Genomic DNA, 56,543 nt, shown 5'->3' on the forward strand with positions numbered 1-56,543 from the left:
CGTCCACGAGGACGGCGACCTTCCCGGTGAACTTGGGCTGGGTCGTCAGCATGGCCCGGACGTTGGGGCGGGAGGCGGCGGCGATCGCGACGACGTCGTCAGTCGGCGGGTTGTCGCGCTCGTACATCGTCACCAGGTTCCGGGTCACAAAGGTGCCGAGGGGCTCCTTCTCGCGGTCGAAGAAGAACGCGGCAAGGTGGAGCAGGTTGGCGACCCGCCCGCCGCCGTTGCCACGCAGGTCGATGACCAGGCTCTTGGCACGGGACGCCTCGCCCATCAACTTGTCGACGCGGGCCTGGTTGTAGCCAACGTCAAAGGTGGGTATCCGCAGCACGGCGACATTGCCTTCCCAGGTCAGGGTCTCGGGCACGACCGCGACGTAATCGCGCCGGGTGACCCGGAAGGACAATTCCTTGTCACCCCGCTTGACCTTGATGTTCGAAGTGGATCCCTTGGCTCCCTGGAGGTCGGGCTGCTGACGGACCTTCTTCCCGTCGGACTCGAAGATCAAGTCACCGGGCTGCAGGCCGACTTCGGAGGCCGGAGAGTCCTCGAAGACGTTGACCACGCGCAGGCCGTCCTCCTCAATCTGGATCATGATGCCGATCCCCGCCCGGGTCTGGGTGGTCCGCTGGGTGCCGAACTCGGGGGGAAAGAGGCTGATGTGGCTGAGGCCGTACTGACGCATCGCCCGGCTGACCGCCAAGGCGAACTCGCTTTCGGTCTTGGCCTTCTCAATGGCGTCTTTCTGGCTCGCCAAGATCGTGTCGAACTTGGTGAAGTCCACGCCGGGGACAAACGCCTGACGGCTCAGGACCTCTTCGACCCGCTTGATGACGACCGCCTTGTCCTCCGGCGTGATCGTCCGTGCCTGGTCTCGCCCCTGCTGGGCATAGGCAAAGGGAGAGGCGACGGCCAGCGCGAGCATGAGGGCGCTGACGGCGGATCGGTGGCGGCTCCAGTCCATAGTTGTCTCAGGCCTTACTTACTGTCCATTGACGCCGGAGAGTGCCGGCCGGTTCGACAGGTCCGTTCGCAAGACAGTGTGGACCGATTCTGGCCCGGCGCGCCTGCGAGGGGTCGGTAATCTGGGGAATGTGCTGGAGAGGTTCGCCACCCACCTTCAGGATTCCGGCTTGGTGCCGCCTGGTTCCCGGGTCGCCGTGGCTCTGTCGGGCGGCGCCGACTCGCTGTGCCTCCTCCACTTGACCGTGCGACTGGGCCTCGACGTGGTCGCCCTGCACCTGGACCATGGGCAGAGGCCGGAGTCGGCGGACGAGGCCCGGAGGCTGGGCGAGTTTTGCGACCGGCTGAACGTCCCGTTTGCCTCGGGACGGGCCGACGTCCCCGCGCTCGCCGAGGCCTACAAGGTGGGCGTCGAGGAAGCGGGGCGGACCGCCCGGTACGACTTCTTCCGCCAAGCCGCCTACCGGACGGGGTGCGACCTCGTCGCCACCGGCCACACCCGGGACGACCTCGCCGAGACCGTGCTGTTCAACCTGGTCCGGGGCACGGGCATGGCGGGATTGGCTGGCATCCCAGCCGTCCGGGACGGGATCGTCCGCCCCCTGCTCCCCTTCACCCGCGCCGAGACCCGTGCCTATTGTCACCGCCAAGGCCTGGAGCCGCTCGAAGACCCGGGCAACCTTGACTTGCAGTTCTCGCGTGTCCGCATCAGGCAAAACGTCATGCCCGAGTTGGAGCAGGCCCATCCCGGCGCCGCGGCGAACATCGCCCGCACCGCAAAGGTCGTCGGCGAAGAGAGCGCCTTCCTCGACAGCATGGCCGCCGCCGTCCTTGAGAAGGCCGAGACGCCACTGAACGGCCCCCTCCGCTTCCTGACCTCTGAAGTCGAGGTGGCCCTCGACCTCGGTGTTCTCCTTAGCCACCCCGACGTCCTGGTCCGCCGGGGCCTGCGCTTGGCGGCGGCCGTCCTGGGAGCGAGCCTGGACCACGGCCAGACCGAGACCTTGCACCTTGGCGTCCGCTGCACACCAAGCGGCTCGGTCACCAGCGACGGGGGCCGGGTCGTCGCCCAATGGTCGGGCGACAGGCTCCACTTTGCCCGCGCCGACACCGACGGCCCGTTCCGGTTCAACCTAGCGACCCCGGGAATCACCGAAAGCGACGTCTTTGGCTGGCAGATCACCGTCCAGCCTTGGCCGCCCGCCGACTTGCTGCGTGACCCCGACAACCTGGACGTGGCGATGGACGCGGCGAAGCTGCATGGCGGCCTTCACTTCCGGAGCACCGACCCGGGCGACGCCATGGTCCCCCTGGGGATGACGGGGAGCAAGTCAGTGGCCGACATGATGCGGGAAGCCGGCTTGACCGCCAGTGCGCGGCGGCGCCTGCCCGTCGTCTGCGACATGGTCGGTGCCGTGTGGGTACCCGGATGTCGTATAGCGGAACGGGTCAAAATAACCGATACGACCGCTAGGGCCTTTCGCCTGACGTTTGGGCCGCTCGACTTGGGCAGGCGTCAGGAAGAACAGGAACGGACCGCAGGCGCTTAGCGTAAGCTAAAGCTAGTCCTCGGACCGGCGGACAAGGTGGAAGTTTGAACAACAAGGGTGTGCGAGCGATTCTGGTGATGGTGCTGGTCGTCATCGGCGCAATGGTGCTGTTGCAGACCATGGCGACCGGTGGCGGGCCGTTGTCCTTGGCCCCGTCGGCCCCGGAAGACTTGTCGTTGAGCGATTTCACGCAGAAGGTCAACGAAGACACGATCAAGGAAGTCAACTGGCAGCAACAGATCATCTCCGGCGACTATGGGGTCGACGGGAAGAAGACCAAGTTCACCGTCTACGCGGTGTCGAGCGACTCGCCCGCCGGCGCAGACCTCATCCAACTCTTTGACAAGAAGGGCGTCAAGTACAAGATCAACGGTGCACCTCCCACGGCGGCCCTCATCCAATTGGCCGGGCTCATCCTGCCGGTCATCTTGATCGGCGGGTTCATCTACTTCATGATGGTGCGCCAAGCGCAGGCCAGCGGCAACCAAGCGATCAACTTTGGCCGTAGCCGGGCGAAGCGGGCGGGCGAGAACACCCCGAAAGTGACCTTCGAAGACGTCGCCGGTATCGAGGAAGCCAAGGAGGAACTGTACGAGGTCGTCGACTTCCTCCGCAACACCAAGAAGTATGTCGCCCTCGGGGCCAAGATCCCGAAGGGCATCCTGCTCACCGGCCCTCCAGGCGTCGGCAAGACGCACCTGGCCCGCGCCATTGCCGGCGAGGCTGGAGTGCCGTTCTTCCACATCAGCGGCTCGGACTTCGTCGAGATGTTCGTCGGCGTCGGCGCCGCACGTGTGCGTGACCTCTTCGACACCGCCAAGGCGCACCGCCCTTGCCTCATCTTCGTCGACGAAATCGACGCGGTGGGCCGGCAGCGCGGGGCCGGGCTCGGGGGCGGCCATGACGAACGCGAGCAGACTTTGAACCAGTTGCTCGTCGAAATGGACGGCTTCGACCCCAACACCGGCGTCATCTTGATCGCGGCGACCAACCGACCCGACGTCTTGGACCCTGCCCTGCTCCGGCCCGGCCGGTTCGACCGGCAGATCGTGGTCGACGCCCCTGACGCCAAGGGACGCGAAGCGATCCTGAACATCCACGCCAAGGGCAAGCCGTTCGACTCGGCCGTCGACATGGGAGTGCTCGCCAAGCGCACCCCCGGATTCACCGGCGCCGACCTCGCCAACGCACTGAACGAGTCGGCCCTGCTCGCCGCACGCCGCAACAAGCAGCGGATCACGATGGCGGAGCTTGAAGAGGCCCTCGACCGGGTGATGATGGGCCCGGCCCGCAAGAGCCGCGTCATGAACTCGGACGAGCGCAAGGTGACCGCCTACCACGAGGCGGGCCATGCGATCATCGGCGAGTTGCTTGAGCACTGCGACCCGATCCACAAGGTCACCGTCCTCCCGCGGGGCATGGCCCTCGGCGTCACCATGCAGTTGCCCGACGAGGACCGCTACACCACCAGCCGGAGCGAACTGATCGACGACATCACCATGCTCTTGGGCGGTTTGGTCGCTGAAGAGGTGGCCTTTGGTGAGCGCTACACCGGCGCGGGCAACGACCTGGAGCGGGTGACCCGCATCGCCCGTGCGATGATCATGCAGTTCGGCATGAGCGAGAAGCTAGGCTCGCTCGCCATCGGCCGCCGGAGCAGGAACCCGTTCTTGGGCCGGGAAATGGCCGAGGACCGGGACTACAGCGAGGACGTGGCCCGGCAGATCGACGAGGAGGTCCACCGACTCGTCGCCGAATGCCACAGCCGCGCGACCCAAATCCTGACTTCGCACAAGCAGACGATGGACCGGCTCGCCGAGGCCCTGTTGGAGCGCGAGACCCTCGACCGCGAGGAGTTCTTGGCGGTGATGGAGGGCAAGGAGCTCCCGCCCCTGCCGGTGCCGCCCAGTGCACCGCCGCTTCCCAACGCGGACACACCGAAAGACAAGGCGCGGCCGACCCAACCGACCCAACTGGAACCAGGCACGGCCTGACCCTAGACCAGCTTCCACCCGCGTCCGGTATATTAGGCCAGACGCGGGGGCAGTCGGATTGGCATGAGCGTCCAAGTTCTGTACCAAGAGGGATTCCAGCTACGTTGCGACGGGCGATATCGTGAGGCGAAGGTGAAGCTGGAGCAGGCCCTGAGTCTTGACCCCGGCCATGCCGACTCGTTGTGGCAGTTGGGCCTTGTGCAAGGCTTTGAAGGTGACTTTGACGGGTCTCTCGCCACGCTGCAGAAGGTGGTCGAAGCCAATCCCAACCACGTCAACGCCCGGTTCGACCTTGGCATGACCATGACGATGCTCGGCATGCAAGACGAAGCATGCGCCCAGTTCCGCGAGGTCGTCCGGATCCAACCCGGACACGAGAAAGCGAAGCAACAGCTCGTCTATTGCCCGTGAGGCGATGAAGCGCCCCTTCCCCTGGACTTGGGCGTTGCTGGCCCTGATACCGCTGGTCCCCCTGTGGAGGTGCGTGTTCCTAGGCGAGGTGGTCGGCCCGTGGGACCAGATCAGCCACTTCTGGCCGTTCCAACCGCAACCGCTCCGAGGCTCGTGGGACGTGTTACAGGCCGATTCGGCCCTGCAGTTCTACGGCTGGCGGGACCTTGTCTTCCGGGCATGGGGTTCGGGCCAACTGCCACTCTGGAACCCCTACCAACTTTGCGGTTCGCCCCTCCTTGCCAACTCACAGTCGGCGGGCTTTTATCCTCTGCACATCTTGATGGGGGTGCTCCATGTGCCGACCGGAGTGGCGATCACCCTCCTTGCTTGGTTCCATTTGGCGTGGGCGGGCTTCGGCGTCCGCTATCTCGCCCTTCGGTGCGGCGCCCAGGAGACCGGGGCGAGCCTGGGTGGGGTGTTCTTCGCCTTGTCGGCGTTCACGCTGGGTTGGTTGCCCCTGGCCAGCGTGCTCACCACCGTGGCATGGATCCCCTGGGTGCTGGGGACCGGCCTCTCCCTCTTTGAACGGCCGACCCCGCGCGGTGCCGCCGCCCTAGCGGGCTGTGTCGGGATGATGGCCCTGGGTGGACACGTCCAGTTCATGTTCTACGGGCTGCTCGCCCTCATGGTCGTCGCCGTCCTCAGGCTCGTCACCGCGGCGCGGGCGGCCCAGTCTGCCGGCATGGCGGTGGGCTGGGGCGTCGTCGGCGTGACGGTGGGCCTCGCCCTGGCGTCGGCCCAACTTGTCCCCGTGCTCACATTGTCCAAGGACGGGCACCGCCAAGCCGCCGCGGGCGAGGCGGGATACGCCGCTTACGTCGCGGGTGCCCCCAAACCCTACGAGTTGGCCGGGCTGGTCTACCCGGGAGCCCTGGGGTTCCCGGGCCGGGCCGAGGTGCAAGCCGAAGGCCCGCCCTACCCCCAGCATTGGCCCGCCTCGGCCCGGATCGGGGCGTCCTTCGCCGAGTCGGCCCTCAGCATCGGTCCCGCCGTCCTCCTGCTGCTCGGTGGATTGAGAAAGCGCCGGTCGTGGTTTGTGGCCGGGCCGGTCGCGGCAGCGGGGGTCGTCGGCCTCCTCTTGGCCCTGGGGACTCCCTTGGACGCTGCCCTTTATTTCGGCGTGCCAGGCTGGGCGGCGACGGGTAGCCCAGGACGTGCCGGAGTGTTGTTCGTCCTCGCCGCGTGCACGGTCGCGGCACTCGGATGGCCAGAAGAAGGCGAAGAACCACCTTCTAAGGTGGTGCTTGGTGTCGCGGTGGCCGGCGCGGTGATCACAGTGGCCGCCCTCATGTCCGCTCGAGGCGTCCCCACATGGGCCAATCCTGCCACCACGGTCGAAAGCCTGGTGTCGGCCCGGATGCTCGACGTCTTGCCGACCGCCCTCCTGGGTCTCGTCCTCGCCGGGGTGTTCCTGTGGGCGTTCAAGGCCAAGATGGCCCCCGTCGCCGTCGGCGCCCTGCTCCTGGCCCACCTGGCGACCCAAGTGACGACCGTCGTACCCTCTGGCACCTTGCCGACCCTCAAGCCGGACGTTTCCTTTGACCCGACCCAACGGTATGCCTTCGAGAACAACGGCTGGTCGCTTCTCTTTGCCGTGCCAGGGGCCAAAATGCCACCCGACCTCGCGACGGCGTACCGCGTCATGGACGTCGGCGGTTACGATTCGCTGATGCACCGCGACGCCGTGGCCCTGCTCCACGAGATCGACGGCAAGGACTCCGCTCCTGACGCGAACGGCAACATGATGTTCGTCAAACCGGGCGCGGACGCCGGAAAGCTGGCCGACGCCGGCGTCTCCACCTTGGTCATGGGACGTGAGGCGGACCCGGTCGCACTTCCGGGGGCCAAGGGCGTCCTCGACATGACGGCCGGCGAAGCCAAGGTGTCCGCGCTCCGCGCCGACGGCGTCGACCTGGACGTCATCGGCCCTGCCACCGGGACCGTGAAGTTCCTGAACCTGCCGGGATGGACGGTGACCGCAGACGGACGCACCGCCGCGGCTCCCCATGGCCGTTGGATCGAGATCGGGACGTCGTCGACCGGCCCCGGTAAGGTCGCCTTGCGATACCGGCCCCCCGGCCTCGACCGTGGGTTGATGCTATCCGGCGTGGGCGTCCTCGCCTTGGCCGCCCTCCTCCTCGTCAAGCCAAGGGCAAGTGTCCGCGTGGACCCTGCACCACTTCCCGCCGCGTGAACGTTAGAATGAATGAGGCGACGTCATGGACGCACGACCGATCAACATCCCGGAGTGCCTGACACCAGGCACGTCCGACCACGTCCTTGTGATCTTCAACAACGACGTGACGCCGATCGACATCGTCGTCCATGCCCTCATGCTCGCCACCCAGTGCGGACCGCAGGAGGCGATCGAGGAGACGATGGAGGCCCACGAGAAAGGGTCGGCGGTCGTCCACGCCGGCTCCCAGGAAGTGTGCGAGACCGCAGCCCGCACGATGGAAAGCGTCGGCGTCCGAACCCTGGTCCGCCCAGACTGAACCATACGTCGTACAATAGCCGTAGCGCAAACCGCCTTGGCTTATGCTGGAAACCCTCGACTCGTCGCCGATCACGTCGCCCGACCTAGACCTTGACCAGTCGGCCGTCGCCGAGCCTGATTGGATGGTCGTCGTCTACGACAACGACAAGAACACCTACGAAGAGGTCGTCACCATCCTGGTCCTCGCCACGGGTTGCGACGTCGAAGAGGCCTACATCGAGGCCTGGGAGATCGACCACTACGGCCAGTGTGTGGTCCACCGGGCTTCGAGCGGCGAGTGCCGGGGCGTGGCCGACGTGGTCGCCACGATCGGGATACGCGTCGAAGCCCTGCCCGGCGACTGACGGGACTCCCTACGTCACCGGGTTCTCGACGTAGGCCCCGCCCCGACAGGACTGCAGATATTTCAGCGCATGGACCTGACCAGTCATCTCAAGCTCGTCACGGTAGATCGGGTCGTGCCATCCCTCGATATCGATAGCTCCGGTGAACCCACCTTGTCGTAACACGGTGATGACGTCGGTCCAATTGGTGTCGCCAAAGCCCGGCGTCCGGTGCCAGACGTAGGGCTTGCCCCCGCGCAAGCCTGAGGTCTTCAGGACGTCCCATGCAATCGTCGCGTCCTTACCGTGGACGTGATAAACCCGGTCGACGATCCCGCGCAGTTGGGCGACCGGGTCGATCAGTGAGACCATCTGGTGGCACGGCTCCCACTCCAGACCGATGGAGGTGCTCGCGACCTCGTTGAACATCATGTTCCAGGCCGTCGGGCTATGGGCGATGTTCCACGCCGGTCTGTCCCACGTACCGCCCATGTCGCAGTTCTCAAAGGCGATCCGACAACCTTCGCCCTCGGCCACCTTGGCCAAGTGACCGAAGACCTCCTTGTACTTGGGCATGCTTTGGTCGACCGGCCGGTCTTCCAAGGCACCGGCGAAACCACAGACGACGTCGCAACCAAAGTGCTTGGCGCCCTTGATCAACCTCTCCCAGTCAGCCGCGGTCTTCTCGTCCTGCAGGGGATTGCCGTAGATACCGACACTGCTGATGACCGCCTGGCCGGCGACGATGTCCTGCACCTTCTTACCCGTCTCGGCGAGGTCGATGTCACCCAGGTACTGCCAGTTGGTGAGCTCGAAACTCTCGAACCCGTGGGGCAAGACCTGGGGCAAATAGGTGGTGGCGTTGGCCATGCCCGCCAGGGTGCCGATGCGGATGTCTTGGTGGTTCTCGCGTCCCATGGTTGTCAGCAGGCAGGTTACCAGCGGAGTGCCCCAGGCCCAGGTTCGGCTCTTACCTGGGCCAGGCCCTGGTCACTTTACGACAAGCGCGTTCGCGCCGGTCCGCACGGGATGGGTCGTGCCTCTGATGAACCGGCCCAGCTTGTCCACCACCGCGACGGCCGCGTCGCCGACCACCGCGTCACGGCGGAGCCCGCCGACCTGGAAGGCCGTCGTCTTTCCGCCCGTTTGGACGACCCCGACGACGGAGTAGTCCTTGAGGTCGAACCTTTGCCCCTTGAACGTGAAAGTGTCACCAAAAAACGCCACTCCCGCCTTCTCGAGGACTGGCTTCAAGGCGGGCATCGTGTCTGGGTGACCGACCAACTTGACGTGGTCCAAGTCGTCGTCGACCATCTGGGGCGTACCCTTCTCCGCCCAGTCGGCATGGCGGCTGTCGACAACCGACTTGAACCGCATACTCGCTGCAAATGTCAGCGGTGCGCCTGCTCCCGACCGGCGCGAGGCCAAGGTCCGGCGGTACGGGTCGACCACGACGAGGTCTGGCTTGGCGGCGACAGCGAAGTGCACGGTCCCCTTCGACTCCCTGCCTTCCCCACCGACGGTGAACTTGTGCAGGCTCCCCCCCTTTGCGTCCTCGACCCAGACCTCGAGCGTCATGCGGTAGGGCTGACCGGTGAACTCGTAGTCCAGGGAGACGCGGCCGTCTCCGTACCTGGCGTCGGTGAACTTGACCTCCGGCCAACCCGTCCGGTCAAGCCACTGGCTGAAGAACCACTTCCAGTTGTCGCCCAACGAGCGCTCAAAGTCGTCCCACTCCGAGGGAGTGCCGTTCTTACGGTCGGCCACCCAGTGGGCCAAGGCGCTGTCCATCGCCTCGGGCCCCATCTCCAACTCCAATTGTTGCAAGACGAAGCCACCCTTGCCGTAGCCCAGTTCGGACCCCACCGCACCCTTCTGCGCCCCAGAATCGCGGCATGTCGCGGTGTCCCACAAGCGACCAGGCGACGGATGGGTGAGGAAGGCCCGGTCTTGCTCGACGGCGTTGCCCAGCGACGACCTCCGCGCCGACCGTGGCCCGGCGTAGTCAGCAAACGACTCGTTCCAAAAACTCTTCAGGTAGGTGTTGGAGAGCATGCCGCCGAACCAGGTGTGGCTGGGCTCGTGGCGGTCGTCGTCGGGCAGCCATCCATGCCCATACGTGGCGAAGGAATAGGCTTCGAGGGCACCACCGACATACAAGGTGCTGTCGACGGCCCCCCAGCGTGAGAACGGGTAGCGCCCATATCGTGAGAGGTCCTTGGTCACCTGGGGCATCAACTCCAACTGGAGCCGCATTTCTTCGTCCGTCATCTTGGTCGAGGCGACGAAGAACTCGATTCCATTGACCTTTTTGCGGGCGACTTTATATTTCCCCGCCGAGAAGCTCAGATAGCTCACCGCAAGGTCCATCTTGGTGACGACCGTCTTCTCGCCTCCGACCGTCTTAGACGACACCGGCTCGCCCATCGCCATGACCTCCCAGTCGGCGGGCACGTGGGCCGTGGTGGTGTGAGTGAGAGGCAAACGCCCGGTGTGGAGCCAAAAGTAGTCGTTGGTCAACAAGGCTTCGTCGTCGCGGATCGCCCCGGCAAATCCGAGTTGGTCCACTACCGCGTCGTACGCGACCCGGAACACCGCCGATGGCTCGTGCGGTGTCGGCAGGGCGACCACGCCGCCAGCCTGGGCATAGGGCACGGTCTGTCCTTCACGGGTTACGGACTTGACCCGGTAATTCGGCGATATGCGCAGGAAGAACGAGGGCCCCGCCGTCGCCTCGCGCGAGACTCGGACGTCGGCCACGATGTGGGCGGTGCGCTTGGTCGGCTCGAACCTGATGTCCAGGTCTTCGTGGACGGCCCGGACGCCCAGGACGTCGCTCTCGGGGATGTACCGGGTGAGTTTGCCGTCGGCCCAAGTGAAGACCAAGTCACCGTAGTCTTCGCACGTTTGGGGGCTGGTGAAGACCACGTAACTCTGCCCACCCGCCGGTGCGACCAGCGACAAGGCGTGCCAGCCCTTGCTCCCTCCGCCGTAAGCCCCGTTGACCTTGACCGGGGTAAGGGCCTTGGCCGCTTCGGGGCTCGCCACGGCCCCGATCGAGGCGATGTCGCGCTTGGTCGCCCAGTCGTCGAGTTGGGCGACGTCCGCGCCTGGACGGGCGAGGGAGAGGACGGTGAAGACAGCGACCATGGCCTGTCCAGTTTAGGCGATGGGGACCATGCTTGCGCTCGGTGCCGTCTGGGGGCATAATAGAGACGGACGGCGACGTAGCTCAGTTGGTTAGAGCGAACGGTTCATACCCGTTAGGTCCGCGGTTCAAGTCCGCGCGTCGCTACCATAACAGCCATTCCTCCAACATCATACAAACACCAACTGCCATACCTTAGCCCTGCTATCCCCAGCAGGGCTTTCTTTCTTGAGGAGGGCCCGAAGGGGGATAATAGGCGACCTATGCTGACGATCGACGGCCTCCACGTGTACTACGGCGCCATCCGCGCCCTGCACAACGTGAGCCTGGAAGTAAGGGAGGGCGAAGTGGTCTCGATCATCGGGAGCAACGGGGCGGGCAAGAGCACCCTCCTGCGCACGATCAGCGGCCTCCAGCGGCCGCGCGAGGGCACGATCACATTCATGGGGGAGCAGATCCAAGAGACCTCACCCGACCAGATCGTCCGCTTGGGCATCAGCCAGAGCCCAGAGGGGCGCAAGATCTTCACGAACATGACGGTCTATGAAAACCTCCAGCTGGGGGCCTACATCCGCAAGGACAAAGAGATCGAGGCGGACATGGACAAGATCATGAAGCGGTTCCCCCGTGTCCGCGAGCGCCTGAAACAGAGCGCGGGGACGATGAGCGGAGGCGAGCAGCAGATGCTCGCGATCTGCCGCGCCCTGATGAGCCGTCCCAAGCTCCTCCTCCTCGACGAACCCAGCATGGGCCTGGCCCCGAACCTGGTCACGGAGATTTTCAGCATCATCCGCGACCTAAACGCCGACGGTTGCACGATCCTGCTCGTCGAGCAGAACGCCCACCGGGCCTTGGAGGTCGCCCACCGTGCCTACGTCCTCGAGACTGGCGACGTCGTCCTCAGCGGCGTCGGCAAAGACCTGCTGACCGATCCCAAGGTCAAAGAGGCGTATCTCGGTGGCTGAGGCGGGCACACCGCTCAAGCACGTCCAAATCGTCCCGTTGGCCGAACGGCACATCGGCCCGGTCGTCGAGATCGAAAAAGCGTCCAACTCTGCCCCATGGTCCGAGCGGTCGTTCCGCAACGAACTGGGCCATCCCGACGGCATCTTCTTGGTCATGGAGGGCTCGGGGCGTCCGGTGGGGTTCGCCGCCGGTTGGGTGCTCGCCGACGAACTGCATGTCATCAACGTCGCCGTCGACCCGGCCTACCGCCGCGCCGGCCACGGCCGCAAGCTCGTGGTCGAACTCCTGTTGCACGCCCAAGAGCGAGGGGCGACGTGCGCGACGCTTGAGGTGAGGGCCGGCAACACCGCCGCGTCCAGGCTGTACGAGGCCCTCGGCTTCCATTCCTGTGGTTTGCGAAAGAACTACTACCCGGACAACAAGGAAGACGCGGTCGTCATGTGGATGCACGGACTCGACAAGTGGTCTCCAGAGGGATGATCCGTGTGGTTTCCTGATCATCTGCTTGCCATAGAGACCAGCTGCGACGAGACCGCCGCCGCCGTCGTCCGGGGTCGGACGGTGCTCAGCAATGTGGTGGCGAGCCAGGCGGAGATGCACGCCAAGTGGGGTGGGGTGGTGCCCGAGGCCGCCGCCCGCGCCCATGTCGAGTCGATCATCCCGGTGATCGACGAGGCCCTGTCGTCGGCCGGGCGTCCCGACATCAAGGGCGTCGCCGTCACGAACCGTCCGGGGCTCGTCGGCGCGCTCAGCGTCGGGCTGACCGCGGCCAAGGCCCTTGCGACGGCTTGGGACGTTCCCTTGGTCGGCGTCCACCACCTGGAGGGCCACCTCCTCTCACCGTTCGTCCTCGAAGGCCCCGAGCCGACCGTCCCCGCGCTGGCCCTGACCGTCTCCGGGGGACACACCGAGCTCGTCGCCGTCGACGCCGTTGGCGATTACCGGCTGCTGGGCGAGACCCTGGACGACGCGGCAGGCGAAGCCTTCGACAAAGGTGCCCGCCTCCTCGGCCTTGGCTATCCGGGCGGTCGTGCCGTCCAAGAGTGCGCCAAGCAAGGCGACCCGGCCCGCTACAACCTTCCTCGTGCGCTCCCCAAGGACCCTTACCATTGGAGTTTCAGCGGGCTCAAGACCGCGATGTTGAGACTAGTCGAAGCCGAGGGCGACAAGCTGAGCGTGCCCGACGCGGCGGCCAGCCTACAGGCCGCCGTCGTGGACGCCCTGGCCGGAAAGGTCGCTTCGGTCCTCGACGAGGTCGGCCCCCGCTCGTTCTTTCTTGTCGGCGGCGTGGCGGCCAACCAGTCTCTCCGCGACCGGTTGGCCGGCGAGTGTCGGCGACGCGGCGTCGAGTTTTGGACCCCGAAGATCGAGTTGTGCACCGACAATGCCGCCATGATCGGGGTCGCCGGGTCGTTCCGGCTCGCCCGCGGCGAGCGCGACACCCTGGACCTTGACGTGAAGGCGGGCGACCCCTTGCCGGGACTCCGCTAAACTGCACGTATGAGCGACGATCAGACCCCTCCTCCGGTGAAGAAGCCGATGGCCACCTGGTTGCGCCAGATTGTCCTGACCGGCATTTGCCTGCTCATCATTCTCCTCGTCTTCTGGTCGTCCATGCTCCGGATGGAAAGTGTCCGCCGCAAGGAGCTTTCGCGCGGTGTGGACGCCCTCTCGCCGCTTCTCGCGTCTTCGTTGCTCGAACGCAAACCCGACAAGTTGCGCCAGACCCTCCAGGCCTTGGCCGCCTCGGGCCGCTACGAGCGGGTGACGGTGACCGACGCCCAAGGTGCCGTCATCGCAAGCACCGACCGGACTGTCGAGGGGACGGCCCGGCCCGACTTGGTCAAGGCCCCGACCCCGGCGATGACCGACCTGAAGCAGGGCCGCTACATCATCACACGGGCAGTCAACCTCGGCGAAAGCAATATGATCGGCGCGGTCGAAGTCGTCGTGGTCCCTTAAGCTACTTGCGAGGGTGAGACCGTCGGTAGTCGTCGGCCACGGCTTCGGTGTCCAGTTGGGTGTAGACCTGGGTGGTGTCGATGCTGGCGTGGCCGAGCAGTTCTTGGACGGCCCGGAGGTCGGCCCCACCCTTCACGAGGTGGACGGCATACGTATGTCGCAGCGTGTGGGGGCTGGCATGCTTTTCGACCCCACTCCGGACCAGCGACCGCCGGACCACGTGGTAGGCGGACTGGCGCGTCATGGGGCGGCCATTTGGCCCGATAAAGACTTCGCTGACCGCCTTCTTCACGAGCACGGGCCGCCCTTCCGCCAAGTACCTCTGCAGCCACGCCAGCGTCTCGGCGGGAAGCGGCACCCACCGCACCTTGCCCCGCTTGCCCAGGACCATGACGGCCTGGTCTTCGGGCCTGACCTCGCCCACGCGGAGTCCGCAGGCCTCGCTGACCCGCAGGCCACCGCCATAGACAAGCTCCAAGAACGCCCGGTCGCGTAACGAGACCGCCGTGTCGCCGGGGGCCGTGGCCAGGATCTTCTCCATGTCATCCCAAGAAAGGGCCTTGGGAAGCCGCTTGGGTGACCGGATTCCCGCGGCCGACGGCAGCGGCCCCTCAGGTCCCCGCCCTTCGCGCTTCAACCACTTGAGCAGCGATCGGAGGCTGCTGACCCGCCGGCGGGCCGTGGCCGGAGCGACCGGCGGGGCCAGGGAGGCCTGGTAGCGGAAGAGGTCGTCAGGCCCCAAGTCGGCCCAAGAGCCCTTGCCCAAGCGCACAAAGAACCCTTCGGCCACGGCCAAGTCGTTCGTGTAGGCCGTCAGGGTGTGCCGGCTGGCGCCGCGCTCGAACTCGAGGTGGTCGAGGAAGCGGCGGGATTCCCTTCGATAAGCGTTTTCCTTTTCCACACGTAAAGGGTAGGACGGATGTACATGAGGTCTTCGACGCTCGGCCCACCGGGCGCGAATACCTGCTCTTCAACGTAGTCTTGGGTTAGGGCCCGGACGAACTCCTTGTAATCGTCCACTTGAGACTGGAACGCGGATGGTACGGCCTTCAGGTCGGTGAGGCGGTCAAGGTTGTCGCGTTCAAAGCTACTGTAGACGATCCGGTCGGGCTTGAGCTCGGTGACAAGCCGGGCGTCCCAGGGTTTGCGGGCGGTAGGGTTGTCCGGCACGAACTGGAGGATGCGCGGGCTCTCCACCGCCTGTTGGAAGTCCAGGCGCTTCTGGAACGAGACCCCGCGGGAAAGACTGACCTCGGGGAATAGGGTCGGCGTGTAGAACCAAGCGTCGCTGACGAGACCGAGCGTGCCGCCCTTCTCCTTCAATTCCTTGCCGACCACGTCGCGCGGGTCGGGCGAGGCCATCCATGAAGTCCATGTCGCCGCGGCGTTCAGCCCGCCGCCGGCGATACCGGCAAGCCCCAAGATCGGCAATAGGTTGGCGGTGCGCCACCTGGTTTCGGGATTGGTGTGGAACCGGTCGAACACCCAACCCACCCCGACCGCCAGCACCGGGACCAGGGGGAGCACGTACCGGAAGAACTTCACCTCCGCCCGGCCGATGAGGAGGTAGTACACCACGGCGAAGACGAGCAGGACGCCGAGCCAGGCGTGCTTGCGCACGCACCCCCAGACCAGGCCACCGGCCCCGAGGACGGTGAGCAAGAAGCCGAAGCCCAGAAACAAGTTGGCGAGGTGATAGCCAAAGCCGCTGGACGTCCCGGCAAAGACAAGCCCGTGTCCTTGTGACGTGTGCGACAACTCAAAGGAGAAGTCTCGTTGGAACGCCTGGGGTTCCAGGAGTGCCCCCGGGGTCGTGACGAAGAACACCGCGACCGCCGCGGCCAAGGCCGCCCCAAACGTTTTGGCCGCCCATCCCCATCCTTGTCCGCCGCGCGCCCACACGACGACCGGAACCGCCAACCCGACCAAGGCCAGCGCGCCGTTGTACTTGGTGCCTGCCGCCAAGCCCGCGCAGACACCGGCGTACAAGGCGTGGCGCATGAGCGCCTTACCGTCGGGAGTCCCACCGTCGGGCGGCAGCATCCGGGCCGCCCAGTACAGCGACAAGACGACAAAGAACGCCCCGAGGACGTCGACCGTCGCAAACCGGGAATGGACGACGTGCCCGGGCGCGACCGCCACGGCCAAGGCTCCGGCGAGCGCGGCCAAGTCGTGCACCCGACGATAGAGGAGGGCGAAAACCACGAAGACGGCCCCCGCACCGGCCAACGCGCTGACCCAGCGTCCGACGAGGATGTGCCGGGCCCGCACGGCCGCGGCGGCTGCGGGCGTCTTGACTTCGCCAGGCGGGGCGTACCCGTCGGCGACCATCGCGCCGACCCTTGCCAGGGTCAGATAGAACGTCGGGTAGTTGTAAAAGCCGGTGGTGAACTTGCCTGCCGCCGGGTTGACCTGCTGGCTGACCGCGATGTTCAGGTCTTCGTCGGGGTGCAGGCTGGTGTAGCGGTCGGCCGACGGCAGACCCCAATCTATGCCGATCAGTCTGAAAACGAGCGCACCGACAAAGAGCGCCAGGCCCCAGCGGGTCAGTTTGGGGTCGAGTCGCTGGAACCAGGCGAGCACGGGGGGATGATATCCGTTATCGGTCGGCCCGTTTCAGGCTGCTCTCCCCGGTGATCTGCTCTTCGACGGCCGGCTGGTCGCCCAAGCGGACCAGATACAGACTCCAGCTTCCCTTCGACTTGGCGGTGGCCCGGATTGTCGCGAACGTCTTGGGGTCCAGGTCAAATGTGAGGGTGGAGTCCATTTTCAGCTTGAACGCCTTCAGCCCCGACTGACCGGGCTTTGCTCCGAGGAGTTGGTCGATGAACGGGGCCGCGTCCGTGTCTAGGTGCACGGTGGCGGTCACACGCTCGACCTCTTGGCCCTTGCTCTGGGTCCTGCCCTCGTACTTATAGGTCATGTCCAGACGCTGCACCGCCTGCTTGCCGTTGCCACCCTTGAGGGCTTGGGGCTGGTAACTGACCGTCCGCTTCCAGGTCGCCCCCGGCTTGACCTCTTCAAACGGCAGCTTCGGGTTGAACTCCAGGCTTGTGTCGAGCGAGTTGATCCACAAGGCGAGGCGATACAGCTCGCCTTGGAACCCGGACAACGCCTGTGCGGTGGCCGGACTCACCGGCATTCCGGCGTATCCCCGCAGCAGTTTGTCCGTCCCGCCTTTCTTGCCGTCGATCTTGGTCACGTCGGTGATCTCGTTGATCGGCGACATCGTCATGGTGAAGGCGAGATCGACCTTGTCCGTCTTTGACTTCGGGGGTGAGGCCGCTGTCTCGCCCTGGATCTCCGTCATCGTGGGCCGGTAGTACTCGATCGTCGCAAAACCGGTCGGCTTGACGTCCTTGAAGACAACTTTGGAGTCGTAGTTGATGTCCAGTTCCTCGGGAATCCCGATGGGTTGGTTGTATTGGGAGTGCTCGACGAGGATGTGGGAACGGACAGAATAGTTCACCGTCTCGCCCTTGGTGAACTTACGTTGCAACTCAATGTCGCCCTGGTTGAGGAGGGCGGCGATGGCGACCGCGGTGACCATAGGTTGAACCAGTGTAACAAACGCCGGGCCCGTCACCGGGCCCGGCGTAGGGTCTTCGGCCCCTAGGTCACTTCGTCAGTTGCTTGGCGATGACCATCCGCTGGATCTCGCTGCAACCCTCACCGATCTCGGTGAGCTTGGCGTCGCGCCAGAGTTTCTCGGCCAGGAAGAAGCGGGTCATACCCCTTCCTCCATGGATCTGGACGGCGTTGTTGGTGCACCGGTTGGCCGCCTCGCTCGCAAAGAGCTTGGCCATCGAGGAGATGGAGACGACGTTCTCGCCCCGGTCGTACATGGCGGCGCCGCGATAGAGGAGCAACTTGGCCGCCTCGACGTCGGTGGCGTTGTCGGCCAACATGTTCTGGACGCTCTGCATGTCGCACAACCGACGGTTGAACTGTTCGCGTTGCTTGCTGTATTCGACCGCCAACCGGGTCGCCTGTTCGGCGATACCCACCGCCATCCCGGCGATACCCAGTCTGCCGCGATACAGGAGGCCGATGGCCTGGTCAAACGTGCACGGCGTGTGCCATGCGCGGGCGTTGTCGAGGGTGAACCGCACCGTGTTGCTGGCCTTGACGCCGACGGTGTGGATGCGCTCGACCACCTGGAACCCGGGCTGGTCGGTCTCCAACAGGAACGCGCTGAGCCCACCTTCGCCCATGCGGGCCATGATGACGATCAGGTCGGCCCGGCCACCGTTGGTGATGAACATTTTTTCGCCGTCCAGCCTCACCCATCCCGGTTCGCCTTCGAGCGGGGTCGCGACCGTCTTCACCCGGCGGGCGTCGGAGCCCGCGTCAGGTTCGGTCAGGCCCCAAGCCATACGGATCTCGCCCTTGCGGGCCCCGGCGAGATACTTGGCGCGTTGCACGTCGGTGCTGAAGTGGACAAGGTGCCCCAGGCACAGGCCGTTGACGGCGGCGACGTTCATCGCGAGGGCGGGGTCGCCCGTCGCCAGGAGCCGGATGCAGTCGACGTAGACCCGGCACGACCATCCCGGCCCGCCCAGTTCCTTCGGCACCGCCAGGTCCAGTAAGCCGGCGGCGCCAAGCTTCTGCCAGATGTCGTCGGGGAACGCGGTGGCGTCTTCCCAGTCGCGGGTGAAGGGCGCGACCTCGCGGGCGACGAACTCTTCGACCTTGCCCAGGAAGTTCGCCTCGGCAGGGGTCAGCGCGGGGACAAGCGCGTCGGACTCCGTTGTCAGGACAGTGCTCATAAGGTGTCAGTGTACTTGTCGGCCGACCCGCTCTCGTCATCAGTCCTTGACGAGGCCCAAACGCGCCTATGCGCCGCCGACCGCCTTGCCGACGAAGTTGATCGCCACCGACACCACGTAGGCGAGCACCGTCATGTAGGTGAAGGCAAAGGCCGCCCACTTCCAACTGCCGGTCTCCCGGCGGATGGTCGCCAGCGTCGCCATGCACTGGCAACACAAGGCGAAGAAGACCATAAAGCTGACCGCGCTCCATGGGGTGACGAGCGGCTTGCCGTCGGGCCAGGTCGCCCGGGCGATGGACTTTTCAACCGTGTCCTGGTTGTCGGTGTCCCCAGTGCCAAAGAGGATGCTCATCGCGGGCACCACGACCTCGCGGGCCGGGAACGCGGCCAGTACCGCGGTGGTGAGGCGCCAGTCGAATCCGGCCGGGCGGAAGGCTGGCTCAAGCGCCTTGCCAAAACGGCCGAGGGCAGAATCCTCGCGCTGCCGCTCGGCGAGATAGTTCTCTTCGCTCACCGACTGCTGCCGGGCGGCAGGAAGCTGGGCGTACTCGGCCTTGTAGGCCGACTTGTCGCCACGCGGGAACTCCAGCAGGGCCCACATCGCGACTGACATGACGACGATGATCGTGCCGGCGGTCTTGACAAAGACCTTGACGCGGCTTTGGATCGTCAGCCAGATGTCACGGCCCTTGGGCCGTTGGTAACGCGGCAGTTCCAGCATGAAGGGCAGGCGGCGACCCTTGAAGACGCCCTTGTTCAGCACAAAAACCGTCGGGATCGCAAAGGCCATGCCGACAAAGTGCATGGCAAACAGGGCGAAGGCGGCCCAGCCCGGCCCGAACTTGGGCGCGATCACCGCGCCGATCATGATCGTGTAGACCGGCAGGCGGGCCGAGCAACTCATCAGGGGGGCGACGAGCGACGTGAGAAGTCGGCTCCGTTGGTCCGGCATGACCCGGGCCGCCATGATCCCAGGGACGGCGCATGCGAAGCTGCTCAGCAGGGGGATGAACGCACGCCCGTTCAGGCCGCACCATCCCAGCAGCCGGTCCATCAGGAACGCCGCGCGGGCCAGATATCCCGTGCCCTCGAGGATCGATATCCACAAGAACAAGATCGCGATCTGAGGCAGAAAGACCAGCACGGCCCCGACCCCGTTCAGGATCCCGCCGACGACCAAGGACTGCACAAACGGCCAGGGGGCGAGCACCTTGGACACCAAGTCGCTGACCGTGTCCACCCCAAGCTGGATGAGGTCCATGAGCGGCGGCGCGGCGACGTAGATCGAATAGAAGACGCCGTACATGACGGCCAGGAAGATGAACAGACCGAAGACACGGTGGGTCAGCCAGACGTCGAGCCGGTCGGACCACCCACGCCGGTTCGGGTCTAGGTCGCCGACGACCTCGCGGCGCACCCGGCTGGCCCACGCGTACCGTGCCTGGGCGTCCACCGTCTTTCCTCTGGCATGGGCCCCGAGGACGGCCGTCCGCGCATCGTCGATCGCCTGCTTGAGTTCCGCCTGTTCGATAAACCGCTGGTACGTGCTGCAATGCTCCTCCAAGATCACGCAGCGCGCCTCCTTCCGCGTCAGTTCGACCCCCCCGCGGCTGAAGGTCTCGACCAGGCCGTCCGCGGCGTCCATGACGACCTGGGGAAAACCCAGGTCGATGCTCGGGACGTCGGGGTCGTCGACCGCGTTGTAAACCGCTTCCCGCAGGTCGGCGACGCCGACGCCTTTATGGGGGACGATGGGCACCACAGGGACGCCGAGCATGGAGGACAACTTGATGAGGTCGACGGCCCGCTGGTCACGGGCGAGCACGTCGGTCATGGTCAGGGCGACAATGGTCGGCTTCTCCACCTCGACCACCTGGGAAAAGAGGAAGAGGTTCCGCTCGATGTTCGTCGCGTCCATGACGTAAACGAGCAGGTCGGGCGCGTCGGGCCCCTCGCCGCGCAAGACGCTGGTGGCCATCTGCTCGTCCACCGAGACCGGTTCGACGCTGTAGAGCCCGGGCACGTCGACGACGTTGAATTCCGTGCCCTCGACGGTCATCTTCCCCGTCACCCGCTCAACGGTGACACCCGGGTAGTTTCCCGTCTTCTGCCGGGAACCGGTCAGGGCGTTGAACACACTGGTCTTGCCGGCGTTGGGGTTGCCGACCAAGGCCACCGTCACGGTGCCAGTGGGTTGGGTGGTAAGCACGTCACTCCACGCATTCGACCCGGAGGCACTCGCACTCGCTGCGACGCAGACAGAGTTTGTAGCCTCGTAGGTTGATCTCGACCGGGTCACCGAGGGGTGCGACTCTGGTCACCGTGAACTCGGCGTCGGGCGTCAGCCCCAGCTCAAGCAAGCGGCCACAGAACGGGGCACCCTCCGTCACCCCGGCAATACGGACGTGCATGCCTTTTTTCAGCTTGTCAAAAGTGAGGATTTCCGGCATCGACGTCCATGTGTGATGGTACTTCAGATGCGTCCGTCTGTCTGCCTCAATGGGGCCGAATGTCAGCCACCAAGGAACTTCGTCACGTCTTTGCCGTTTGCTTTCAAGTCCTGGATGACTTTTTTGACGGTCGCCATGTCCAAATCATATTTTTCACGCGCGACTTTCTCGCCTAGCTTGATCGAAACGTCGAACGTGTAGGTGACCTCGACAAAGTTGGTGGCGTCTCCCGGCCGGTTGCTGAACCGTTCGCGAAGTTCGTACTTGGCGATCTCGAACTGGGGCGTCACCGCCATGCGCCAATGCCCGGCGACATAGGTGCCGACCGGCTTGTAATCACCGCCGATCCAGGTGACCTCGTTGCCGTTCACCTTGTCCTTCCCTTCGGTTTGGAACGAGCCCCATTGGTTGCGGAGGAACTCCAAATGCTCCTTGCGGGAGAAGGCGATGTCGAGGGGAGGGTTGTCGGCTGTCGGCAGCAAGGGTCGGAACAGACCGAACAAGTCGGGCACGGTGCGCAAATACCCGTCGTCACGCCGCACCGTGTCGAGGATCGGGGTCGGGTCGGCACGCAAGCCCACGACTTGCCTTGCCAAGGGCGCGTCATAGAGCACCAAGCGTCCGTCGCAGGCCGCCTTGTACGTCCAGCCACCGGGGCCGGTCTGGGATTGGGTCACAAAGAGGAGGGACGGCTTCTCGTAAGCAAACTCGGTCTTGATCTCCTTCGAACCCCGCCCGTCTGATATCGTCAGGTTGACGGTTCCCGACGCGGCGACCTGGTTTCGGTACGTCAAGATCACCTTAGACAACATCTCGACGGCTTGGTCGTCCCCACGAAGGACAGAGGCGAGGGCGACTGTGGCGATCAGGCTCATCGGGGTTCCCACTCGACATCGCCGACGCCCTGGTCGCGGTTCGTCCACCGGGCGGCTGTGAACAGCCAGTCAGAGAGCCGGTTGAGATAGGCGACAGTTTCGGGGCGTACCGACTGGTCTTGAGCCCAGTGTACCACTGCCCGTTCGGCACGGCGGCAGACGCTCCGGGCGTGGTGCAGGGAGGCGCCAGCAGGAGTTCCGCCCGGCAAGACGAACCGACGGAGGGCGGGGAGGTCCGCCGTCAGCGCGTCGATCGAGGCCTCCAGGCCGGCGGTCTCCGCCGCAAGGTCGGCCTGGTACCTTGCCCGGTCCTCGGGCGGCGCGGCGATCTCAGCGCCCACCGCAAGCAGGACGGCCTGGGCCTCGGCGACGACCGCCACCACCGAGGGCGACAATCCCTGGGCGCGGGCCACGCCAAGACTACTGTTGAGTTCGTCGAGGGCGCCCAAGGCTTCGAACACCGGGTCCGACTTGGGCAGGCGACGACCGCCGATCAGTCCGGACGTGCCGTCGTCACCTCGGCGCGTGTAGATGTTCAACGCCCCTCGCGGAGCACATGCCACACGAACCGGGGCAACATCTTGACCTTGTGGATCTTCTTGGGGTTCAGCATGAGGCGCCAGGCCCACTCCATGTGCAGCCGCTGGATGAGTTTGGGCGCACGTTTCACTTGCCCGCTGAACACGTCTAGGGAACCCCCGACCCCCATGGCCACCTTGGCCCCGGTGATCGCCTGGGTCCGGAAGATGAACTTTTCCTGCCGTGGGATTCCCATGGCGACAAAGAGAAGGTCGGGCTTGGCTTCAGCGACCTCACGGGCGACAACGTCGTCGTCGGTGGCCGGGAAGTAGCCGTGCCGGGTGCCGACGATGTTGCACCCGGGGTGGCGAAGACGGATTTTCTCCGCCGCCGTCTCCGCGACGCCGGGGGCCGACCCCAAGAAAAAGATGCGGTAGCCCTTCTCGGCGCTCAGCGCGCAGAGGCGGTCGACCAGATCGACGCCGCTGACCCGCTTGACGTGGTGGCCTCGGCGACGCAATGCCCACACCACGCCGATGCTGTCGGCGGTGGCCATGGCCGACCGCAGGTAGATGTCCCGCAGTTCAGGGTCGTCTTGGGCCGCGGCAAGGCCCGATGAGTCGGCCGTCACCACCATCGAACCTGCTGCCGACCCCACCATCGCCTCGATCGCGCTGACGGTGGCGTCCATGCCGAGAAGGGAGACCGGTACACCCAAGACGGGACAGGTGTCCGCAGGTCGTTCTGTCGCTGGCGTCGTGCTGGCCATTGTCGTGGGATCTGACATCGCTATTGTAACCGGGCCCCATCGTTGATGGTCGGTACGTCCGGGGCCCGTTTCCGCGTAGAATGGGGCCACCAGCCATGGCGAAGACGATTCGCTTCCGCATCAGGCGACAATCCGGCAAAGGAGCGCCGGTCCGTTGGGACACGTTTGAGGTGCCGTACCACGACAACGCGAACGTCATCTCGTGCTTGATGGAGATCCGAAAGAACCCGGTGACGACGGACGGGAAGGCGGTCGAACCACCCGCATGGGAGGCGGCGTGTCTGGAAGAAGTCTGCGGCACGTGCACGATGGTCATTAACGGCCGGGTCCGCCAGGCTTGCACGGCGCTGGTCGACGAGGTCGGGGTGGAAAACGGCGACGCCATTGAGATCGAACTCCATCCGATGACCAAGTTCCCCCTGGTGCGCGACCTCATCGTCGACCGCGCCAAGATGTTTGAGAGCCTCATCGAGGTCAAGGCTTGGGTGCCCATTGACGGATCGTACGACCTGGGCATGGCGCAAGCCCAAGACGACGAGGTGCGCAAGTTGCGCTATGAGCTGTCGCGGTGCATGACGTGCGGTTGCTGCATGGAGGCGTGCCCGCAGTACAGCGAGAAAACGACCTTCATCGGTCCGGCCCCCATCGCACAGGCCCTGCTCTTCAACCTGCACCCGGTCGGCAAGACCCTTGCCCCAGACCGGCTCGACGTCCTGACAAGCGAAGAGGGCGTCACCGGCTGCGGCAACGCCCAAAACTGCGTCAAGGTGTGCCCGAACGGTGTCCCCTTGACCCAGTCGATTGCCGAGATCAACCGCCAGACCACGGTGCACAAGTTCAAAAAGTGGTTCGGCCTGACATCCTGACGATTTGGGCCTAATAGGCCTGATGCGGTCGGCTTGGGCGGCGTCTGCATTAGGGAGTACAGTTGAGTGACCTTATGACGACCGCGATCCTCGCCCTGGGGTTGGCATCAGCGTTGGCCCAAGACCACACACCGACCATCACGGTGGCCCCTGCGAAGGGCAACATCGTCGCCGGAGGGCTGGCCCGCATAGACGTGAAAGTCAGTATCAAGGACGGCCTCCACGCCTACCAAAACCCGCCTTCGCAGGACTATATGATCCCGCTGTCCATTGAGGCAGGGGACGGCACCGTCGTCGAAAAGGTCAAGTATCCCAAGGGGACCATGGCCGCAGTCGGCGGCGAGACGGAGAAAGCCGCGGTCTACGAAGGTGACGTCGTCGTGCCCGTCTACGTGCGACTTGGCAACCAGGCAGGCCACACCTCGGTGAAGCTGAAGGTCACGATCCAGCAGTGCACAGACGCCAACTGCTTCCCCCCGGAGTCCAAGGCGATTGAGTTCGGTTTGGACGCTGGCCCGGCGTCTGGCTCGGCGGTGTCACGCAAGGCGGCCGACATCGCCGTCTTGGCCATGCGGAGGCCCCATTGAGGCGCCTGCTCTTCGTCTTTGTCCTCGTCGCCCTGGCCCTCGTGTCGCTGGCCCAAGCTCCCGAGCGGGTCAAGTGGTCGGCCAAGTTTTCGCGTGACGACGTCCGGCCCGGCGAACACGCCCAGCTGCTGATCACCGCCGAGACGGCCGAGGGTTGGCACATCTACGACGCCCTACGCGACGGTGACTGGACCAAGACCACCTTCACCATCGCCGACGGCCAACCGTGGAAGGCCGACGGGCCGCCGGTCCAACCCAAGCCGACGACGAAGTTTGACCAGGGATTCCAAGTCGACGTCGACACCTTCGAAGGCACCGTGGTCTTTGCCCTCCCGGTGAGTCTTGATACTGGGGCCAGCGGGTCGGGGACGCTCAAGGTCAGCACAAAGAGCCAGGCCTGCGACGCCCGGAGTTGTGACATGCCCCGGACCGTCGACCTTGAGGTGCCTTACACCGTCGCCTCCGGCCCTGTCCGTCCTGAGTTCACCGCGGCGATCACCACCGTCCCGCCCCAGTCGGGGCTCAAGTCTGGCGCACCGGAACCGGCCAAGGCGGCTTCGGACGCCCCGGTCGACCCGACCACCGCGAGCGTCAACAAGGCAAAGCAGTCGGGCCTCCTCGCCTACATGGGGCTTGCGTTCTCGGCGGGCCTGCTCGCCCTCCTCACACCCTGCGTCTGGCCGATGGTGCCGATCACAGTCAGCTTCTTCAGCAAAAAGAAAGGGGACGACAAGAAGGGCAACCTGAAGGGCGCGGTCTGGTACTGCGTCGGCATCATGGGGACCTTCACATTGCTTGGGCTGCTGACGACCCTCGCGTTCGGCGCCAGTGGCATCCAACGCCTTGCCGCGAACCCGTGGGTGAACCTGGGCCTCGGCGTCCTCTTCGTCGTGCTTGCCCTGAACCTGTTCGGCGTCTTCGAGATCGTCATCCCCCAGAAGTTCGTCAACAAGGCCCAGCAAGGCACGAAAGCGGGCGGCATCGCCGGCCCGTTGCTCATGGGCCTCACGTTCAGCCTGACCAGCTTCACCTGCACAGTGCCGTTCGTGGGCACCCTGCTCGTCTCCGCCACGACCGGCGACATCGTGTGGCCGGTGCTCGGCATGCTGGCGTTCAGCTTGGCCTTCGCCCTGCCGTTCTTCTTCCTTGCCATGTTCCCGGGCTACCTGGCCAAACTGCCACGGTCGGGCGCATGGCTCGTGTCGGTCAAGGCCTACATGGGCTTCTTGGAGCTGGCCGCCGCCCTGAAGTTCTTCTCCAACATCGACGTCACGGTCGCCAAGCAGCCGCTCGGCTTGTTGCCCCAAGAGGTCTTCCTTTCGGTGTGGGCGACGATCTTCGTCCTCGCTTCCCTTTACCTGCTCGGCTGGATCCACTTGGCCACCGATCCGGGCGAGGTGAAGGCGGGATGGTCAAGGCGGCTGTTCGGCATCGCCAACATTGCCGTGGCCGTCTACCTGCTGGCCGCCATCGGTGGCAAGGCGACGCTGGGGCCGTTGACTGGCTTCTTGCCCGCCTATCAGGTCGGCAAGAGTGACGCGGCCCTGACATGGCATGAAAAGCTGGAGCCGGCGGTCACCGAAGCTGAAGGCGAGGGCAAGTTAGTCTTTATCAATTTTACCGGACAAACCTGCACGAATTGCCGAGTCATGGAGAAGACGGTGTTCCCTCGGCCGGAAGTCAAGGACGCCCTGAAGGGGTTTGCCCGGGCGGAGCTCTTCACTGACCGTGAGTTCCCTGAGGACCAGGCGAACGCCAAGCTCCGCGAAGAACTGACGAAGAGCTCGACAAACCCGGTCTACGTTGTGATGACCCCGGACCGCAAGGTCCTCGGTGTCCTGCCCGGCCTTTCGTCACCCGAGGAGTTCTTGGGCTTCATCCAGAAAGCCAAGGGAGCCGCGAACTGAAGACCTTTTCGGTCAGCGGGGTCACCTTCGGCGGTCCCCAAATGGTGGTCATCGGGGGGCCATGCCTCGCCGAGTCGGCCGAGTTATGCCACCAGGTGTGCGGCTCACTGCAGGACATTTGCGCCGACCTTGGGTTCGGCTATGTTTTCAAGGCTAGCTTTGATAAAGCCAATCGGACATCGGCCTCTTCGGTACGGGGGGCGGGGATCGACGCCGGCCTGTCTGTCCTCGCCGACGTCAAAGAGCAGTTCGGTGTCCCGGTGACCACTGACGTCCACCTTCCGGAGCAGTGCGCCGTGGCGGCCTCCGTCGTCGACATCCTCCAGATCCCCGCGTTCTTGTGCCGCCAGAGCGACTTGCTGGAGGCCGCTGCCGAAACTGGTCGTCCGGTAAACGTCAAGAAGGGACAGTTCCTCGCTCCGTGGGACACCAAGAACATCGTGGAGAAGTTGGAGTCTTATCACGCCCAAGGGATTCTCCTGACCGAACGCGGCACCAGCTTTGGCTACAACACCTTGGTCGTCGACATGCCTGGCCTGGAGACGATGCGCGCCTATGGCCATCCGGTGTGCTTCGACGCCACCCATTCGGCCCAACGCCCCGGCGGGGCAGGTTCGTCGACCGGCGGCGTCCGTGAATCGGTGCCTGCCATGGCCCGGGCCGCGGTGGCCGTGGGGATCGACGCCCTGTTCCTGGAAGTCCATCCCGACCCGGCAAACGCGCTCAGCGACGCCGCGACCCAGTGGCCCCTCGACCGAGCCAGGGAGTTGTTGACTTCCTTGGCCAGGGTCAGGGCCGCGGTCAGCGAGTGACTCCAGAGGTTAGAACGTGGTAGGCCTCGGTGAGGCGTCGGGCCATGTGCACGGGCGTGTACGTGGCGAAGAACTTTGACTTTGCGGCCCTCCCGAGCCGTGCCGCCCTCTCTGGGTCGTCGACCATCCACCTGATGGCACCAGCCAGCGCCGTGGCCTGCCCAGGCTGGACCAGAACGGCCTCTGTGCCGTCCGCCACTGCTTCGGGGACGCCGCCCACCGCCGAAGCGACGATCGGCTTGCCCAAGGACATGGCCTCCAGTAAAGCGACGCTGAACGCCTCCGCCCACAAGCTGGGAAGCACCACCGCGTCGACCGCTGCCATCGCGTCGGCGACGCCGTCGACCTTGCCGTGGACGCTGATGTGTCCCATTGACTGCAGTTCGGGGCGTAGCGGCCCGTCACCAAACACGTGGAGGCGGGCACCAGGCACGGAGCGGAGGGCCTCGGCGGCGACGAGCACCCCCTTTTCCTCCACCAACCGTCCGAAGAAGCCGACGCAGAACCCGTCCATGCCGAAGTTGCGCCTCGTCACCACAGCGTCTGATTGGGGTCGAAGGGGTTCGCAGCCGCCGTGGACGGCGGCGACCCGTTCGGGGTCGATGCCCGAGGCGACCAACGAGTCCGCCGCCGCTTGGCTGACCCCGACAAATCCGTCGGCCAGCCGGGCGAGGGAGCGGGCCCGCGACCGTCTCAGGGGTAGGGCAAGATGGCGCGTCACCACGACCCCCCGCTGCCCGCAGAGCCGCGCGGCGACAAGGGGCACGTCGTAGTCAGGTGAGAAGTGGGGGACAACCACGTCGTACCTTTGGCGCGAGAAGAGCCGGAGGTAGTCAGGCAGACCGGCAAGACGAAACTTGCGGGGTACCCGGGCCGGTACTTGGGGGACGAGCAGCCGTCTCGACAAGGGGGACCCTGGCCAAGCCGCCACCTCGACCTCGACACCCTGAGCGGCCTGGGCGGCAGAAAGGGTCGCGACGTAACGCTCGATACCGCCCCAGTCGTCGGGCATCGACGAGGCGATGTGCAAGACCTTCATGACGTCAGGTGGCGGTCGAGCCAGTCGAGGTTGCGCTGGACCATGCTGGGGTGCCAGTCGTGCCCCCAGTCCAGCCTGACCAACTCCTTTGGTCCCGACAGGGCGTCATAGACCGCCTCGGCCTGGAACGGACGGACAGCTGGGTCACGGAGCCCTAGGGTCACAAGGGTGGGCACGCGGCAATAGGCGGCTTGGACGGCCGTGTCGTAGACGGATAAGGTCCGCGCGAGTTGTGCCGGTCGCTCAGGCGCGGCCGACCGCCAGTCGGCGAGTTCTTTCAGCGGGTAGCGGAACGGTCGGTCTTCGGCCATGACCTCGTTGATCTTGCCCAGGAACGGCATGTCGGCGACGACGGCGCCGACCGCACCGGACCACGCGCCTAACCACACCGAGACACCCCCTCCTTGGCTCATCCCCATGGCCCCGGTGCGACGGTGGTCGAAGCCGGTCAACGCTTGGAGGACGCGGGTCGCCAAGAGAGAGTCTTGGTAGAGTCGGCGGAACACCCAGGTGGCCGGCGACGCCGCGCCGTCGGCAAAGTAACCCCGAGCCGGGGTGTAGACCTCGTCGTGGAACGCGGACTCGCCCAGCAAGTTGGGGGACAAGGACACGTAGCCGTCGCGAGTCCCGTATTCGTTGGGCTTCATCGACCAGCGGCTGTAAGGCGGGACCCAGAGGAAGGAGCCCCGGGGGGCCTCGTGGGGGAAGGCGACCCAAGCGTGCCGCTCACTACCGCCCATGCCCCGGAACGTGAGGACTTCGACCCGATGGGTGTCGGTGTCGCGGCCGCTGGGAAATGGGCCGGAGTAGTCGAGCGGAGCCGACCCTGCCTCGTCGGTGGTCTCGTGCCAAAAGGACTCGAGGTCGGCGGGCATGGCCAAGACGCTCAGGCCGAGACCGACCGTTGCAACGCGTCGACGTGCATGCCGGTCGTCATGAGCCAAGCGGTGGCACGCTGGATTTCTTCGACCGGGCCCTCGAGCCGGAGTTGGACGGTGCCGAAATCGGTGTCGACGTTGGCCTTTTCGATGTGCACACGCACATCGAACTCCTTGCACAGACGCCAGATCCAGGGTTCCTTTGTCTGGGCGTCGCGAGCGGTCAGCCTAATGTCGACGGATTGCATAGCCCACCCATTCTACCGGTCACCGGAGAAAATCGAAGGTCTCCAACTTCTGCTTGACGGCCTGAAGGAACCGGCCCGCCGTCATGCCGTCGACGAGACGGTGGTCGTAGGTCAGCACGCAGTTCAGCATGTGCCGGACTGCGATCATCCCGTTGACGACCTGCACCTGCTCCTTGATCCCGTAGACGCCGGCGATGCCAGCCTGCGGCGCGTTGATCATCGGCGTGCCGAGGACCGCGCCATAGGAGCCGGGGTTCGTGAGAGTGAACGTGCCCCCCTGGATGTCGGGCACACCCAACTGGTTGGCCCGGGCCCGTGCGGCGATCGAGTCGAGGTCGCGCGCGATCTCGACGATCGTCTTGCTGTCGCAGTCCCGGACGACGGGCACGATCAGTCCACCAGAACCGTCCTTGCCCAACGACACTGCCACGCCCATGTGGACCTTGTGGTGGGTGGTCACCATGTTGTCGGTCAGGCTGGAGTTCAGCATCGGGAACTGGAGAAGGGTCTCGGCCAAGGCCTTGATGAAGAACGGCGTGTAGGTGAGCTTGACCCCGTTTTGCTCCAGGAAAGCGTCCTTGTTGCGCGAGCGGAAGTTCACCATGTTGGTGACATCGATGTCGATGAGGGTGCTGACGACCGGCACGCTGGCGTTCCGCAACATCGCGTCGGCGATCATCTTGCGCAGTCCCGTCAGTTGGACGGTGGTCGACTCGGCACCGTCAGCGGGCCTCGTGACCGGGGCCTCGACCGCAACGGCCGCGGTAGGCGTCGGGGCGGCACCACGCGAGGTCAAGTAGCCCTGAAGGTCTTTCTTGGTGACCCGGCCCCCTTCCCCACTGCCGGAGAGGGCGGCCAACTCTTCTTGGCTGACCCCATGCTCCTTGGCCATGGTGCGGACCAGAGGCGTGAAGAACCGGCGGCCACCCGCAGCGGCGGCCGGTTGGGCCGGTTGCGCCGGCTGAGGTGCGGATTGCGCCGGGACCGGGGCCGACGGAGCCGGAGCTGGCGCGGCGGCCTCTCCCCCACCCGCGATCGCCGCCTTGGCGGCGGCCTCGTCGGGCTCGATCACGCCCATGGCATGGAAGACTTCGACTTCGTCGCCTTCGGGAATGTTGATCTTGACCAGGATCCCGCTGGCGGGCGACGGAAGTTCGGTGTTGACCTTGTCGGTCATGATCTCGACGACCGGCTCGTCTTCTTTGACGAATTCACCCACTTTTTTGAGCCAGCGGCTGACCGTGCCCGAGTGCACGGACTCGCCGAGTTCCGGCATCAAGATCTCGACAGGCATAGCGAGATTATGGCTGAAGGGACGCGCCCTTGGATGGTCCCGAAGACCGTCCCGACCAGGCGGCGACCCGACCCTCAAGCATGGCTCTGACCCCGGGCCACTCTTCGTCGGTGACGCTGTACATCGCCGTGTCCCGGACGTAACCGTTGGGCTGGACACCGTGCTTGCGCAATGTCCCCTCGAAAACAGCCCCGGCCTTCAGGATCGCGGCGCGGGACTGCAGGTTGCGCATGTCGGTCTTGAGCTGGACTCGGACGCACCCGAGAGTCTCGAAGGCGTGCCGCATCATCGCAAGCTTCATCTCGGGATTGACAAAGGTGCCCTGCCACGCCGGGGCGATCCAAGTCGCCCCGATCTCCAGGCTTCGGTGGGCGGGCCGGAGGTCGAGGTAGGAACTCTTCGCGACGACTTCGCCGGTGTCACGGAGCCGGGCGACGAAGCTGACAAACGACGGGTCGGCCAAGGTCGCGGCGATGAACGAGGCAAACGCCTGGGGCGTCGTGTCGGCTGGCATGTGCCCCATGTAGAAGTCGAACGTGTGGTCGTCGACCGTCGCCCGAAGGGCTTCGGCGTCTTCCTGGACCATCGGGGACAAGTCCAGGTGGGGCGTTTGTAGGGTCACCGGCACGACATTCATGGTTCTAGGCTTCCAGAAAACTAGCGATGTCCGCTTCGCTGAGATGCGGCTCGCCGGGGGCGACGTTGTCCAGCTTGCCGTCCTTCATCCACTGCTCCAGGTCACCGACCAGGGTGAACAGGTGGTCAAAGGATTCGACGACGAAGAGGAGCGGCTGGTAGTGGTCGATCTCAAAGTACTGGTTGACGACCCACTCCAATTGGACCGGATAACGCTGGACCAGGGGCGACTCGATGGAGTGCTGGATCTCGCCATGGCTGGAGAGGAGTCCACTGCCGTACACCTTGAGCCCCGACGGGCCGCGCATCAGGCCGAACTCGATCGTGAACCAGAAGAACCGCGCCATCGCCTTGATGACGCTGGTCAGCCGGGCGACCCTCACCTCGGGGTCCTTGATGTCCTTGACGACCATCGCCGCAGTGCGGGCGCACTCGCCGAACCGGACCAGCGTGTCGGCAAACGCCGGGTCGGTGTGCATGGGCACATGGCCGGCGATGTCGTGGAAGATGTCGGGCTCGGGCAGGTAGTCGAGGTTGTCGTGCTTGCGGACGGTGATCGTCGTCGGGAAGTCGCGGTTTCGCAGACAGTCAAAGAACAAGTAGGCGGGGACGTATCCAGCCACGGGCTTCGCCCGGAACCCGGTCAGGGGGTTCAGGAACTTGTTGACGTCGTCGAGCCGGGGTACCCGCTCCGGGTCGAGGCACAGGTTAGAGATGCCCTTGAGGAAGTGTTCGTTCGCGTACTTCTCCCAACTCGGAAGCATCCTGGCGTAGAGGTCGTGCCAAGTGCGGTGGTTCTCCTCGGAATAGAGGTTGTAGGGCTGGGTGATGTACAGGCGGCCTTCGGCGACGGCCTTTTCAATGAACGGGGCTTCGGTCGTCGTCATGCCGACGCCGTCGGGAAACTCGGGGTTGAGAACGTGCGCCATTGCCTTCTCTACCCTCCATTGTGGCGCGGCTGGCGCGGCGGCGTTGGTCCGTCTGATGAAGAGACGGCAGGCCCGGCCACCGACCCCAGGCCCGCTGTCTGGCTAGCGACCTGCCCGGGGGTCGCCGGGGAACTGCGCCTCACCGCCCCCTGCACCGGCACCGGCACCAGGGTCAGGGAGGTTGTACTTCTTCCGGATCTCGGCGATCTTTTTCGCCTTCTCGGCCGGCGGGGCGGGTGATGCCTCCCACATCTTGATCTGTTCTTCCGGCTTCTGCTGCTCGACGTACGACTTCATCTCGTCCGCCGACTTGCCCGCCGGGGCGTTGCCAATGTTGTCGCACGCGACGAGGCTGGACCCGAAGGTGGCCAGTACGGCAAAAATGAGTGTCTTGGTTTTCATGGGAGTCTCTTTGGGGGGCGGGTGACTGGCGTCCTCCGCCCCCTTGGTCATGGCCTTACTGGTTCGCCGCGTCGGCGTAGTTGGTCCCCCACCAGATGAAGCACTCACCGGCATGGGGGTCACCGCTCCACGCGTTGGCGGGCGGGCAGGTGTCCCAGTCGCCAAAGCTACCGTTCCACCGCTTGCCGTACGTCCCCATCATCTGGGAGGTCTTGTGGAACTTGGCGTGGCTGTCGACAAAGGCCAGGTTGTTGCCGTCGCCGTGCATGCCCTTGTAGCTGGAACCCCAGAAGGCCGGTCCAGGCCAGTCGGTGTTGTCCGGCTCGAAGGTGTAGAAGATGACGGCCTTGGCCACCGAAGTGAAGGTCTTCGCCGGCGAGGGGCCGATGCCCTCGTTGCCCTCCGCGCTCACCGAACCGGTCGTCAGGTTGAAGCCCGGCTGCGTGTAGTTACCCGTCCGGGCCGAGACGCACAGGCGGCTGTCGTAGCCAAACTGGCGGATGTTGACGTCGTAGTCCGAAGCCGGATAGATGTCGTCGAAGTAGTGGCTGTTGGCGTTGTCGTCGCCGGAGCCGTACTTCGAGGTGCCGACGCCGATGCACCCGTCGTCGGGCGGGGTCATGTAGTAGCCGAAGCCGTTGTCGTGCTGTTTGCGCTGCAGCATGCCCTGCTTGGCCGGCGACGCCGGGTCGGCGAACATCTGCTTGCTCTTCACATACGGCATCAGGCGGGCGTGGAACACGTAGCCTTCGTAGATCTTGGTGTGCGGCGACATGTCGTCGTAGTCGCCTCCGTAGATCTGGAGGGCGGTGCCCAACTGCTTGATGTTCGACAGGGACGAGGTCTTCTTCGCGGCGGCTTTCGCCTGGGCGAAGACCGGGAAGAGAATGGCCGCGAGAATCGCGATGATCGCGATCACGACGAGCAATTCGATCAACGTGAATGCTTTGTTGGTTTGCTTCATTGCGTTATCACCTAGCAATTCGCTGTCAGGGCGAACAGTTTCTATGCGGAGCTGCGGAGCCGCCCCTTGGCCGGTACCACGACGGCGCCAGAAAGCGGGGCGAGGGTCAGGCGGAGCTTTCCGTCGGCAAAAGCTGAGACAGCCTTGCCCGACAGGGCTTCGACACAGGGACGGGTCAGAGCCGGCCGAAGGCTAGCCGGGAGTTTGACCTCCACGGTCTGCTCTCGGTCCGAGCGGTTGAGGATGACGAGGGCGGCGTCCTTTTCATAGACGCGACCAAAGGAGACGATGCCACGTTGGTCGTCGGCCAGCACCCGGACCGGGTCACCGACCATCAGGGCCTCCGAGCCAAGCCGGACGCGGGCCAACGTTTTGTAGTAGGAAAGCATTTCGTTCTGGGGGTCCGCCGTGTCCCACCGCATGCCCCGGCGGTTGTCGGGGTCCTTCCCCCCTTCCATGCCCAGTTCGTCGCCGTAGTAGACGCAAGGGGCGCCGACCCAGGTGAACTGGACGAACGCGCCGAGCTTGGCCAAGCGACGGTCCCCGCCGCACTCGTTCATGAACCGCGGGGTGTCGTGACTGCCGATCAGGTTCATCATGTTGCGGCTGACCTGGGGCACGTAGCTGGTGTAGACGCGGGTCAGTTCGTCGAGAAACGCGGTGGGCGAGGTTGATCCCTTGGCGACAAAGTCCACCACCGCAGACCGGAACCGGTAGTTCATGACCGAGTCGAACTGGTCGCCCTGCAACCACGGCGACCCGTCCCCCCAGATCTCCCCCACGATCCACTTGTCGGCCCCATGGCTCTTCACCCGCGGCCGAAACCGACGCCAAAAACGAGGGTCGACCTCGTTCGCCACGTCCAACCGCCACCCGTCGACATGGGCCTCGCGGTCCCAAAAATCAATCGTGTCCAAGACATACCGGCTCGGGCCGGGGGCGTAGGTGTTCAGCTTCGGCAGGCTGGGAAAACCGTACCAAGCCTCGTACGGGGGGTTCTCCTTGGCCACGACCGGGTACGACTTGATGAAGTACCAGTCGGTGAACTTGCTGTCCCTGCCCTTCTCGATGATGTCCTTGAACGGGGCAAAGTCAGGGGCGGTGTGGTTGAACACGCCGTCCAGGACCACCTTCATGCCGGCCCGGTGCATCGCGGCGGCGAGATCCTTGAACTCCTCGTTGGTGCCGAACCGGGGGTCGACCCGGTGATAGTCGGTGGTCTCGTAGCGGTGGTTGCTAGGCCCGACGAAGATCGGGTTGAAATAGACCGCACCGACCCCCAGGCTGCGCAGGTATCCAAGACGACGCTTCACCCCCGCCGCGTCGCCTCCGAACCAGGTTAAGTAGGTAGGGGCCGAGTCCCACGGGACGACGCCGGCCGGGTCATTGGACGGGTCGCCGTTGTCAAACCGGTCGGGAAAGATTTGGTAGAGGACGCTGCGCTCGACCCACCGTGGCACGGTGAACGGCTTGAACTCGCCGGGACGGAGGACAAAGTCACCCTTCCTGCCGACGCCGTCAGGGCCGACACGGAGCCTCGTCCGTCCGTCGACCACCTCAAAGTGGAACCTAAGCTCAGACCGGCCGGACCACGGGACCGACACCGCCCACTCCGTGGACAGTTCGTCCGCGGCGACCGGTTCGGCCTCGTGCCGGCCTCCCGCCGTGACCACGACGACCCTTTCGACGTCGTCCCGACGGGTGTCGATATGCAAGGTCAGTCGGCCCCGGTCAAGGTTGACCCGGGGGATACCGGTCGTGAACACCACCGCCGAACCGGTGACGACCCCGTCACCCTTTCGGCCGGGACGGAGAGAATAGTCAGGCGGCACGACGAGGAGCACCGAGTTCGTGTTGCCGTTGCCGTCGTCGACGTTGGTCTTGGCCCGAGGGTCCACCGTCCAGGTGTCGCCGTCCAGGACAAATTTGTACTGGTACTTGCCTGGCCTCAGCACCTTGCTCAGCCGCCATGTGCGCCCGTCGGAGTCGACCTTCATCGGGTCTCTCTCCTTGTGCCAGTCGTTGAACGTGCCGACGACGCTCACTGAATGAAGGGCGCGGTCGGCGATGAATACGAAATCATGCGCAGTGCCTTGCGCCGTCGCCACAAGGGCCATGGTCGTCAGTAGTGTCACCGGGCCACCCCCAGCGGTCGGCGGGACGAACCTCGGACCATCAGCTCACAGGGTATGACGATCCGGCCCGGGACAGACGGACCCTTACTCTCAATAATCTGGATGAGTTTGCGGCATGCTTCCTGGACTAATTGTTCAAAATTCATGTTGACGCTTGTGATGCCGCCGTCGACAAGGTCGCACAAAGAGCTGTCATTGAAGCTCACGAGGCCGAGGTCACCCGGCAAAACCAAGCCCAGTTGTCGCGCCGTGCGCGCGACACCCATCGCCATGAAGTCGTCGAGGACGACGAAGGCGTCCGGTCGGTCGGCCGAGTCCAGCACCGCCCGCGAGGCGGCAAGGGCGGCGGCAAAGCCGAAGTCGCTCGACCAAACCCGGGGCACCAGACCGTGCTCGTTCATGACCATCCGATAACCAGTCAGCCGGTCCTCGCTGACGGCGACGCCGGCGGGCCCGCCGAGGAAGCCGATCTTCCGATAGCCGTTCTCGACCAGGTGCTGGGTGGCGATGCGAGCGGCCAGGACGTTGTCGTTGTCCACGCTGTGCATGACCGACGTCCGCGGGTTGCCGATGACGACAAAGGGGAACCGGTCGTCCTGGAGCTTGTGGAGCCGTTCGTCCTCCGACTCCGGCTCGACCAAGATCACGCCGTCGACCCTACGGGTGCGCAGGAGCTCGTCGTAGACCGCGGACTGCTGCTCGCTGCCGGACGCGACGTCAAGGCACAGATGGTAGTTCGACTTGCTCAGTACCTGGGTGATCTCGGAGATCAGGGCGCTGTAGAACGGATCGTCTTTCAGGCCGCCGTCGGGCCGCTTGAGGACAAGGCCCACCAGACTGGTGCGGCGGCGGCGCAAGGCCTGGGCGCGCACGTCCGGACGGTAGTTGGATTGCTTGATGACGCTGAGCACGCGCTCCCGCTTGTCGCGTTCGACGCGTTCGTCACCCGCCAAGACGCGGCTGACCGTCGCTTGCGAGACGGCCGCCAGTCTGGCGATGTCCTGTTGCGTGACCCTCATTGGTCGACGTGTCCCCATTGACGAATACGTGCATACGTATTCACAACTCGGGGAATGATATCACAGGAATCGCCGGACGGCAAGGGGGCCGCGCAAAAAAGCCGGTGGCGGAGCTCAGTAGTTGACGCGCTGGCGGCCACGGCCGAACTTTTCCCACAGGAACAGTCCGACGCCCACCAGGATGGGGAGCACCCACATCGCGATGAACAAGAGGCTGATCTTGCGGCCGAAGTCGCCGAAGTCGCGCACGCCCGGTCGGGTGGAGTCAAACCAGGCGACCAAGCCGAGGACCGCGCCCAGGGCCAGGGGGATGTAGGCGGAGTTTTTCAACTCGGGACGGCGCTGGGCGAACCAGAAATAGAGGCCGACCGCCACCAAGGTCGGGGCAAGAGCGAGGGTGCCGACTATGGTCTGGTCCCAGGTTTCAACAAGTCCGAGGGGCATCCGAGCCAAATCGGTGACGAACATCATGTCCATAAGGTTGTTCCTCAGTTGGGGCACAAACCGTGCCACCCCGACGTCCTGGCCAAAAGGATACCTCGGGGGCCATAGGCTCCCCGAGGCACCTAGATTCTTCACCGACTCTTTACAGGTCGTACTTCTTGGGGCCGCCGCCCTCGTCGCCGCCCTGGGTGATGCGCTTGACAAAAGCGACGAGTTCCATCGGGTTGAACGGCTTGGTCAAATACATGTCCGCGCCGTAGTGGTAGCCCTCGAAAACGTCCTTGTCCTGCGCCTTGGCCGTCAGCATGATGACAGGCAGGGTCTCGGTGGCGGCGTCCCGCCGCAACGTCTTGAGGACCTCGAATCCGTCCATGTAGGGCATCATCACGTCGAGGACCATCAGGTCGGGCTTCTCGGCCTTCACCTTTTCCAAGCCCTCCTTGCCGTCGTAGGCGGTCACAACCTGGTAGCCCTGCTTCTCCAGGTTCACCTGGATCAGGCGCACGATGTGCCGTTCGTCGTCACAGACCAAAATCTTCAGCGGAGGCATTGATGAAACCCCGTCCCGGGCACACGCCCTTGGACACCTGCGGATGCTACCTCATGCCCCGCCGAGAGCGACAGGGGCTATGGACTCGCAAACGTCGGCCAAGGTCAGATGACGGGAGCGGCCCGACCGATCCCGGTACCCTTCCCGCCGATGAAACTCGTCCGCTTCGAACTGGCCGGGCAACCTGGCCTGGCCCGCTCGGGCATTTTCCATGACAACCGGGTGTACGAGACCGACGGGGAGAAGGCCGTCGGCATCCATGACCCCGGCGCATATCGCCTGCTCGCCCCCATCGGCCAGGCCGCCGCCCTGCGGGTGTTCCACACCGTCACCGACAGCGGCGGCGACCGCTACCTTACCTACGGCCACCGGCACCCGGGCCTCGTGCACGGCCCGCTCAGCGAGATCGAAATGGCCCCCGATGTGGACGGTCTCGACTTTGACGTCCATGTCGCCGCCGTCGTCCAGGCCAGCGGCATGGCCGTGGAACAGGGGGAGGCCTCCAGCTTCCTGCTCGGCTACACCCTGCTCGTCTCGTTCTATGTCCCCGGCGTCGTCGAAGACGACGTCATGAGGGGCGGCACCGGCGCGCCCGGACGGGACGTCGGCGCGGCAATGGGGCCGTTCATCGTGACCCCCGAAGAGATCTCCGAGTACCTTGTCTCCGGTGAGCAAGACGTCTACGCGTGGCCCTGGGAAGTGCGGGTCGAAGACGAGGTGCTGGCCGGTGGGGTCGTCGAGACCTGGCCCGGCTTTTCGCCGTTGGTGGCCCAGTCGACCTTGGTCGGCTCGGTCGTCGCCGGTGAGGTGCTGGCCTGGCCCGCCCTGCCCAAGCCGACCTTGGACGAGTCGTCGCTGGGACGATTGCTCCTGCCCTCGGAGCGGGTGACGTTCAACGTCGAAGGACTTGGGTCGCTGGTCGCGAAGGTCGGTTGACCGTTCAGCGCACGCTGACCAACTGCCGAAGGTCTTCGTCGTTGATCTCTTGCTTCTGGTCCGCCACGCGCAAGAACGCCTCGTAGATCACCTCGAACCGCTCGGCGGGGAACTCGAAGCCCAGCTCGCGGAGGCGGTGCCTCAGGCCGTGCCGGCCCGACCGCGCGGTGAGGACGATCTCTGACCTCAGGGCCCCGACCATGTGAGGGTCGATGATCTCGTAAGTCGACCGTTCCTTCAGGACGCCGTCTTGGTGGATTCCTGAGCTGTGGGCGTAGGCGTTCGCGCCGACGACCGCCTTGTTCCGCTGGACGATCATGCCGGTGAGCTCGCTGACCAGGCGGGAGACCTCCATCAGTTGGTTCGTCTTGATCCGCGTCTCACACCCATAGTAGTCCTGGCGGACCTGCAGGGCGAGGACGACCTCTTCCAGGGCGGTGTTCCCTGCCCTCTCCCCGATGCCGTTGATCGTCACCTCGACTTGGCGGGCACCGCCACGCACCCCCGCCAACGTGTTGGCGGTGGCCATACCCAGGTCGTCGTGGCAGTGGCAGCTGAAGGTGGCCTTGTCGGAGTTCGGGACGTTGTTGATGATCCCCTCGATCAGGTCGCGGTATTCCTGGGGCGTTGAAAATCCGGTCGTGTCGGGGACATTGATGACGGTGGCCCCGGCGGCGATGACCGCCTCGACGACGCGGTACACGTAGTCGGGTTCGGCACGGCCCGAGTCTTCCATGAAGTACTCGACGTCGTCGACGAGGGACCGGGCCAGCTTGACGGCCTGGACCCCCGTCTCCAGCCCTTCCGCCTCCGTCATGCGGAGCTTGTGCTCCAGGTGGTTCTTGCTGACGCCCAGCCCGGTGTGGATGCGGGGCCGTTCGGCGGGCTTCAAAGCCTCGGCGGCGACCTCGATGTCCTTGGCCCGCGCCCTGGTCAGCCCGCAGACCGTCACGCCCTTCAGTTCCTTCGAAAGGGTGTTGACCGACTCGAAGTCACCGGGCGACGAAATGGGAAAACCCGCCTCGATGATGTCGACGCCAAGTTCGACGAGGGCCCGGCCGATGGTGAGCTTTTGGGCCATGTCCAAGTGCACACCAGGACTCTGCTCGCCGTCTCGCAGAGTCGTGTCGAAGACATAGACTCGATCGCTCATATCGTCACCGCCGGGGGTTTACCCCGCCTCATTATACGTTCGTGGTCAGTCAATGACCGCGACTTCCACGGGCGGCACAAGTCCGGCCTCGGCGCCCTTTTGCAAGAACAGACGGATCGCTTTCACGCCGGCTTCGCCCATGTCGCGGGTGCGCTCGTTGACATACATGCCGACAAACTCGTCGCTGGTCGCGGGGTCCATCTCGCGGGCGAACTGCAAGGCGTACTCCAGTGCCTGCGGACGGTTACCCAGCCCGGCGTCGATGCTCGCGCGCATGCAGCGGCTGACCTCCTTGCAGACGTCGTCCCCGAGGTCCTTGCGCACCACGTTGACTCCCAGCGGGAGCGGGAGCCCGGTCTTCTCGTGCCACCACTTACCCATGTTGGCCAGCTCGACCAGGCCGTCCTTCTCGTAGGTCAGCTGGCCTTCGTGGATGATGAGGCCGACCTTGTGACGGCCCGACTGGACCGAGGGGACGATCTCGTCAAACGGCACGACCTCCGTCTTGGGGCGGACACCCTTGCCGTACTGGTCTTCGAACCACAGGCACAACTGCAGGTAGGCGCTGGTGAGCAGACCCGGGACGGCGATCGTGGTCTCCCTGACCTCGTCGGCGGTGACGGGCGCGAGGGCGACCAGCATGGGGCCGTACTGCTCGCCAAACGAGCCGCCGTGGCGGAGGAGCGCGTACTTGTCGGCGACGTGGGCAAACGCGTGGACGCTGACCGCGCTGCTTTCGAGCCGACCCTCTTTCGCCCAGTCGTTCAGCGTCTGGATGTCACGGAGGATGTGCTCGAACTCGTAATCGCTATGCACGGTGCCCGAGGCCAGGCCCCAGAACATAAAGGCGTCGTCGGAGTCGGGCGAGTGGCCGATGCGGATCTTCATCGCTGGCCCAAGTTACCTATGGGCCAGCGGATGCGAAGGGTCCGGGCTCAGGCGGCGATGTCGACGCCTTCGCTGACGACCGGAGCTTGGGGCCGGGACGTGGTCTGGGGCCGGGCGAGCATCGTCACGTATGAAATGTCGCCGTTGGGCTTGGCGTCGGGCGCCAGCATCGTCACGTAGCTGATGTCACCCTTCGGTTTGGCCTTGTACGTCGTGGCCGGCCCATTGAAAGTCGGCGTCGTCGTCATCGGGCGGTCGCCCGTGGTCTCACGGAGCGGTCGCTTCTCGGCCTGTTGGAACCCTGCCTTGAGTTTGAGTTTGTGCTTGCCGTGGGTGGCGGTGGCCGATGTGCCGCTCCCAAACCACCGGGCTCGGCTGTAGATCGAGTTGATTGCCATTTTTCACTCCTGGACTTGCCTTCCCTGTCAGGTCCACCAGTAGAAATTGTCGGTCGGCCGGAGGGCGGTTCTCCAGCCAGGCTAGAATCTGACCATCCGCAAGCCCACCCTGAGCCCCAGCAAAATCACCACGTACCTGGCCTGCCCCATGAAGTACGCGCTGACTTACGTCAATCCTCGGGGACGGTGGTACTTGCGGTCGAAGAGCTACTATAGCTTCGGCACGTCACTCCATACGGTGCTCCAGCGGTTCCACGACTCGGGGGACTCTGGGGTGACGACCAGCCATGAGGCGGTCGCCGCCCTCGAAGAGAGTTGGATCGACGCGGGCTACACGAGCCAAGAGGAGATGATGGAGGCCCAGGCCGAGGGCAAGGCGATCGTCGCCGACTACGTCGAGTCGGTCCGCCGCGAGCCGGTGACGGCGAAGACCCTCTTCGTCGAGAAGTCTTTCCGCCTTGACATGGGCAGGTTCGTCCTCCTTGGCCGTGTCGACCGGGTGGACGAGCGGGACGACGGCACCCTCGAGGTGGTCGACTACAAGAGCGGTCGGCAAGACGTGTCTCCAGAGGAAGTGGCCGACGACTTGGCCATGTCGTGCTATCAACTGATGGTGCGCGACGCGTACCCTGGCCGACCGGTCGTGGCCACGATCGTCGCGCTACGGTCCGGTGGCAAGGCGACTGCGTCGCTCAGCGACGAAGAAGCCGAGGCCTTTGCCGCCGACCTCACCGTGGTCGGGCGCGAGATTCTAGACCGCGACTACGAGAACATGCTGCCGAAGCAGAAGCCTCTGTGCACGGGATGCGACTTCTTGCCCCTCTGCCGACGCGGATTTGAAGACTAGCCTTGATGGATTCGGGGCTCAGTCGCGCTGGTTTGTCGCCGGACGCGCCGTGATGGTCTGGCGGAAGCTGACCGAACCGCCTTTCGCGGGGTCGTCGATCCGATAGGTCATCACCGTCGGCACCCCGGTCTTGGGGTCGACGGCGAACTCCATGTCCTGGGTCTGCTTGCCGGACAGCAGGGCGATGTCTTCCACGGTGAACCGGGCCGACTTACCCACGGTCCCATGATAGGTGTATTGCCCCTCGGTGCAGCCGCCGCTGGCCGTGGTCGACCCCGCATAGTGGTCGCCCGGCACCAACGCCCGACGCGAGAACTCGCACAGATAGATCCCGGCCTCGGCGAGGAGGGGGCCGAGCGACGGCGGCACACGTCTGGTCTGCAGACGCGTCATCCCCCCGGCCCGCTGGGCGAGGTCGTTCCACTCCATGCTGACCCGCGTCGACTTGAGCGCCGCTTTGAGGGCGGCCGTCTGGTCTTGCCCGGCGACCTCGGCCCCGACCAAGTCGATGTCCATCCGGTAGTGACCCTTTCCGAGGCGCGTGGCCCGCATCTCCATGCGCAAAGAAGACGCGCTATGCTTGGCCGCCCAGTAGACCTTCAGCACCACGGCATAGACCTTGGTTGGATCAGGCGTGAACCGGAAGGTGGCCGGCGCGGCCGCCACGGCGAGGAGGAGAGCGGTCATACCTCTCCATACCGCCCGAAGGGGCCGAATAATTTCAGATTATGAAGAATATACTTTGGCGACGACGTCCCAGTACTGGGGTGCGACGCCGCCGAACAGGGACACGCCGACCGCACCACGGTGGAACGCCGCCCTCAACCCGACCTCAAACTCCTCGGTCGACTTGAAGGCGGGCATATAGACACCCGCGCAGATGGGGAAATGGGCGGCCTGGAGGTCCTCGCGGACGCAGTCGCCGATCCACATGGCCGGTTCGTTATAGAAGCTGTGGTACGTCATGGGGCATGCCATGTCGAGCGGCCACTTGTCCCAGTCTTGCCGACAGATCTTGCGCGCCAGTGACGGTGTCGGGAAAACCGCGGCGGTCAGCGTCTTCTTGTGGGCTTTGACGGTGCCGTGGACCTTCTTCACCAAAGCCGTGACCGCGTCATACCGGAAATGGAGCCACTCTTGGTCGGTCGACGGGTCCTTGATCGCCCGGGGGTCGCGGCCATGGGCCCGCTTGAACGCGGCGACGGCCGCGTCGCCATAGTCGAAGTCATAGTCGGGTAGCTCGTCGGTCTGGTCAAGCTTGTACTGGCTCCACAGCGCGTCGGGCAAGATCACGTCCGGATAGCGGACGTAGTCGAGGTGGACGCCCTGTACCTGGCCCATCCGGGCGATCTCCTCGGCCCGGTCGCACACGTACTGGACCGCGCCGGGGATGTGCGGTGAGATCCAGCGGTAGTAGTCCACGTATGGTGGCTTGTCGAAGCACGACTTGCCGCTCCGGCTGACCTGGTACCACTCGGGGTGGTTCTTGCGGATCCACTCGTCGCCCCGGTTCGTCGTCCACATCCACACATGAAGCTCAAGCCCCGCCTCCCGGACGATGTCGTACTCGGCGGGGACCGGGTCTCCCCCGAGAAAGACACCGGTCAGCCCCTTGGCGCGTAGGTCGGCGTATTTCTTCTTGTTGTCCGATGCGGAGCGCTTGGGGTCGGAGTGGTCCCAAACGTAGAGCTTTTTGCCCGATGCTGAGAGTGTGTCCATTGTCGGTTCCATGTGGAAAGCGGACCACCACGCCACAGGGGCGGCGGCGGCTGAGGCGAGGAACTGGCGGCGGTCGATCATGGCTCCCTAAACAGGATACGTGTAATGTCCGTTGTGACAGTCCTCAATATATGCGGCGAGAAGGTCGATGCTGGCCTGGACGTCGTCTCGGTGGACGGTCTCGTTCACCGTGTGGACGTACCGGCAGGGGATGGACAGGGTGAAGGCGGCGATCCCGCCGTTCTGGCGCTGGACACCGCCCGCGTCGGTGCCCCCCAGCGGAAGCAACTCCATCTGGTACTTGATCCCCTTGGACTCAGCCAGCCCGCGGAAGTGCTCGACGACCTTGGGGTGGCAGATGAGCGAGGAGTCCATGAACTTGACCGCCGTCCCATGGCCCAGCTTCGTGACGCTCATCTCCTCGGGGATGCCGGGATAGTCGTTGGCCAGGGTGATGTCCAAGGCGACGACCACGTCGGGGTTGATCGCCTGCCCCGCCGCCGTCGCGCCTCGCAACCCGATCTCCTCCTGGACGGTCGCGACGCCATAGACGTCGACACCATGGGACGAGGCCTTTTTCATCGCCTCGATCATCACAAAGACCGCCACACGGTCGTCCATCGCCTTACAGGTGTAGTGGTCGCCGAGCACTTGGAACTTACGGTCCATCGAGACGCCGTCGCCGATCCGGACCTTGGCCCTGACGGTCTCTGCGTCCATTCCTAGATCGACGAAGTAGTCCTCGATCTTGGGGGCCCGGGCGGCCTCCTCTGCGGTCAGGAGGTGCTTGGGCTTCACACCCAGCATCAAAAGTCCGGGGATCAAACCGCCTTGGGTGCTGACCATGACACGCTGGGCCGCCATCATCCGGGGGTCCCATCCCCCCACGGGGACGATCCGCAAGAACCCCTTGTCGGAAATGTGGCTGACGACAAAGCCGATCTCGTCCATGTGGGCGGCGAGCATGAGCTTCCGGCCGGTCGGGTTGGAGGTCGCGGCCCGATGGGCGACGAGGTTGCCCATGATGTCGGTGGAAAGGTCGGCGATCGGCTTGAGTTCGCGGGCGACAATGGCCCGGATTCGGTCTTCTTGGCCGGGGACACCGTGGGCTTCAGTGAGTTCCCGCAGGAGGTCGACGTTCATGCACGGGCGGTTTTACCCCGCTCGGTTCAGGCCGCCTCTGGAAGTTCAGTGTAGGCGGTCGTGCGGTTTCTGCCTTCCACTTTGGACCGGTACATCGCGCGGTCGGCACGCTCGACCAGTTCTTGGGGCTTAGCCCCGCAGTCATTGCACACCGCCACGCCAAAGCTTGCCGTCACGGGTCGCTGGGGCCAATCTCCGCCTTCGATCTCCATGCGCATGATCTCGGCGAGTTGGAAAGCCTCGGCGTCATCCAAGCCGATCGCGACCACGACGAACTCTTCCCCGCCGTACCGGGCGACGAGGTGCGGCGACGACACGACGCGGGTCAGGCAGGCGGCGACACCGACCAAGACGGCGTCGCCGGCCTGATGGCCGAAGTCATCGTTGAAAGACTTGAACTTGTCGACGTCCATGAGAATGACCGACACCGACGGTCCCCCCGCATGGCCCTTCGCAAGGTGTTCGGCCAAGAAGTCCTGGAAGTAGCGGTGGTTGTGGATACCAGTCAGGCCGTCCGTGGTGGCGAGCGAACTGAGGTGGCAGTTTGCTGCCTCCAGTTGGAGGTTCACATCGTTCATCTTCAACAGCAGGGCGTCGACGTGCATCTGCATCTTCATTCGGTCAGTGATGTCCTTGAAGAAGACGCTACTGCCCTTGCCCGAGGGATACACCCGGAACTCAAGCCACGAGCCGTTGAACTCGAACTCAAGACTCTGCTTGTCGTTGGCCTGGGTGGCCTGCTTGCACAAGGCGTTGATCGGCAGAAGGAGTTCCCGGGGGCAAATCTCACTGAGGCGTTTTCCTTCTGATGTCGCTTTGCCCACGCCTAGGAACAGGCAGGCGGTCTGGTTGATATAGACCACGACGCCATCGGCGTCCACGGACAAGAACCCGTCATTGATACTCTCCAGGATCGACGTCACCTGCTCGTGGGCCTCGACCACCTCGTCCATCGCCGCCCTCCGGTCCGTGACGTCTTCGGTCATCATCGCGATCCCCCCGATCTCGCCGCTTGGCTCGAACCATGGACGGACCTCCCATTTGATCCAGATATGGCTGCCGTCTAACCGGTCGAAGCGCTCTTCATCGGACGTGACGCACTCCCCATGGAGGCATCGTTGGTGGATTTCTCGCCAAGGCTCCGCGATTTCAGGAAAGACGTCGTAATGAGACCTCCCGACAATCTCCTGCCCCTCCAAGTTGTAGTCCGTCATCCAGCGCTTGCTGGCGACCAAGTACCGGATGTCCCGGTCGAAGATGGCGACGGCGGCCGGGGCGTGCTGCATGAACGCGCGGAACTTGGCCTCGCTCATCGCCACTTCCCGGGACGACAGCGTCGCCGTGGTGGTGTCATGGAGACACATGATGCCGCCGACGATCTCGCCGGATTTTTGCCGCATGGGGAAGACCTTGACGTTCACGAAGGTCTGCTCCACTCCTTCGCGCACCCACTCGGCCTCAAATGTCGTCGCGTTTCCTTGGGTGAGAGCGTTGTCAAGGGCTTGCGCCATCAGGGCCTCGTCGACGCCTCGAAACACGTGGAGCACGGGCCTGAGCAAGGCCTCGTGGGCCGCGCACCGTGCGATCGTGCTCATGGTGGTGTTCCACTCCATCACCTCGCCTTCGGTGTTGAAGGTGGCGCACCCCACCGGGAGGCCGTTGAACAAGGACTCGAACCGCTTGGACGCATGGGCGTAGAGCGACGTCTGGATCTCCGCGTCGGCGAGGGCCCGTTCCAGTTCGTCCTGCCGGACTTGGAGCTGGTCGGCGTAGTGCTCCAACTCTTCGGCCTGGGCCGTCTGCTCGGAGTTCAAGCCTTCCAGCTGTTGCACCGCTTCCTTCAAGGCCCTTGTCTGCCCGGCGACTTGTTCCTCGAGTTCTGCTTGGACCTTCTTTTGCCTCTTTCGCATCTCTAGGTCGACGACGGTGACGGCGACGATGACGAGGACGGAGCATATGGCCATGGCGACGCGTGAAGCGACCAGCCATGCCGGCCCCCCAACCTCGACAGCCAGCGCGACCAAGGCGACAGACATGACCAGGGCAGTGGTGACAACACCCGCCCTTCTGATCACGGCCCAGTTCTTTTGCACCATCGTTGTCAACTCGGCGTAGGCAAACAAGAGATACTGGCGAGCGCCTCATGGTCGGGCATGCGACCGGGCGGACCCTGAGCTACATTGTTGGCTCTGGGACAGTGAAATCTCAGGAGTCCCACAGAGTCTGGGGGCATTATCAAAACAGACAAGCCTATGGAAAAAGTCGTCATTGTCGGAACAGGGCCGGCCGGGTACACCGCCGCCCTCTATGCCGGGCGTGCCGGCCTCCAGCCTCTGGTCTTCGCCGGCCCCGAACCAGGCGGCCAGTTGATGATCACCACCGACGTCGAGAACTACCCGGGGTTCCCTGAGGGGATCATGGGCCCCGACATGATGGACCTCTTCCGCAAGCAAGCAGAACGGTTCGGGGCCAAGATCCTTGCCAAGACCGTCGACCGCGTCGATTTCAGCGGCGGTAACCTGCGGGTCTACGCCGACGACGAGGAGTACGCCGCGCAGACCGTCGTCGTTTCCACGGGGGCAAGCGCCAAGTGGATCGGCTTGGAGTCCGAGGTCACATTTGGCGGCTACGGCGTGAGCGCGTGCGCCACGTGTGACGGATTCTTCTACCGCGACAAGACCGTCGCCGTGGTCGGCGGCGGCGACACCGCGATGGAAGAGGCGAACTACCTCACCCGCCATGCCTCAAAAGTGTATGTGGTCCACCGACGCGACCAGTTCCGGGCGAGCAAGATCATGCAACAGCGGGTTATGGACAACCCCAAGATCGAAGTGCTCTGGAACAAGCGGGTCGACGAGATCGTGGGCGAGTCGGAACCCCGCAAGAAGGTGACGGGCGTCCGACTGGTCGACACCGTCAACGGCACGTCGAGCGACCTCGGCCTAGACGGCGTGTTTGTCGCCATCGGCCACCACCCGAACAGTGACCCCTTCAAGAGTGTCTTGGACACCGACGAAAACGGTTACATCAAGGTCAAGCCGTTCTCGACGGAGACTAACGTGCCCGGCGTCTTCGCTTGTGGCGACGTGACCGACCACAAGTACCGCCAAGCGGTGACCGCGGCCGGATCAGGCTGCATGGCGGCCATTGACGCCGAACGTTTCCTCGAAGCATTGGGCTCGTAGAATGTAGAGGTGAGGTGGACTTCGTGAACGTCGCGCTCTTGGTCTTGGCGATCCTCAACCCCCAGGTCGTCCAAGACCCGAACAAGCCACCTCCCGGCACCGCCCCCTCCTACGCCACATCGGACCTGACCAGTGCCGAGGACCCCAAGTTGGTCCACACCCAGTGGATCCGGCTTGCCGCTGCCGAGGTGCCCCAAAAGTGCCCGCGCCATCCGTGGGAGTTCCCGTTCGTCACTGCCGCCTACGGACGCACCGCCGCGGGCCAGTCCGGTGCCAACCTCCGTTTCCGGGTGTTCTCCCAGTACCGGAACGAGACCCTTGACAACGACCCGTCGATCTGGGCGTCGCGCCTCCTCCTCCGGCTGTGGGACATCAACTACCACCGGTTGGGCATCGACAACCCCGAGCGCTACCGCAAGGTCGTCGACGTCTTCCTCTGCACGGAAGGCGAGCCGGGCGGCGAGCAGATGTTCGTGAACGCCGACTTGGGCACCCCCAACAAGCCGCAAATGGTCGACATGAACGCCGTGTTCGTCTATCAGGTGCAGACCTTGACCGAGCCTATCGAGTTCGCTCGTGAAGTGGCCCATGAGTACGGTCATGCCAGCCTGCCTCAGATCGGCCCGTTCCAGGGCCCCGAGTCGTGGGCGAACGGCGACGTCGGGGAGCGCATCTTCCTCAAGTGGGTGGCCGACGAGGTCCGGGGAGGCCGCCTCGTTCCGGCCGATGTCGCCAACTCCAAGCTTAACGACCTAGACAATTACGTCCGTGCCCGCGTGACCCCCCTCGTCCGAAAGGTCGCCGCGGCCGGACCCGACCTGGCCTTACTCGCCAAGGACAGCCCTGCCGCGTACGACGCCTACGTCGCCCTGTGCTGCTACGCCCAGGCTGTCCTTCCCGCCAAGGTCCTTGGACGGGCGTTCAAGACGACGGCAGGAAACCGGGGCAGCGACTTCGCCGCCGCCATTGTGGAGGCCTGCGGTGAAGTGCCCGACCTTGTGCTCCAAGTGCCCGAGGGCTGGGGGAAGAAGCCGCTGTGGCTTCCGGTCGGCCACGGCAGGGTGGTGTCGGGGTCCGTCAAATCCAAGCGAGGCGACTGGATGCAGGTGGTCCCGACTGGCGCTAGCGTCAAAATCCGCAATCCGATCCCCAAAAGCTGACAAAGCACTCCAGTTCCTGGCAAGAACACCGATATCCAAGCTGAAGGCCAGGAGTGGACCACTTCGGCCGAGGCGGAACCTTGTCGGACATCCTGTCACAGTCGGAGATCGAGGCCCTGCTGAGTTCGCTTGTCGAACCGCAGGCGGCCGACACGATCGGTGGTCCCCCTGCCACGGTGAACACGTCCGGCACGAGCCCCACCACGTTCAAGGGGAACGGCCTCGGATCCCACCGTGCCGCCGTGGCATACGAAGTCTACGACTTCCGCCGCCCTGATAAGTTTTCCAAGGAGCAACTGCGCACTCTGCAGATGCTCCACGAGACCTTCGCCCGCATCGCCAGCACCGCCCTGAGCGCGTACTTGCGCAGCACGGTCAGCATCGACCTGATCTCCCTGGAGCAGGTCCCCTACGAGGAGTACCTGCGCAGCATCAACCAGTCGGTGTTCACCATCATGTCGCTGCCGCCGCTCAGCGGGCAGGCTGCCCTTGAGCTGGAGTTCGGGCTTGTCTTCACGATGATCGACAAGCTCTTGGGGGGGCCGGGCCGCTCGCTCGACCGCACCGTCCTCACCGACATCGAGCAGCCTCTGTTCCGCCAGATCGTCGAGCGCACCTTCATGGCGCTCAAGTCGGCCTGGGAAGGCGTCGTCATCGTCAACCCGTCGATGGAAGCCCTTGAGACAAGCGCCCAGTTTGTCCAGATCGCCCCGCCGACGGACATCGTCGTCAGCATCCTTTTCGAAGTCCGGGTCGGCGAGGCGCACGGCGCCATGAGCTTGTGCGTTCCCTACATGCTGCTCAAGCCCATCACCGCCAAACTCAGCGCCCAAAAGTGGTTTGCCGCGGCAAGCAACCGTAAGCAGACCGTCGCCAACCGCCGTGCCCTGGTCGGACAGATCAACGCCACCGAGGTCGAGTGCGCCGTCCAACTGGGCAAGTGCCGGCTGAGCGTGCACGACTTCCTGCGGCTCCGTCATGGCGACACCCTGCGGCTCGACCAGAAAACCGAGCGCGACCTTCGATTTATGGTCTCTGAGAACCCGAAGTATCTCCTCCGTCCCGGTCTGGACGGCAAGAAGCTCGCCTTTGAAGTGACCGCCCCGATCCGCCCCAACGAGTGACCCCAATGCAGAAGATCACGGAAGAACTGGTCCAAAAGTTCACGAACGCGCAAAACCAGATTTGGCAGACCGTCTCGAACGCGGCCTCCGAGTCGATCGAAGCGGGCATCCAGTTCCGCGACCCGAAGGTCTCGGTGATGCCCCTGACCGACGTGTACTCGGAAATGGCCTCACCCAAGCTGGTGGTCCAGTTCTGCTTTGCGGACTCGCCCGACAGCATCCAAGCCGTCTTGGTGCCGACCGAGGGCTTCCTTGCCCTTCACGAACTCCTGACATCGGAGACCAAGACGATCGCGGACGACCAGATGGCGGGCAAAGTCCGGCCGTTTGTCGAGGGCTTGGTCCAGGGCATTTGCCAGGCGACCGGGACGATCCGTAACGAGCCGATCGTCGCCAGCGGCCTCTCGAACCGCTACCAGATCTTCAACCTGCCGAGCAACCTGCAGCGGATGCCCGAATTGATCAAGGTCGACGTCACGATCAGCGGCGAGGGCGTCGAGACGACGGCGATGTGGCTGGTCGACATGTCGACGGCGCGGCACATCACGAACACGCCCGAGAACGGCGAAGAAGAACTCGCCGTCAGCGTCCTCGGGGCCCAAACCGCCGAGGCCGGGGTCTCGGGGCCCGCCCTGTCCGTGGACGACAGCGCCCTTGAGATGATCATGGACATCCCCCTGGAGATCAGCGTCGAGTTGGGCCGGATGCGGATGCTCGTCAAGGACGTGGTCGAGCTGGGCTCAGGTTCCATCGTCCAGATCGACAAAGCGGCGGGCGAGCCGGTCGACGTCCTCGTGAACGGGCGGCTCGTGGCCCGCGGCGAGGTCGTCGTGATCGAAGACAACTTTGGCGTCCGGATCACCGAGATCCTGAGCCTGCAAGAACGACTTGCGAAACTGAACGAGGTCGCGTGATGAAGAAAGCCTGCATCCTCTCCATTGCCGCTGTGTTGCCGCTGACGTGTTGGGCCGGCGAGACGCTGGGCACCAAGAAAGACTTGACGACGGGTGTCAATGTGCCTCCCGGGCCGGCCGTGGGCGGCCTTGAGGTGGTCCAGATGGTCGGTGCCCTGGTCGTCGTCTTCGCCTTGCTCAAGTGGGGGCTGCCCTACCTCATGACCAAACTGGGCCGCCGACTGGACACCGGCATTGACCACCCGATCAAGAGCCTGGAGTCGGCGAACTTCGGCGGAGGCACCTTGCAAGTCGTCGAGGTGCGCGACCGCACCCTGCTCCTTTCGGTGACGACAAGCGGAGCGACCCTGGTCTGTGACCTCACGCCGGACCCCGCCGCCGAGCGGGCCAAGCCCAAGGCGTTCTTCGAGATGCTTGACGCCAAGAACGCCGAACCCACACCGGCGCCGACCCACGCGGTGGTGGATTTTGGCGACGACTTCGGTGACGACGACGACGAGCCGATGGACGGTCATGACTTTGAGGCGGCCAAGCGCCTCCTCACCGCAGCCAAGGCCCGCCTCGAGGTCCCTGAAGAAGTCGAGCCAGCCGAAGACGGTCGTCAAGACCGCGTCCGCGAGGCCCTTGAGCGCCTCGCCCGGCTGACCGGCTGAAACCAAGGCCATGCGTCGTCTCGTCGATTGGGCACGCGGTCACCGAAGGCAGGTGATGGTCTGGGCGACCGTGCTCTCCCTGATCGGCCTGGCCGCCCTGGCCGTGAGCCAGCAAGTGCCGGTGCCGTCAGTCAATATCGGCGTCGGAACCGGCAGCGAACGCGAGCAACTCGGCGCACAGTTCAAGATCCTCGCCCTGCTGACCGTGCTCAGCGTTGCGCCGGCGATCCTGATCCTGACGACGTGCTTCACCCGCGTCGTCATCATCCTCAGCTTCACCCGCCAGGCCTTGGGGGCACAGAACATCCCACCCAACCAGGTGCTGGTCGGGTTGAGCCTGTTCCTGACCTTCTTCATCATGGCCCCGACCTACAACGAGGTCAACAAGGCGGCGATCCAACCGTTCTTCCAACAAGGCTCGGTCATGCCGATGGACGAGGCCCTCAAGAACGCCGAAGAGCCCCTGAAGAAGTTCATGCTCAAGAACACCTATGAGTCCGACCTCAAGATGTTCCTGGACTTCCGCCACCAGACACCCAAGTCCCGGGCCGAGATCGACTTCATGTCGGTGGTCCCGGCGTTCGTCATCAGCGAGCTGAAAACCGCCTTCGTCATCGGCTTCTACATCTTTGTGCCGTTTGTCGTCATCGACCTTGTCGTCGCCAGCCTGCTGATGGGCATGGGCATGATGATGATGCCGCCGGTGGTGATCTCCTTGCCGGCCAAACTGTTGGTCTTCGTCCTCGCCGACGGGTGGTCCGTCCTCGTCCGCGCGATCCTCGCAGGGTACGGCACATGAACCACGGCATCGTCATGGAGTTGACGCGCCAGGGCATCTTGGTCGCGATGATGGTGACCCTGCCGATCTTGGCGGTGGCCCTCTTTGTCGGCCTGATCGTCAGCGTGTTCCAGGCCGTGACCCAGGTGCAGGAGATGACCCTGACTTACCTGCCCAAGATCCTTGGCTGCGCCGCCGTGATCACGGGCATGGGATCGTGGATGCTCACGACCCTCGTCAAGTTCATGGTCGTCTGCTTCGACCAGATCGCACGGGTCAACCAATGAGCCTGGACGCCGCCTGGCTCGTCGCGTTTCTGGCCGTCGGGTGCCGCCTGGCCGCGATGGTCATGACCTCGCCTCTCTTCGGCACGACGATCCCCGTGCAGGTCCGCGGCATGTTCTGCCTGGCCATCTCGGCGGCCCTGACGCCCGCGGTCATGCCGCTGATGCCCCCCGTCCCCCAAAACATGGCGGACTTCGCCGGGATCTTCTTTCGCGAGATCATGATGGGCTTGGCCCTCGGATGGTCGGTCCAGTTGCTCGTCAACAGCCTTCAAATGGCGGGCGGCATCATCGACCTGCAGGTCGGCATGGCCAGCGCCCAAATCTTCAACCCGGCGGTCGGCGGGACGGCCTCGCCCGTGGCAAACCTCAAGGTCATGCTCGGCACCGTCTTGATCATGTTGTCGGGCGGGCACCAAATGATGTTCCGGGCGTTCATGGAGAGCTACCGCTACCCCACCGAGGCCCTGACCCCCACCCACGGCATGCTGGCTGTCCTCATGAGCATGCTCTTCCACCTCTTTGTCGGGGCGGTCCAGATCGCCGCGCCGGTCGTGGCGGTGACCATCGTCATCGACGCGGCGGCGTCCTTGGTGAACAAGGCCGTCCCCCAGACCCAACCGTTCCTGATCGCCCTTCCGGCCAAGATCGGACTCGGCATGCTGGCCCTGCTCCTTGGCCTGCCTGCCCTGACCGTCGGTGTCCAGCGCGGCCTGGACTCGGTGTTCACCACGGTGCCGAGGCTCCTCGGAGGCGGTTGAGATGGCAGACAACGCTTCCGCACAGGAAAGGACTGAGGAGGCCACGCCTCGACGTAAGCAAGAGGCGCGCAAGAAGGGCACCGTCGCCCGGTCGACGGATCTGAACGGCGCCCTCGCCATGCTCACCCTCGCCATGCTCGGGCCTGGCGTCGCCGCCAAGCTTGCCGAGGCGATCCTCACATCCATCCAGTCGAACGTGGCCAAGATGCCGCGCGAGATATCTCCCGCGACGGTGATCATCCAGACGCAGAGCATGGCCGTCCCGGCCCTGTCGGCGGCCATGCCGCTCGCCCTCGGCCTCTGCGCGGTCGGCCTGGCCAGCAACTTCAGCCAGGTCGGGTTTGTGCTCAGCGGCGAACCGCTCAAGCCCAGTTTTGACAAGGTCAACCCCCTCACGGGGTTCAAGCGTCTGTTTTCGCGCCGCGCCGTGGTCGAAGGGCTGAAAGCCGTCGCCAAAATGTGCCTGTTCTCGTGGATCGCCTATGTGGTGCTCCAGCAAGACTGGGACAAACTACTGGGGATCGGCGGGATGGCGCCGGCGGTGGCGGCCGGAGTCCTCGGTGAAGTCGTCCACAAGCTGGTCATGCGCATCGCGGTCGTCTGGCTTGTCATCGCCGGTTTCGACTACTTCTTCCAACGCAAAGAAGTGGACAAGCAGATCAAGATGACCAAGGACGAGCTCAAGCGCGAAATGCGCGAACAAGAAGGCTCGCCCGAGGTCAAGCAAGCCCAGTACCAGCGTCGCCGCAAGCTTTTGAAGGGCGGCATGGTCGCCAAGCTGAAAGAAGCGGACGTCCTGATCACCAACCCGACGCACTTTGCCGTCGCGATCAAGTACGAGCGGTCGCAGATGCACGCCCCGGTCGTCCTGGCCAAGGGCCAAGACTTGATGGCCCTGCGCATGAGGGAGTTGGCCGCCGACCTGCGCCTGCCCACCGTCGAGAACAAACCCCTCGCCCGGGCACTCTACGCCCAATGCGAGGCGGGAGACTTTGTCCCCCGCGACCTCTTCGGACCCGTCGCCGAGGTCCTCGCCTACGTCTACAAGAGCACGCAGCGGACGAAGAAGTGAACCGGCGACGGTAAGATCAAGGTGCTCAAAGCGGAGACAAGACCTTGGAAGACATGACCCGACGACGATTGCTGAGAAACACCCTGGCCGGAGCCACGATGGCGACGGTCCCCACGTGGTTTGCCGAACGCGCTGAGGCGGAGTACCGCGAGATCGAAGCGGTCCGGCCCCAGCGGGTCGGCGCCAACGACACGATCCATGTGGCCGTCGTCGGCCCGGGCGGACGACGTGGCGGCTACCAGCAGGGGTTCGGCGTGTCACGTTACGTCCACAGCCAGCCGGGAGCCAAGGTCGTCGCCGTCTGCGACGTGGATGAACTGCACCTGAACGAGGCGGCCGCCTACTTTGGCCCGAGCACCTACAAAACGAAGGACTTCCGCGACATCATGGCCCGCAAGGACATCGACGCGATCGTCATCGGGACACCCGACCACTGGCACGCGACGATCAGCGTGGCGGCGATGAAGGCGGGCAAGGACGTCTACTGCGAGAAGCCGATGACCTTGACGATCAGCGAAGGACGGATGGTGGCCGAGGCAGCGGCGCGGTACAAGCGGGTTTTTCAGACGGGCAGCCAGCAAAGAAGCGACCAGCGGTTCCGACTTGCTTGCGAACTCGTCCGCAACGGCAGGCTGGGCAAGCTAAAAAAGGTCACGACCCACTTGCCGACGGGGCCGATCGGAGAACTGTTCTCAGTCGAGCCGGTGCCAGCCGGATTTGACTGGGAAATGTGGATGGGCCCGACTCAAAGAGTTGACTATTGTCATCAGCGCACCCACGGCACGTTCCGATGGTGGCTCGACTATAGCGGTGGCATGCTCACGGACTGGGGCGCCCACCACAACGACATCGCACAGTGGGGGATCGGGGCGGACGGTTCCGGGCCGCTTTCGGTCGAAGGCCATGCCAAGAACCAGCCGACGGTCAACATGATGACCTACACGACGTTCCCCGAGTTCGACATCTTCTACACCTACCCGCACGACGTGCTCCTGCATTGCACCAACAAGGGAGAGAACGGCGTCACCTTCGAAGGCGAGGACGGCTGGATCTTCGTCAGCCGCGAACGCATCGCAGCGTCCGACGAAAAGCTACTCAAAGACCCGCTGCCCGCGAACGCGGTCAAGCTCTACGCAAGCGACGGGCATGCCAAGAACTGGCTGGACTGCATCCGCACGCGCAAGCCGACGATTTGCGAACCCGAGGTCGGCCACCGGTCGGTCACGGTATGCCACATGGCCAATATCTCGCTCCGCCTTGGCGGTCGCAAGCTCGACTGGGACCCCAAGAGGGAGCGGTTCAGCGACGACGACGCCAACGCGATGCTTAGCCGCCCGCAGCGGAAATGGAGCTGAGCAACTCCCGCACGGAACCTTCGTGAGCGAGCAGGCGGTCAAGGTCTTCGTCCTTGGCCGCCGCCAACATGTTCCGGTGGGCCTCGTTCTCCTGCAGCCGCTGTTGGCGGACCTCGCGGCGGAGCCTTCCCTCGAGAAACCGGAGCTTTTCGTCGCGGGTCTCGCAAATGAGCCGGGGCACGGGCACTGTGCGTCCGTCGCGCATCGCCACCATCGTCAC

The 56,543-nt window shown here is 64.6% G+C and carries 58 protein-coding genes and 1 tRNA gene (2 of these 59 only partly in view); 27 read left to right on the forward strand and 32 right to left on the reverse strand.

Features of this window, described 5'->3' with window-relative positions; translation table 11 throughout:
- Positions 1–967: the 5' portion of a PDZ domain-containing protein gene (locus KF857_01950; protein ID MBX3110746.1), read on the reverse strand. 311 nt of this gene lie to the left of the window's left edge; the window shows 967 of its 1,278 coding nt (coding positions 1–967); its start codon is at positions 965–967; the stop codon falls past the left edge of the window.
- 130 nt (positions 968–1,097) lie between these two features.
- Here KF857_01950 and tilS point away from each other — a divergent pair, with 130 nt between their 5' ends.
- The 6 genes from tilS to KF857_01980 all read left to right on the forward strand — a co-directional run bounded on the left by tilS (position 1,098) and on the right by KF857_01980 (position 7,804).
- Positions 1,098–2,516, forward strand: a complete 1,419-nt coding sequence (gene tilS / locus KF857_01955) for a tRNA lysidine(34) synthetase TilS (GenBank protein MBX3110747.1) — start codon at positions 1,098–1,100, stop codon at positions 2,514–2,516.
- Between the two features lie 77 nt (positions 2,517–2,593).
- Positions 2,594–4,510 (forward strand): ATP-dependent zinc metalloprotease FtsH, encoded by a 1,917-nt coding sequence (gene ftsH, locus KF857_01960; protein MBX3110748.1) that lies wholly within the window; start codon positions 2,594–2,596, stop codon positions 4,508–4,510.
- 63 nt (positions 4,511–4,573) lie between these two features.
- On the forward strand, positions 4,574–4,921 hold the full coding sequence (locus tag KF857_01965) for a tetratricopeptide repeat protein (GenBank protein ID MBX3110749.1): 348 nt from the start codon (positions 4,574–4,576) through the stop codon (positions 4,919–4,921).
- Between the two features lie 4 nt (positions 4,922–4,925).
- Positions 4,926–7,157, forward strand: coding sequence for a hypothetical protein (locus KF857_01970; GenBank protein MBX3110750.1), 2,232 nt, complete (start codon positions 4,926–4,928; stop codon positions 7,155–7,157).
- 25 nt (positions 7,158–7,182) lie between these two features.
- Positions 7,183–7,458, forward strand: a complete 276-nt coding sequence (locus KF857_01975; GenBank protein MBX3110751.1) for an ATP-dependent Clp protease adaptor ClpS — start codon at positions 7,183–7,185, stop codon at positions 7,456–7,458.
- A gap of 43 nt (positions 7,459–7,501) precedes the next feature.
- Complete coding sequence (locus KF857_01980; protein MBX3110752.1) at positions 7,502–7,804, forward strand: ATP-dependent Clp protease adaptor ClpS; 303 nt, start codon at positions 7,502–7,504, stop codon at positions 7,802–7,804.
- Between the two features lie 9 nt (positions 7,805–7,813).
- Here the strand turns inward: KF857_01980 and KF857_01985 are convergent, their stop codons facing one another.
- Positions 7,814–8,701 (reverse strand): sugar phosphate isomerase/epimerase, encoded by an 888-nt coding sequence (locus KF857_01985; protein MBX3110753.1) that lies wholly within the window; start codon positions 8,699–8,701, stop codon positions 7,814–7,816.
- 72 nt (positions 8,702–8,773) lie between these two features.
- A complete protein-coding gene (locus KF857_01990) occupies positions 8,774–10,933 on the reverse strand; it encodes a hypothetical protein (GenBank protein ID MBX3110754.1) in 2,160 nt (719 codons plus the stop codon).
- Positions 10,934–11,004: 71 nt separating this feature from the next.
- Between KF857_01990 and KF857_01995 the strand changes: the two genes are divergently transcribed.
- The 5 genes from KF857_01995 (at position 11,005) to KF857_02015 (ending at position 13,859) form a co-directional block, all read left to right on the forward strand.
- Positions 11,005–11,081 (forward strand) — tRNA-Met (locus KF857_01995).
- Positions 11,082–11,194: 113 nt separating this feature from the next.
- Positions 11,195–11,896: an ABC transporter ATP-binding protein gene (locus tag KF857_02000; protein MBX3110755.1), complete on the forward strand. Its 702-nt coding sequence runs from the start codon at positions 11,195–11,197 to the stop codon at positions 11,894–11,896.
- Positions 11,889–12,377, forward strand: a complete 489-nt coding sequence (gene rimI / locus KF857_02005) for a ribosomal protein S18-alanine N-acetyltransferase (protein MBX3110756.1) — start codon at positions 11,889–11,891, stop codon at positions 12,375–12,377. Before KF857_02000 ends, rimI begins: the two co-directional genes overlap by 8 nt.
- A 3-nt stretch (positions 12,378–12,380) precedes the next feature.
- Positions 12,381–13,388, forward strand: a complete 1,008-nt coding sequence (gene tsaD / locus KF857_02010; GenBank protein ID MBX3110757.1) for a tRNA (adenosine(37)-N6)-threonylcarbamoyltransferase complex transferase subunit TsaD — start codon at positions 12,381–12,383, stop codon at positions 13,386–13,388.
- A 9-nt stretch (positions 13,389–13,397) separates the two neighbouring features.
- The gene (locus KF857_02015; GenBank protein MBX3110758.1) at positions 13,398–13,859 is read left to right on the forward strand and encodes a hypothetical protein; all 462 of its coding nucleotides are present in this window, start codon (positions 13,398–13,400) and stop codon (positions 13,857–13,859) included.
- 1 nt (position 13,860) lies between these two features.
- Here KF857_02015 and KF857_02020 read toward each other — a convergent pair whose 3' ends face one another.
- The 9 genes from KF857_02020 to KF857_02060 all read right to left on the reverse strand — a co-directional run bounded on the left by KF857_02020 (position 13,861) and on the right by KF857_02060 (position 23,261).
- Positions 13,861–14,760 carry a tyrosine-type recombinase/integrase gene (locus tag KF857_02020; protein MBX3110759.1) on the reverse strand — a complete coding sequence of 300 codons (900 nt, stop codon included), beginning with the start codon at positions 14,758–14,760 and terminating at the stop codon, positions 13,861–13,863.
- Positions 14,673–16,442, reverse strand: a complete 1,770-nt coding sequence (locus tag KF857_02025; GenBank protein MBX3110760.1) for a phospholipid carrier-dependent glycosyltransferase — start codon at positions 16,440–16,442, stop codon at positions 14,673–14,675. The genes KF857_02020 and KF857_02025 overlap by 88 nt, the downstream gene beginning before the upstream one ends.
- 16 nt (positions 16,443–16,458) lie before the next feature.
- The gene (locus KF857_02030) at positions 16,459–17,409 is read right to left on the reverse strand and encodes a hypothetical protein (GenBank protein ID MBX3110761.1); all 951 of its coding nucleotides are present in this window, start codon (positions 17,407–17,409) and stop codon (positions 16,459–16,461) included.
- A 67-nt stretch (positions 17,410–17,476) separates the two neighbouring features.
- A complete protein-coding gene (locus tag KF857_02035) occupies positions 17,477–18,628 on the reverse strand; it encodes an acyl-CoA dehydrogenase family protein (GenBank protein ID MBX3110762.1) in 1,152 nt (383 codons plus the stop codon).
- A 66-nt stretch (positions 18,629–18,694) separates the two neighbouring features.
- Positions 18,695–20,812 (reverse strand): ferrous iron transport protein B, encoded by a 2,118-nt coding sequence (feoB, locus tag KF857_02040; protein ID MBX3110763.1) that lies wholly within the window; start codon positions 20,810–20,812, stop codon positions 18,695–18,697.
- 28 nt (positions 20,813–20,840) lie between these two features.
- Complete coding sequence (locus KF857_02045) at positions 20,841–21,080, reverse strand: ferrous iron transport protein A (protein ID MBX3110764.1); 240 nt, start codon at positions 21,078–21,080, stop codon at positions 20,841–20,843.
- A 62-nt stretch (positions 21,081–21,142) separates the two neighbouring features.
- Entirely contained in the window at positions 21,143–21,955 is an 813-nt protein-coding gene (locus KF857_02050; GenBank protein MBX3110765.1) for a hypothetical protein, read from the reverse strand.
- Positions 21,952–22,494, reverse strand: a complete 543-nt coding sequence (locus KF857_02055) for a cob(I)yrinic acid a,c-diamide adenosyltransferase (GenBank protein ID MBX3110766.1) — start codon at positions 22,492–22,494, stop codon at positions 21,952–21,954. The genes KF857_02050 and KF857_02055 overlap by 4 nt, the downstream gene beginning before the upstream one ends.
- Positions 22,491–23,261 (reverse strand): WecB/TagA/CpsF family glycosyltransferase, encoded by a 771-nt coding sequence (locus KF857_02060; protein MBX3110767.1) that lies wholly within the window; start codon positions 23,259–23,261, stop codon positions 22,491–22,493. Before KF857_02060 ends, KF857_02055 begins: the two co-directional genes overlap by 4 nt.
- Positions 23,262–23,338: 77 nt before the next feature.
- Between KF857_02060 and sdhB the strand changes: the two genes are divergently transcribed.
- The 4 genes from sdhB (at position 23,339) to kdsA (ending at position 27,415) form a co-directional block, all read left to right on the forward strand.
- Positions 23,339–24,109, forward strand: coding sequence for a succinate dehydrogenase iron-sulfur subunit (gene sdhB, locus KF857_02065; protein ID MBX3110768.1), 771 nt, complete (start codon positions 23,339–23,341; stop codon positions 24,107–24,109).
- Between the two features lie 74 nt (positions 24,110–24,183).
- Positions 24,184–24,696 carry a protein-disulfide reductase DsbD N-terminal domain-containing protein gene (locus KF857_02070; protein ID MBX3110769.1) on the forward strand — a complete coding sequence of 171 codons (513 nt, stop codon included), beginning with the start codon at positions 24,184–24,186 and terminating at the stop codon, positions 24,694–24,696.
- Entirely contained in the window at positions 24,693–26,603 is a 1,911-nt protein-coding gene (locus KF857_02075; GenBank protein MBX3110770.1) for a thioredoxin family protein, read from the forward strand. Before KF857_02070 ends, KF857_02075 begins: the two co-directional genes overlap by 4 nt.
- 41 nt (positions 26,604–26,644) lie before the next feature.
- Positions 26,645–27,415 (forward strand): 3-deoxy-8-phosphooctulonate synthase, encoded by a 771-nt coding sequence (gene kdsA / locus KF857_02080; protein ID MBX3110771.1) that lies wholly within the window; start codon positions 26,645–26,647, stop codon positions 27,413–27,415.
- On the opposite strand, the gene KF857_02085 is transcribed toward kdsA, so the two are convergent.
- From KF857_02085 to KF857_02140, 12 genes are all read right to left on the reverse strand, one after another.
- A complete protein-coding gene (locus KF857_02085) occupies positions 27,405–28,454 on the reverse strand; it encodes a glycosyltransferase family 4 protein (protein MBX3110772.1) in 1,050 nt (349 codons plus the stop codon). The genes kdsA and KF857_02085 overlap by 11 nt on opposite strands.
- Entirely contained in the window at positions 28,451–29,329 is an 879-nt protein-coding gene (locus KF857_02090) for an acetylxylan esterase (protein MBX3110773.1), read from the reverse strand. The genes KF857_02085 and KF857_02090 overlap by 4 nt, the downstream gene beginning before the upstream one ends.
- 11 nt (positions 29,330–29,340) lie before the next feature.
- On the reverse strand, positions 29,341–29,580 hold the full coding sequence (locus KF857_02095) for an NIL domain-containing protein (GenBank protein ID MBX3110774.1): 240 nt from the start codon (positions 29,578–29,580) through the stop codon (positions 29,341–29,343).
- Between the two features lie 19 nt (positions 29,581–29,599).
- Positions 29,600–30,874 (reverse strand): 2-oxo acid dehydrogenase subunit E2, encoded by a 1,275-nt coding sequence (locus KF857_02100; GenBank protein ID MBX3110775.1) that lies wholly within the window; start codon positions 30,872–30,874, stop codon positions 29,600–29,602.
- Between the two features lie 7 nt (positions 30,875–30,881).
- Complete coding sequence (locus KF857_02105; GenBank protein ID MBX3110776.1) at positions 30,882–31,511, reverse strand: GNAT family N-acetyltransferase; 630 nt, start codon at positions 31,509–31,511, stop codon at positions 30,882–30,884.
- 4 nt (positions 31,512–31,515) lie between these two features.
- Positions 31,516–32,439, reverse strand: coding sequence for a phenylalanine 4-monooxygenase (locus KF857_02110; GenBank protein ID MBX3110777.1), 924 nt, complete (start codon positions 32,437–32,439; stop codon positions 31,516–31,518).
- A 102-nt stretch (positions 32,440–32,541) separates the two neighbouring features.
- Positions 32,542–32,841: a hypothetical protein gene (locus KF857_02115; GenBank protein MBX3110778.1), complete on the reverse strand. Its 300-nt coding sequence runs from the start codon at positions 32,839–32,841 to the stop codon at positions 32,542–32,544.
- Between the two features lie 55 nt (positions 32,842–32,896).
- Complete coding sequence (locus KF857_02120) at positions 32,897–33,805, reverse strand: prepilin-type N-terminal cleavage/methylation domain-containing protein (GenBank protein MBX3110779.1); 909 nt, start codon at positions 33,803–33,805, stop codon at positions 32,897–32,899.
- Between the two features lie 41 nt (positions 33,806–33,846).
- Positions 33,847–35,940 carry an alpha-glucosidase C-terminal domain-containing protein gene (locus tag KF857_02125; protein ID MBX3110780.1) on the reverse strand — a complete coding sequence of 698 codons (2,094 nt, stop codon included), beginning with the start codon at positions 35,938–35,940 and terminating at the stop codon, positions 33,847–33,849.
- Entirely contained in the window at positions 35,937–36,959 is a 1,023-nt protein-coding gene (locus tag KF857_02130) for a LacI family DNA-binding transcriptional regulator (protein MBX3110781.1), read from the reverse strand. Before KF857_02130 ends, KF857_02125 begins: the two co-directional genes overlap by 4 nt.
- A gap of 114 nt (positions 36,960–37,073) precedes the next feature.
- Positions 37,074–37,472, reverse strand: coding sequence for a hypothetical protein (locus KF857_02135; GenBank protein ID MBX3110782.1), 399 nt, complete (start codon positions 37,470–37,472; stop codon positions 37,074–37,076).
- A 73-nt stretch (positions 37,473–37,545) separates the two neighbouring features.
- A complete protein-coding gene (locus KF857_02140; protein ID MBX3110783.1) occupies positions 37,546–37,953 on the reverse strand; it encodes a response regulator in 408 nt (135 codons plus the stop codon).
- Positions 37,954–38,103: 150 nt separating this feature from the next.
- On the opposite strand from KF857_02140, the gene KF857_02145 reads away from it, so the two are divergent.
- On the forward strand, positions 38,104–38,889 hold the full coding sequence (locus KF857_02145) for a fumarylacetoacetate hydrolase family protein (protein ID MBX3110784.1): 786 nt from the start codon (positions 38,104–38,106) through the stop codon (positions 38,887–38,889).
- A 4-nt stretch (positions 38,890–38,893) separates the two neighbouring features.
- Here the strand turns inward: KF857_02145 and KF857_02150 are convergent, their stop codons facing one another.
- Genes KF857_02150 through KF857_02160 form a run of 3 tightly spaced genes read right to left on the reverse strand, consistent with a single transcriptional unit; the run spans position 38,894 to position 41,328 of the window.
- A complete protein-coding gene (locus KF857_02150; protein MBX3110785.1) occupies positions 38,894–40,042 on the reverse strand; it encodes a 2-isopropylmalate synthase in 1,149 nt (382 codons plus the stop codon).
- Positions 40,043–40,087: 45 nt separating this feature from the next.
- Positions 40,088–40,930: a hypothetical protein gene (locus tag KF857_02155; GenBank protein MBX3110786.1), complete on the reverse strand. Its 843-nt coding sequence runs from the start codon at positions 40,928–40,930 to the stop codon at positions 40,088–40,090.
- Positions 40,931–40,977: 47 nt separating this feature from the next.
- On the reverse strand, positions 40,978–41,328 hold the full coding sequence (locus KF857_02160; GenBank protein MBX3110787.1) for a hypothetical protein: 351 nt from the start codon (positions 41,326–41,328) through the stop codon (positions 40,978–40,980).
- A gap of 148 nt (positions 41,329–41,476) precedes the next feature.
- On the opposite strand from KF857_02160, the gene KF857_02165 reads away from it, so the two are divergent.
- On the forward strand, positions 41,477–42,175 hold the full coding sequence (locus KF857_02165) for a PD-(D/E)XK nuclease family protein (GenBank protein MBX3110788.1): 699 nt from the start codon (positions 41,477–41,479) through the stop codon (positions 42,173–42,175).
- A gap of 18 nt (positions 42,176–42,193) precedes the next feature.
- Here the strand turns inward: KF857_02165 and KF857_02170 are convergent, their stop codons facing one another.
- Genes KF857_02170 through KF857_02185 form a run of 4 tightly spaced genes read right to left on the reverse strand, consistent with a single transcriptional unit; the run spans position 42,194 to position 47,073 of the window.
- Complete coding sequence (locus KF857_02170; GenBank protein MBX3110789.1) at positions 42,194–42,862, reverse strand: hypothetical protein; 669 nt, start codon at positions 42,860–42,862, stop codon at positions 42,194–42,196.
- A gap of 39 nt (positions 42,863–42,901) precedes the next feature.
- On the reverse strand, positions 42,902–43,975 hold the full coding sequence (locus KF857_02175) for a family 10 glycosylhydrolase (GenBank protein MBX3110790.1): 1,074 nt from the start codon (positions 43,973–43,975) through the stop codon (positions 42,902–42,904).
- A 6-nt stretch (positions 43,976–43,981) separates the two neighbouring features.
- Complete coding sequence (locus KF857_02180) at positions 43,982–45,037, reverse strand: M42 family metallopeptidase (GenBank protein ID MBX3110791.1); 1,056 nt, start codon at positions 45,035–45,037, stop codon at positions 43,982–43,984.
- Between the two features lie 26 nt (positions 45,038–45,063).
- Complete coding sequence (locus tag KF857_02185; GenBank protein MBX3110792.1) at positions 45,064–47,073, reverse strand: diguanylate cyclase; 2,010 nt, start codon at positions 47,071–47,073, stop codon at positions 45,064–45,066.
- A gap of 216 nt (positions 47,074–47,289) precedes the next feature.
- On the opposite strand from KF857_02185, the gene trxB reads away from it, so the two are divergent.
- From trxB to KF857_02235, 10 genes are all read left to right on the forward strand, one after another.
- Entirely contained in the window at positions 47,290–48,222 is a 933-nt protein-coding gene (gene trxB / locus KF857_02190) for a thioredoxin-disulfide reductase (protein ID MBX3110793.1), read from the forward strand.
- A gap of 14 nt (positions 48,223–48,236) precedes the next feature.
- Positions 48,237–49,382 carry a hypothetical protein gene (locus tag KF857_02195; protein ID MBX3110794.1) on the forward strand — a complete coding sequence of 382 codons (1,146 nt, stop codon included), beginning with the start codon at positions 48,237–48,239 and terminating at the stop codon, positions 49,380–49,382.
- Positions 49,383–49,462: 80 nt separating this feature from the next.
- A complete protein-coding gene (fliM, locus tag KF857_02200; protein ID MBX3110795.1) occupies positions 49,463–50,506 on the forward strand; it encodes a flagellar motor switch protein FliM in 1,044 nt (347 codons plus the stop codon).
- A 5-nt stretch (positions 50,507–50,511) separates the two neighbouring features.
- The gene (gene fliN, locus KF857_02205) at positions 50,512–51,420 is read left to right on the forward strand and encodes a flagellar motor switch protein FliN (protein ID MBX3110796.1); all 909 of its coding nucleotides are present in this window, start codon (positions 50,512–50,514) and stop codon (positions 51,418–51,420) included.
- Positions 51,420–52,073: a hypothetical protein gene (locus KF857_02210; protein ID MBX3110797.1), complete on the forward strand. Its 654-nt coding sequence runs from the start codon at positions 51,420–51,422 to the stop codon at positions 52,071–52,073. The genes fliN and KF857_02210 overlap by 1 nt, the downstream gene beginning before the upstream one ends.
- A gap of 10 nt (positions 52,074–52,083) precedes the next feature.
- Positions 52,084–52,872 (forward strand): flagellar type III secretion system pore protein FliP, encoded by a 789-nt coding sequence (gene fliP, locus KF857_02215; GenBank protein ID MBX3110798.1) that lies wholly within the window; start codon positions 52,084–52,086, stop codon positions 52,870–52,872.
- Positions 52,869–53,138: a flagellar biosynthetic protein FliQ gene (locus KF857_02220; GenBank protein MBX3110799.1), complete on the forward strand. Its 270-nt coding sequence runs from the start codon at positions 52,869–52,871 to the stop codon at positions 53,136–53,138. The genes fliP and KF857_02220 overlap by 4 nt, the downstream gene beginning before the upstream one ends.
- A complete protein-coding gene (locus KF857_02225; protein MBX3110800.1) occupies positions 53,135–53,896 on the forward strand; it encodes a flagellar biosynthetic protein FliR in 762 nt (253 codons plus the stop codon). The genes KF857_02220 and KF857_02225 overlap by 4 nt, the downstream gene beginning before the upstream one ends.
- A 1-nt stretch (position 53,897) precedes the next feature.
- Entirely contained in the window at positions 53,898–54,968 is a 1,071-nt protein-coding gene (locus KF857_02230; GenBank protein MBX3110801.1) for an EscU/YscU/HrcU family type III secretion system export apparatus switch protein, read from the forward strand.
- A 53-nt stretch (positions 54,969–55,021) separates the two neighbouring features.
- Positions 55,022–56,323: a Gfo/Idh/MocA family oxidoreductase gene (locus tag KF857_02235; protein MBX3110802.1), complete on the forward strand. Its 1,302-nt coding sequence runs from the start codon at positions 55,022–55,024 to the stop codon at positions 56,321–56,323.
- On the opposite strand, the gene KF857_02240 is transcribed toward KF857_02235, so the two are convergent.
- Positions 56,295–56,543, reverse strand: partial view of an acyl-CoA thioesterase gene (locus KF857_02240; GenBank protein ID MBX3110803.1) — the 3' end only. The gene runs 330 nt beyond the window's last position; only the last 249 of its 579 coding nucleotides appear in the window; its start codon lies off the right edge, out of view; its stop codon occupies positions 56,295–56,297. The two genes, KF857_02235 and KF857_02240, sit on opposite strands and share 29 nt — an antisense overlap.

It is taken from the genome of Fimbriimonadaceae bacterium, assembly GCA_019638795.1.
Lineage (GTDB): Bacteria > Armatimonadota > Fimbriimonadia > Fimbriimonadales > Fimbriimonadaceae > JAHBTB01.

Bases quoted from the DNA above. Each gene is read 5' to 3' on its own strand.
- KF857_02235 (MBX3110802.1), top strand. From the start codon at position 55,022: ATGACCCGACGACGATTGCTGAGAAACACCCTGGCCGGAGCCACGATG.
- KF857_02070 (MBX3110769.1), top strand. From the start codon at position 24,184: ATGACGACCGCGATCCTCGCCCTGGGGTTGGCATCAGCGTTGGCCCAA.
- KF857_02225 (MBX3110800.1), top strand. From the start codon at position 53,135: ATGAGCCTGGACGCCGCCTGGCTCGTCGCGTTTCTGGCCGTCGGGTGC.
- KF857_02185 (MBX3110792.1), bottom strand. From the start codon at position 47,073: ATGTCTGTCGCCTTGGTCGCGCTGGCTGTCGAGGTTGGGGGGCCGGCA.
- trxB (MBX3110793.1), top strand. From the start codon at position 47,290: ATGGAAAAAGTCGTCATTGTCGGAACAGGGCCGGCCGGGTACACCGCC.
- KF857_02175 (MBX3110790.1), bottom strand. From the start codon at position 43,975: ATGATCGACCGCCGCCAGTTCCTCGCCTCAGCCGCCGCCGCCCCTGTG.
- KF857_02030 (MBX3110761.1), bottom strand. From the start codon at position 17,409: ATGGTCACCGCGGTCGCCATCGCCGCCCTCCTCAACCAGGGCGACATT.
- KF857_02035 (MBX3110762.1), bottom strand. From the start codon at position 18,628: ATGAGCACTGTCCTGACAACGGAGTCCGACGCGCTTGTCCCCGCGCTG.
- KF857_02060 (MBX3110767.1), bottom strand. From the start codon at position 23,261: ATGTCAGATCCCACGACAATGGCCAGCACGACGCCAGCGACAGAACGA.
- KF857_01980 (MBX3110752.1), top strand. From the start codon at position 7,502: ATGCTGGAAACCCTCGACTCGTCGCCGATCACGTCGCCCGACCTAGAC.
- KF857_02150 (MBX3110785.1), bottom strand. From the start codon at position 40,042: ATGAGCGATCGAGTCTATGTCTTCGACACGACTCTGCGAGACGGCGAG.
- KF857_02015 (MBX3110758.1), top strand. From the start codon at position 13,398: ATGAGCGACGATCAGACCCCTCCTCCGGTGAAGAAGCCGATGGCCACC.
- kdsA (MBX3110771.1), top strand. From the start codon at position 26,645: ATGGTGGTCATCGGGGGGCCATGCCTCGCCGAGTCGGCCGAGTTATGC.
- KF857_02110 (MBX3110777.1), bottom strand. From the start codon at position 32,439: ATGGCGCACGTTCTCAACCCCGAGTTTCCCGACGGCGTCGGCATGACG.
- KF857_02165 (MBX3110788.1), top strand. From the start codon at position 41,477: ATGAAGTACGCGCTGACTTACGTCAATCCTCGGGGACGGTGGTACTTG.
- KF857_02115 (MBX3110778.1), bottom strand. From the start codon at position 32,841: ATGAAAACCAAGACACTCATTTTTGCCGTACTGGCCACCTTCGGGTCC.
- KF857_02160 (MBX3110787.1), bottom strand. From the start codon at position 41,328: ATGGCAATCAACTCGATCTACAGCCGAGCCCGGTGGTTTGGGAGCGGC.
- KF857_01975 (MBX3110751.1), top strand. From the start codon at position 7,183: ATGGACGCACGACCGATCAACATCCCGGAGTGCCTGACACCAGGCACG.
- KF857_02220 (MBX3110799.1), top strand. From the start codon at position 52,869: ATGAACCACGGCATCGTCATGGAGTTGACGCGCCAGGGCATCTTGGTC.
- KF857_02095 (MBX3110774.1), bottom strand. From the start codon at position 29,580: ATGCAATCCGTCGACATTAGGCTGACCGCTCGCGACGCCCAGACAAAG.
- sdhB (MBX3110768.1), top strand. From the start codon at position 23,339: ATGGCGAAGACGATTCGCTTCCGCATCAGGCGACAATCCGGCAAAGGA.
- KF857_02180 (MBX3110791.1), bottom strand. From the start codon at position 45,037: ATGAACGTCGACCTCCTGCGGGAACTCACTGAAGCCCACGGTGTCCCC.
- KF857_02100 (MBX3110775.1), bottom strand. From the start codon at position 30,874: ATGCCTGTCGAGATCTTGATGCCGGAACTCGGCGAGTCCGTGCACTCG.
- KF857_02210 (MBX3110797.1), top strand. From the start codon at position 51,420: ATGAAGAAAGCCTGCATCCTCTCCATTGCCGCTGTGTTGCCGCTGACG.
- KF857_01965 (MBX3110749.1), top strand. From the start codon at position 4,574: ATGAGCGTCCAAGTTCTGTACCAAGAGGGATTCCAGCTACGTTGCGAC.
- KF857_02155 (MBX3110786.1), bottom strand. From the start codon at position 40,930: ATGAAGATCCGCATCGGCCACTCGCCCGACTCCGACGACGCCTTTATG.
- KF857_02230 (MBX3110801.1), top strand. From the start codon at position 53,898: ATGGCAGACAACGCTTCCGCACAGGAAAGGACTGAGGAGGCCACGCCT.
- KF857_02140 (MBX3110783.1), bottom strand. From the start codon at position 37,953: ATGCCTCCGCTGAAGATTTTGGTCTGTGACGACGAACGGCACATCGTG.
- KF857_01970 (MBX3110750.1), top strand. From the start codon at position 4,926: ATGAAGCGCCCCTTCCCCTGGACTTGGGCGTTGCTGGCCCTGATACCG.
- KF857_02120 (MBX3110779.1), bottom strand. From the start codon at position 33,805: ATGAAGCAAACCAACAAAGCATTCACGTTGATCGAATTGCTCGTCGTG.
- fliN (MBX3110796.1), top strand. From the start codon at position 50,512: ATGCAGAAGATCACGGAAGAACTGGTCCAAAAGTTCACGAACGCGCAA.
- KF857_02085 (MBX3110772.1), bottom strand. From the start codon at position 28,454: ATGAAGGTCTTGCACATCGCCTCGTCGATGCCCGACGACTGGGGCGGT.
- KF857_01990 (MBX3110754.1), bottom strand. From the start codon at position 10,933: ATGGTCGCTGTCTTCACCGTCCTCTCCCTCGCCCGTCCAGGCGCGGAC.
- KF857_02105 (MBX3110776.1), bottom strand. From the start codon at position 31,511: ATGAATGTCGTGCCGGTGACCCTACAAACGCCCCACCTGGACTTGTCC.
- KF857_01985 (MBX3110753.1), bottom strand. From the start codon at position 8,701: ATGGGACGCGAGAACCACCAAGACATCCGCATCGGCACCCTGGCGGGC.
- KF857_02130 (MBX3110781.1), bottom strand. From the start codon at position 36,959: ATGAGGGTCACGCAACAGGACATCGCCAGACTGGCGGCCGTCTCGCAA.
- fliP (MBX3110798.1), top strand. From the start codon at position 52,084: ATGCGTCGTCTCGTCGATTGGGCACGCGGTCACCGAAGGCAGGTGATG.
- KF857_02050 (MBX3110765.1), bottom strand. From the start codon at position 21,955: ATGAGCCTGATCGCCACAGTCGCCCTCGCCTCTGTCCTTCGTGGGGAC.
- KF857_02090 (MBX3110773.1), bottom strand. From the start codon at position 29,329: ATGCCCGCCGACCTCGAGTCCTTTTGGCACGAGACCACCGACGAGGCA.
- KF857_02045 (MBX3110764.1), bottom strand. From the start codon at position 21,080: ATGCCGGAAATCCTCACTTTTGACAAGCTGAAAAAAGGCATGCACGTC.
- KF857_02145 (MBX3110784.1), top strand. From the start codon at position 38,104: ATGAAACTCGTCCGCTTCGAACTGGCCGGGCAACCTGGCCTGGCCCGC.
- KF857_02000 (MBX3110755.1), top strand. From the start codon at position 11,195: ATGCTGACGATCGACGGCCTCCACGTGTACTACGGCGCCATCCGCGCC.
- ftsH (MBX3110748.1), top strand. From the start codon at position 2,594: ATGGTGCTGGTCGTCATCGGCGCAATGGTGCTGTTGCAGACCATGGCG.
- KF857_02170 (MBX3110789.1), bottom strand. From the start codon at position 42,862: ATGACCGCTCTCCTCCTCGCCGTGGCGGCCGCGCCGGCCACCTTCCGG.